Source organism: Paenibacillus chibensis (genome assembly GCF_004001045.1).
In the GTDB taxonomy this organism is placed as follows: domain Bacteria; phylum Bacillota; class Bacilli; order Paenibacillales; family Paenibacillaceae; genus Paenibacillus_AQ; species Paenibacillus_AQ chibensis.
On record NZ_BIMK01000005.1, the window covers coordinates 173,015 to 230,685 of the forward strand.

The 57,671-nt window shown below is 51.9% G+C and carries 49 protein-coding genes and 1 riboswitch (2 of these 50 running past the window's edge); all 49 genes read left to right on the forward strand.

The window, feature by feature from the left end:
- Positions 1 to 271 carry the 3' end of a manganese efflux pump MntP gene (locus PCH05_RS05795; RefSeq protein WP_127601411.1) on the forward strand. It extends 290 nt beyond the left edge of the window, so 271 of the gene's 561 nt are visible here — the last part of the coding sequence; the start codon falls outside the window, past its left edge; the stop codon is at positions 269 to 271.
- A gap of 144 nt (positions 272 to 415) precedes the next feature.
- Positions 416 to 991 (forward strand): low molecular weight protein arginine phosphatase, encoded by a 576-nt coding sequence (locus PCH05_RS05800; RefSeq protein ID WP_127601412.1) that lies wholly within the window; start codon positions 416 to 418, stop codon positions 989 to 991.
- Positions 992 to 1,063: 72 nt separating this feature from the next.
- Positions 1,064 to 1,146: riboswitch (ZMP/ZTP riboswitch) on the forward strand.
- A gap of 125 nt (positions 1,147 to 1,271) precedes the next feature.
- Positions 1,272 to 1,727, forward strand: a complete 456-nt coding sequence (rpiB, locus tag PCH05_RS05805; RefSeq protein ID WP_127601413.1) for a ribose 5-phosphate isomerase B — start codon at positions 1,272 to 1,274, stop codon at positions 1,725 to 1,727.
- 12 nt (positions 1,728 to 1,739) lie between these two features.
- Positions 1,740 to 2,348, forward strand: a complete 609-nt coding sequence (locus PCH05_RS05810) for a TIGR01440 family protein (RefSeq protein WP_127601414.1) — start codon at positions 1,740 to 1,742, stop codon at positions 2,346 to 2,348.
- Between the two features lie 105 nt (positions 2,349 to 2,453).
- Positions 2,454 to 3,701, forward strand: a complete 1,248-nt coding sequence (gene glyA, locus PCH05_RS05815) for a serine hydroxymethyltransferase (RefSeq protein WP_164766557.1) — start codon at positions 2,454 to 2,456, stop codon at positions 3,699 to 3,701.
- Positions 3,702 to 4,066: 365 nt separating this feature from the next.
- Complete coding sequence (gene upp / locus PCH05_RS05820; RefSeq protein ID WP_127601416.1) at positions 4,067 to 4,696, forward strand: uracil phosphoribosyltransferase; 630 nt, start codon at positions 4,067 to 4,069, stop codon at positions 4,694 to 4,696.
- A 21-nt stretch (positions 4,697 to 4,717) separates the two neighbouring features.
- Complete coding sequence (gene wecB / locus PCH05_RS05825) at positions 4,718 to 5,878, forward strand: non-hydrolyzing UDP-N-acetylglucosamine 2-epimerase (protein ID WP_127601417.1); 1,161 nt, start codon at positions 4,718 to 4,720, stop codon at positions 5,876 to 5,878.
- Between the two features lie 179 nt (positions 5,879 to 6,057).
- A complete protein-coding gene (locus PCH05_RS05830; protein WP_127601418.1) occupies positions 6,058 to 6,312 on the forward strand; it encodes an AtpZ/AtpI family protein in 255 nt (84 codons plus the stop codon).
- Entirely contained in the window at positions 6,305 to 6,682 is a 378-nt protein-coding gene (locus PCH05_RS05835; RefSeq protein ID WP_127601419.1) for an ATP synthase subunit I, read from the forward strand. The genes PCH05_RS05830 and PCH05_RS05835 overlap by 8 nt, the downstream gene beginning before the upstream one ends.
- Positions 6,683 to 6,713: 31 nt before the next feature.
- Positions 6,714 to 7,523 carry a F0F1 ATP synthase subunit A gene (gene atpB / locus PCH05_RS05840; RefSeq protein ID WP_127601420.1) on the forward strand — a complete coding sequence of 270 codons (810 nt, stop codon included), beginning with the start codon at positions 6,714 to 6,716 and terminating at the stop codon, positions 7,521 to 7,523.
- A gap of 85 nt (positions 7,524 to 7,608) precedes the next feature.
- Positions 7,609 to 7,833, forward strand: a complete 225-nt coding sequence (gene atpE, locus PCH05_RS05845) for a F0F1 ATP synthase subunit C (RefSeq protein WP_036706394.1) — start codon at positions 7,609 to 7,611, stop codon at positions 7,831 to 7,833.
- Positions 7,834 to 7,961: 128 nt separating this feature from the next.
- Positions 7,962 to 8,450: a F0F1 ATP synthase subunit B gene (gene atpF / locus PCH05_RS05850; RefSeq protein ID WP_127601421.1), complete on the forward strand. Its 489-nt coding sequence runs from the start codon at positions 7,962 to 7,964 to the stop codon at positions 8,448 to 8,450.
- Positions 8,447 to 8,995 carry a F0F1 ATP synthase subunit delta gene (locus PCH05_RS05855; RefSeq protein ID WP_127601422.1) on the forward strand — a complete coding sequence of 183 codons (549 nt, stop codon included), beginning with the start codon at positions 8,447 to 8,449 and terminating at the stop codon, positions 8,993 to 8,995. Before atpF ends, PCH05_RS05855 begins: the two co-directional genes overlap by 4 nt.
- Positions 8,996 to 9,011: 16 nt before the next feature.
- Positions 9,012 to 10,526 carry a F0F1 ATP synthase subunit alpha gene (gene atpA / locus PCH05_RS05860; protein ID WP_127601423.1) on the forward strand — a complete coding sequence of 505 codons (1,515 nt, stop codon included), beginning with the start codon at positions 9,012 to 9,014 and terminating at the stop codon, positions 10,524 to 10,526.
- A gap of 258 nt (positions 10,527 to 10,784) precedes the next feature.
- A complete protein-coding gene (gene atpG, locus PCH05_RS05865) occupies positions 10,785 to 11,651 on the forward strand; it encodes an ATP synthase F1 subunit gamma (protein WP_127601424.1) in 867 nt (288 codons plus the stop codon).
- A 104-nt stretch (positions 11,652 to 11,755) separates the two neighbouring features.
- On the forward strand, positions 11,756 to 13,159 hold the full coding sequence (atpD, locus tag PCH05_RS05870) for a F0F1 ATP synthase subunit beta (RefSeq protein ID WP_127601425.1): 1,404 nt from the start codon (positions 11,756 to 11,758) through the stop codon (positions 13,157 to 13,159).
- 53 nt (positions 13,160 to 13,212) lie between these two features.
- On the forward strand, positions 13,213 to 13,626 hold the full coding sequence (locus PCH05_RS05875; protein WP_127601426.1) for a F0F1 ATP synthase subunit epsilon: 414 nt from the start codon (positions 13,213 to 13,215) through the stop codon (positions 13,624 to 13,626).
- A gap of 384 nt (positions 13,627 to 14,010) precedes the next feature.
- Positions 14,011 to 14,268, forward strand: a complete 258-nt coding sequence (locus tag PCH05_RS05880; protein WP_127601427.1) for a DUF1146 family protein — start codon at positions 14,011 to 14,013, stop codon at positions 14,266 to 14,268.
- Positions 14,269 to 14,672: 404 nt separating this feature from the next.
- The gene (gene murA, locus PCH05_RS05885) at positions 14,673 to 16,025 is read left to right on the forward strand and encodes a UDP-N-acetylglucosamine 1-carboxyvinyltransferase (protein ID WP_127601428.1); all 1,353 of its coding nucleotides are present in this window, start codon (positions 14,673 to 14,675) and stop codon (positions 16,023 to 16,025) included.
- Positions 16,026 to 16,576: 551 nt separating this feature from the next.
- The gene (gene spoIID, locus PCH05_RS05890; RefSeq protein ID WP_430123391.1) at positions 16,577 to 17,863 is read left to right on the forward strand and encodes a stage II sporulation protein D; all 1,287 of its coding nucleotides are present in this window, start codon (positions 16,577 to 16,579) and stop codon (positions 17,861 to 17,863) included.
- 238 nt (positions 17,864 to 18,101) lie between these two features.
- Positions 18,102 to 18,851, forward strand: a complete 750-nt coding sequence (locus PCH05_RS05895) for a M23 family metallopeptidase (protein ID WP_127601430.1) — start codon at positions 18,102 to 18,104, stop codon at positions 18,849 to 18,851.
- A gap of 288 nt (positions 18,852 to 19,139) precedes the next feature.
- The gene (spoIIID, locus tag PCH05_RS05900; protein WP_127601431.1) at positions 19,140 to 19,421 is read left to right on the forward strand and encodes a sporulation transcriptional regulator SpoIIID; all 282 of its coding nucleotides are present in this window, start codon (positions 19,140 to 19,142) and stop codon (positions 19,419 to 19,421) included.
- A 198-nt stretch (positions 19,422 to 19,619) separates the two neighbouring features.
- Positions 19,620 to 20,618: a rod shape-determining protein gene (locus PCH05_RS05905; protein ID WP_127601532.1), complete on the forward strand. Its 999-nt coding sequence runs from the start codon at positions 19,620 to 19,622 to the stop codon at positions 20,616 to 20,618.
- Between the two features lie 113 nt (positions 20,619 to 20,731).
- Entirely contained in the window at positions 20,732 to 21,613 is an 882-nt protein-coding gene (locus PCH05_RS05910; RefSeq protein WP_127601432.1) for a flagellar hook-basal body protein, read from the forward strand.
- Positions 21,614 to 21,641: 28 nt separating this feature from the next.
- Positions 21,642 to 22,463 carry a flagellar hook-basal body protein gene (locus PCH05_RS05915; protein WP_127601433.1) on the forward strand — a complete coding sequence of 274 codons (822 nt, stop codon included), beginning with the start codon at positions 21,642 to 21,644 and terminating at the stop codon, positions 22,461 to 22,463.
- A gap of 13 nt (positions 22,464 to 22,476) precedes the next feature.
- Positions 22,477 to 22,758, forward strand: coding sequence for a DNA-directed RNA polymerase subunit beta (locus PCH05_RS05920; protein WP_127601434.1), 282 nt, complete (start codon positions 22,477 to 22,479; stop codon positions 22,756 to 22,758).
- 297 nt (positions 22,759 to 23,055) lie between these two features.
- Positions 23,056 to 23,493, forward strand: a complete 438-nt coding sequence (gene fabZ / locus PCH05_RS05925; RefSeq protein WP_127601435.1) for a 3-hydroxyacyl-ACP dehydratase FabZ — start codon at positions 23,056 to 23,058, stop codon at positions 23,491 to 23,493.
- Positions 23,494 to 23,535: 42 nt separating this feature from the next.
- Positions 23,536 to 25,254, forward strand: coding sequence for a phospho-sugar mutase (locus PCH05_RS05930; protein WP_127601436.1), 1,719 nt, complete (start codon positions 23,536 to 23,538; stop codon positions 25,252 to 25,254).
- Between the two features lie 82 nt (positions 25,255 to 25,336).
- Entirely contained in the window at positions 25,337 to 27,355 is a 2,019-nt protein-coding gene (locus tag PCH05_RS05935) for a DUF5693 family protein (protein WP_127601437.1), read from the forward strand.
- Positions 27,328 to 28,455 carry a polysaccharide pyruvyl transferase CsaB gene (csaB, locus tag PCH05_RS05940; RefSeq protein ID WP_127601438.1) on the forward strand — a complete coding sequence of 376 codons (1,128 nt, stop codon included), beginning with the start codon at positions 27,328 to 27,330 and terminating at the stop codon, positions 28,453 to 28,455. The genes PCH05_RS05935 and csaB overlap by 28 nt, the downstream gene beginning before the upstream one ends.
- A gap of 133 nt (positions 28,456 to 28,588) precedes the next feature.
- A complete protein-coding gene (locus tag PCH05_RS05945) occupies positions 28,589 to 29,353 on the forward strand; it encodes a WecB/TagA/CpsF family glycosyltransferase (RefSeq protein ID WP_246049376.1) in 765 nt (254 codons plus the stop codon).
- Positions 29,354 to 29,465: 112 nt separating this feature from the next.
- Positions 29,466 to 30,593 (forward strand): MraY family glycosyltransferase, encoded by a 1,128-nt coding sequence (locus tag PCH05_RS05950; RefSeq protein WP_127601439.1) that lies wholly within the window; start codon positions 29,466 to 29,468, stop codon positions 30,591 to 30,593.
- 244 nt (positions 30,594 to 30,837) lie between these two features.
- Positions 30,838 to 34,791, forward strand: coding sequence for an S-layer homology domain-containing protein (locus tag PCH05_RS05955; protein WP_127601440.1), 3,954 nt, complete (start codon positions 30,838 to 30,840; stop codon positions 34,789 to 34,791).
- Between the two features lie 140 nt (positions 34,792 to 34,931).
- On the forward strand, positions 34,932 to 35,273 hold the full coding sequence (locus PCH05_RS05960; protein ID WP_127601441.1) for a hypothetical protein: 342 nt from the start codon (positions 34,932 to 34,934) through the stop codon (positions 35,271 to 35,273).
- 446 nt (positions 35,274 to 35,719) lie between these two features.
- Positions 35,720 to 39,337 carry an Ig-like domain-containing domain gene (locus tag PCH05_RS05965; protein ID WP_164766558.1) on the forward strand — a complete coding sequence of 1,206 codons (3,618 nt, stop codon included), beginning with the start codon at positions 35,720 to 35,722 and terminating at the stop codon, positions 39,335 to 39,337.
- 85 nt (positions 39,338 to 39,422) lie between these two features.
- Positions 39,423 to 39,953 (forward strand): hypothetical protein, encoded by a 531-nt coding sequence (locus PCH05_RS05970; RefSeq protein WP_127601534.1) that lies wholly within the window; start codon positions 39,423 to 39,425, stop codon positions 39,951 to 39,953.
- Between the two features lie 325 nt (positions 39,954 to 40,278).
- Complete coding sequence (locus PCH05_RS05975; RefSeq protein ID WP_127601443.1) at positions 40,279 to 40,548, forward strand: alpha/beta-type small acid-soluble spore protein; 270 nt, start codon at positions 40,279 to 40,281, stop codon at positions 40,546 to 40,548.
- Between the two features lie 234 nt (positions 40,549 to 40,782).
- Positions 40,783 to 41,985: a methionine adenosyltransferase gene (metK, locus tag PCH05_RS05980; protein WP_127601444.1), complete on the forward strand. Its 1,203-nt coding sequence runs from the start codon at positions 40,783 to 40,785 to the stop codon at positions 41,983 to 41,985.
- Between the two features lie 215 nt (positions 41,986 to 42,200).
- Positions 42,201 to 46,190 (forward strand): Ig-like domain-containing protein, encoded by a 3,990-nt coding sequence (locus tag PCH05_RS05985; protein WP_164766559.1) that lies wholly within the window; start codon positions 42,201 to 42,203, stop codon positions 46,188 to 46,190.
- A 325-nt stretch (positions 46,191 to 46,515) separates the two neighbouring features.
- A complete protein-coding gene (locus tag PCH05_RS05990; protein WP_127601446.1) occupies positions 46,516 to 49,227 on the forward strand; it encodes a stalk domain-containing protein in 2,712 nt (903 codons plus the stop codon).
- Positions 49,228 to 49,319: 92 nt separating this feature from the next.
- Positions 49,320 to 50,474: a sensor histidine kinase gene (locus tag PCH05_RS05995; protein ID WP_127601447.1), complete on the forward strand. Its 1,155-nt coding sequence runs from the start codon at positions 49,320 to 49,322 to the stop codon at positions 50,472 to 50,474.
- A gap of 4 nt (positions 50,475 to 50,478) precedes the next feature.
- Entirely contained in the window at positions 50,479 to 51,201 is a 723-nt protein-coding gene (locus tag PCH05_RS06000; RefSeq protein WP_127601448.1) for a response regulator transcription factor, read from the forward strand.
- Between the two features lie 170 nt (positions 51,202 to 51,371).
- Entirely contained in the window at positions 51,372 to 51,755 is a 384-nt protein-coding gene (locus PCH05_RS06005) for a hypothetical protein (protein ID WP_127601449.1), read from the forward strand.
- A gap of 1,474 nt (positions 51,756 to 53,229) precedes the next feature.
- Positions 53,230 to 54,399 carry a helicase-related protein gene (locus PCH05_RS27990; protein ID WP_307719510.1) on the forward strand — a complete coding sequence of 390 codons (1,170 nt, stop codon included), beginning with the start codon at positions 53,230 to 53,232 and terminating at the stop codon, positions 54,397 to 54,399.
- A gap of 164 nt (positions 54,400 to 54,563) precedes the next feature.
- Positions 54,564 to 55,427, forward strand: a complete 864-nt coding sequence (locus tag PCH05_RS06015; protein ID WP_127601451.1) for a ComFC family protein — start codon at positions 54,564 to 54,566, stop codon at positions 55,425 to 55,427.
- Between the two features lie 164 nt (positions 55,428 to 55,591).
- Positions 55,592 to 56,002 carry a TIGR03826 family flagellar region protein gene (locus PCH05_RS06020; protein ID WP_127601452.1) on the forward strand — a complete coding sequence of 137 codons (411 nt, stop codon included), beginning with the start codon at positions 55,592 to 55,594 and terminating at the stop codon, positions 56,000 to 56,002.
- Between the two features lie 182 nt (positions 56,003 to 56,184).
- Positions 56,185 to 56,469: a flagellar biosynthesis anti-sigma factor FlgM gene (gene flgM / locus PCH05_RS06025; RefSeq protein WP_127601453.1), complete on the forward strand. Its 285-nt coding sequence runs from the start codon at positions 56,185 to 56,187 to the stop codon at positions 56,467 to 56,469.
- 9 nt (positions 56,470 to 56,478) lie between these two features.
- Positions 56,479 to 56,979 (forward strand): flagellar protein FlgN, encoded by a 501-nt coding sequence (locus PCH05_RS06030; RefSeq protein WP_127601454.1) that lies wholly within the window; start codon positions 56,479 to 56,481, stop codon positions 56,977 to 56,979.
- Positions 56,980 to 57,122: 143 nt separating this feature from the next.
- A protein-coding gene (gene flgK, locus PCH05_RS06035) for a flagellar hook-associated protein FlgK (protein ID WP_127601455.1) crosses the window boundary here: on the forward strand, positions 57,123 to 57,671 show its 5' portion. 1,026 nt of this gene lie beyond the right edge of the window; 549 of the gene's 1,575 nt are visible here — the first part of the coding sequence; it begins with the start codon at positions 57,123 to 57,125; its stop codon lies off the right edge, out of view.

The following is a 57,671-nucleotide window of genomic DNA, read 5'->3' on the forward strand; positions in this document are numbered from 1 at the left end:
CAGGGAGACCCGGATGATTGATCACCGTTCGCTGCTGGGCATGCTCCTGTTTTCGCTGAGCGTCAGCATCGACTCTTTTTCGGTCGGGGTGTCGCTGGGGATGTTCCGGAGCGATCTGCTTCTGACGGTACTCGCTTTCGGTATCTGCGGAGGGGCACTGTCGGTGATGGGCCTGCTGCTCGGGCGGAGGGTCAGCCGTAATTTGGGTGAATTCGGAGAGGCGCTGGGAGGCGTCATTCTGATGGCCTTTGGCCTCGCCTTTATCTTTTGAAGCTGTTGGAAAGGTTAAGCAACGAGACTGTGTTATTCTATTATCACAAGAAAAACATCTGCGAAAACTGTTCAATGGGAAGCACGCTGGAGAATGTTGTTTTTCTTATACCATAACTTGAACAATCCGGGAGGTGCGATAAACGTGAAGCATATTTTATTTGTGTGTACGGGGAACACGTGCCGCAGCCCGATGGCGGAAGCTCTGTTACGCAAAATCGCAAAGGACCGCGGGCTTGCGGTCGAAGCCCGTTCGGCCGGTGTGGCGGCGATGGACGGCATGTCGATGTCGCGGCATGCGGAGGCGGTTCTGCGCGACCATGATATCGATGACCGTCTGACATCCAAGCCGCTGGGAAGCGAGGCGGTGGAGTGGTCGGATTTGATCCTTACGCTGACGCAGGGGCATAAGCAGCATGTGATCCGGAGCTTTCCGCAGGCGGCTGATAAAGTATATACCCTGAAGGAATATGCGGAGAGCGACAAGGAAGTGCTGAATGATCTGGCGGAGCTGGACAGCTTGTATGCGACCTGGGAGGTCAAGCGTTCGCTCGGGCAGGAGCTTAGCGATGAAGAACGGGAACGGCTGATTGAGATTCAGCAGCGGATTCCGAGCTTCGACATCTCCGATCCGTTCGGGGGCTCGCGTGAAGACTATGATTTGGCGGCGGCGGAAATCCGCACGGCCATCGAGCGGCTGTTGGATAAGCTGGAGCCTTAACGCCACATGCAGAGGCAAAATATTCCTCATTGCTTTTCGAACTTGAATGATTTATGATGGTTGTGAAAACTTAAGATCCGGTGTAACTGGCGACGAGTGTGGATGAAACCACGATGGAGCACCGGAGTATACGGCCGGTCGCCTGGGCGAAAGAGCAATTCTGCGGTTAACCGCGGACTGCTCTTTTTTGTATTAAAGAACCTTCATCTCGGGGCTCTGAAATAGGGTATAATGGTACAAGAAGTCACACAAGCACGAATTTCAGGGAGGTTTACGAAAGATGAAGATTGCTGTGGGAACAGACCACGCGGGAGTGCGTTTAAAGGAAGACATCATTGCCGTCATTCAGGAAATGGGACATGAAGCGGTGGACGTGGGATGCAGCTGCGATAGCTCCGTGGACTATCCGGATTATGCCCTGCCTGTCTGCGAGCAAGTCATCTCGGGCGAGGCTGACCGCGGCATTTTAATCTGCGGCAGCGGTATCGGCATGAGCATTGCGGCCAACAAGGTTCCCGGCATCCGCTGCGCGCTGGTACATGACGTATTTTCCGCGAAAGCAACGAGAGAGCACAATGACTCCAATGTGCTGGCGATGGGCGAGCGCGTCATCGGCCCCGGCCTCGCGCAGGAAATTGCGAAGACCTGGATCGGCACGCCATTCAGCGAAGGCGAGCGCCATGTTGGACGCGTCAACAAAATCAAGGCGATTGAGGACCGTTATCTGCAGTCTTAGGGAGGTGTTCGTATGGAATCGGCGGAAACAGGCATTCCATCGGAAGTTTCACTAAAAGAGCAAGTGTCGGGAATTTTACGCGAGCTGGCGGAGGCTGTGGGGCTTGGCTCCGGCAAGGTAGTCGTGGTCGGGACCAGCACGAGCGAGGTGGCCGGCCGGCGGATCGGCACCTCGGGAGCTCTCGAAGTGGCGAATGAGCTGCTGGAAGGCATCGAGGAGGTCCGTAAGGAATTCGGCTTTGACGTCGCGTTTCAGTGCTGCGAGCATCTGAACCGTGCGCTGGTCGTGGAACGATCCCTTCTGGAAGGCCTTCGTCTGACCGAAGTGGCGGCTGTTCCGGTACCCAAAGCCGGAGGCTCTATGGCAAGCGCGGCTTACCGCTCCATGAGCAATCCGTGTCTGGCCGAAACGATTGAGGCGGACGCCGGCATCGATATCGGGGAGACGCTGATCGGCATGCACCTGCGGCGCGTCGCCGTTCCGTACCGCACTCAGCTGCGTTACGTGGGCAAAGCCCGCGTGAACAGCGCCTATACGCGGCCTAAGCTGATCGGCGGGGAACGTGCGGTATACCGCATGGATGCCGGTCCGGACGAGGGCAGCGCCCATCTGTGCGATTAATACATTGAACTGAGGCAAGATACGACTTTAGCTCAATTCAGGTACATTTTCAGTAATTCTGCATTAAAAAATAGATAGCTGAACTTAAGGGAGGAACTAGGAATTATGGATCAATTGCGTAAGAAGGACCCGGCTGTGCTGGAAGCGATGGATTTGGAGCTGAAGCGTCAGCGCAGCAACATTGAGCTGATTGCCTCGGAGAACATTGTCAGTGAAGCGGTGATGGAAGCCATGGGCTCCGTCCTGACCAACAAATATGCGGAAGGATATCCAGGAAAACGGTATTACGGCGGCTGCGAGCGCGTCGATATCGTGGAGGATATCGCCCGTGACCGCGCCAAGCAATTGTTCGGCGCAGAGCATGCCAACGTGCAGCCGCATTCCGGCGCGCAGGCGAACATGGCCGTCTACCTTGCCGCCCTTAACCCTGGCGACACCGTTCTAGGCATGAACCTGGCCCATGGCGGCCACTTGACGCACGGCAGCCCGGTCAACGCATCCGGACTTCTCTACAACTTCGCTGCCTACGGCGTGCAGGAAGACAGCTTCCTCATCGACTATGACGAAGTCCGCAAGGCGGCCTTCAAGCACCGTCCCCGTCTGATCGTAGCCGGTGCCAGCGCGTACCCGCGCACGATCGATTTTGAAGCCTTCGCTTCGATCGCAAACGATGTGGGCGCCCTCTTCATGGTGGATATGGCGCATATCGCCGGTCTGGTAGCCGCAGGCGTGCATCCAAGCCCTGTGCCGCATGCCCACTTCGTGACGACGACAACGCACAAAACGCTGCGCGGACCTCGCGGCGGCATGATCCTGTGCAGAAAGCCATGGGCGCAGGCCATTGATAAAGCCGTATTTCCGGGCTCCCAAGGCGGACCGCTGATGCACGTGATCGCATCCAAGGCCGTTGCGCTTGGCGAAGCTCTTGATCCTTCCTTCAAAACCTATGCGGAGAACGTCGTGAAGAATGCCAAGGTTCTGGCTGAAACCCTGATCAGCGAAGGCTTGAACATCGTGTCCGGCGGCACAGACAACCATCTGATGCTGGTCGATACGCGCAGCGTGAACATTACCGGTAAGGAAGCGGAGAAGGTGCTGGATTCGATCGGTATTACCGTCAACAAAAACGCGATTCCTTTCGATCCGACCAGCCCATTCGTTACCAGCGGTATCCGTATCGGTACGCCAGCCGCCACATCGCGCGGCATGGATGAAGCTGCGATGGTGAAAATCGGAGAAATCATCGCCATGACGCTGAAACAGCCGAATGACGATACGGTGCTATCCAAGGCAGCGGCTCTGGTGAAGGAACTGACGGATCAATATCCGCTGTATCCGGAACTGAACTATTAATACCATTTTTCGCTCGTAAAGGTGAGGGCTGGAAGCTTGGCTTCCGGCCCTTTTTGCTTGATAAGGCATCAATGTGTGCAGTAATATGATGATTTCCCATGGCTCCGCTTCCTCCGGGCTTTTCTACCCATTTGGAACCAAATGTTTAATCTGCTGCATATTATGGCGAAAATAAACATCAGGATTCTCATCAGCAGGTAAAGCCCATCCGGGTGACCGTGAAAGAAGGTTTATTTCACTGAATGTAGGTGCAATTTCAATTCAGGGAATGATATAATAAACAAGATTTGTGTACCTGCACGTATTTGCACATGCAAAACCGGCACTGGCAGCACTAAGACTTACAATTACCGGAGGGACAAACAATGGGAAAACTGGTGATTTGTGATCACCCTTTGATTCAACACAAGCTGACATTTATCCGTGATGTGCGGACAAACACAAAGGATTTCCGTGAACTTGTTGATGAAGTTGCTTCTTTGATGGCTTATGAGATTACGCGCGAGGTTCCGCTGGAGACCGTGAAGGTTCAGACGCCGGTCGCCGAAATGGACGGCAAGGTATTGGCCGGACGCATGCTCGGACTCATTCCGATTCTGCGTGCGGGTCTTGGCATGCTTGAAGGGGTTCTGAAGCTTATTCCGGCTGCAAAGGTGGGCCATGTCGGCTTGTTCCGCGATCCGGAAACGCTGCAGCCTGTCGAATACTACACGAAGCTGCCTACAGACGTAACGGAGCGCGAGCTGATCGTGATTGATCCGATGCTGGCCACAGGCGGCTCTGCGATCGCGGCAATTGACGTTCTGAAGAAGCGCGGCTGCACCCAGATCAAAATGATGAATCTGATCGCAGCGCCTGAAGGCGTGAAAGCCGTACAGGAAGCTCACCCGGATGTAGACATCTATGTCGCCGCGCTTGACGAAAAATTGGACGACCATGGATATATCGTGCCTGGGCTCGGCGATGCCGGTGACCGACTGTTCGGAACCAAGTGAAGCGAAAAGAGGTAAAAGCTCATGTCTAAAATAAAAGTAATGACTATTTTCGGCGTGCGTCCGGAGGCTATCAAGATGGCCCCGCTCATTCTGGAGCTGGAAAAGCATCCCGAGCATATCGAGTCGGTAGTCTGCGTTACGGCGCAGCATCGCCAGATGCTGGACCAGGTGCTTGAGGTGTTCAAAATCAAGCCGGACTATGATCTGGACGTCATGAAGGACCGCCAGACGCTGAACGAGATCACGATTCGCGTGCTGGAAGGGCTGGAGCCTGTCCTGCGCGATGCGAAGCCCGATATCGTTCTGGTCCATGGAGACACGCTGACGACCTTCCTGGCGAGCTATGCGTCGTTCCTGCAGCAGATCCAGGTAGGACATGTGGAGGCCGGTCTACGGACCTGGAACAAGCTCTCTCCGTATCCGGAGGAGATGAACCGCCAGCTGACAGGCGTTCTGGCCGATCTGCATTTTGCGCCAACCGACTGGTCTGCGGGCAATTTGCGGAAAGAGAACAAAAATGATTCAAGAATATATGTCACAGGCAACACCGTAACGGATGTGTTTCAATATACCGTACAGCCTGACTACCATCACCCGGTTCTGGATTGGGCCGCGGGCAAAAGGCTGGTTCTGATGACCGCGCATCGCCGCGAATCGCAGGGTGAGCCGCATATGAACATTTTCCGGGCGGTCAAACGCCTTGCGGACGAGTTCGACGATATTGCCATCGTTTATCCTGTTCATCCGAGCCCCGCAGTGAAAGAGCCTGCGCATGCGGTTCTTGGCGGACATCCGAGAATCAAACTGATCGAACCGCTGGATGTGGTGGACCTGCATAATTTTTATCCTCATACCCATTTGATTCTGACGGATTCGGGCGGTCTTCAGGAGGAAGCTCCTTCGTTCGGCGTTCCGGTTCTCGTGCTTCGCGATACTACCGAACGTCCGGAAGGAATCGAGGCCGGCACATTGGAGCTGGTCGGCACGGATGAGGCGAAGGTTTACGAACGCGCCAAAGCCATTCTGTCCGATCAGAAGCTCTATGATTCCATGAGCGGCGCGGCAAATCCATATGGGGACGGCAAGGCTTCGGAACGGATAGTTCAGGCGATTCTGCATCATTTTGGCATCAAAAATGAACGCCCCGAAGAATTTCACAGAAAGTTCACAAAGGAAAGTTAAGGCAACATTCTTAGGGCGAAGAGTACAGCATACAGTTAAACTGTACGGTTTACACGGTATTGGAGCGTTTTGCTGTGATTATTTTCATAGTTTCAGGCCATTTCGACATCAATTCGCTCAATTGACAAACTCTTGTGACATTCAGTAAAATGAACTGGGATTATGAGGGTGGACTGAAAATGAGTAAACCTGAAAAGCCTAAAAAAACCAATAAAAACACGGCGAGCCCCATGAAATATATGGGACTTGTAAGCGCAATCGGCATTGACCTTGCTGCATGCACCTTAGGAGGCTTTTATTTGGGCTCCTGGCTGGACAAGGTTCTGGGAGGACCCGGACTCTGGATCGCTTTCGGCGTTCTGCTTGGGCTCCTGATCGGTGGCGTAAGCGTTTTTATGATCACCAAGGCAGTCATGGGGGAAAGTGATGAATGAATTATGGAAATACCGCAGGGTATTGACCAGAACCACACTTTATTTCCTGGCCCTTTGCTTTTTGGGTGCTGCTGTCTTTCCGCAATACCGGGGCATTGCGCTGGGTATGGTGCTTGGCTCCAGCGTGAGCTTGCTTAACAGCTTTTATCTGGGGTACAAGGTGCAGAAAGTGTTGGATACTGTCACCAGCGGAGAAGGTAAAAAGGTGAATATGGGGTTTATGACCCGCGCAGCCCTTAGCGTGTTGGCCGTCGTCCTGGCTTATCAAAATCAGGACACGTTCAATATCTACGCTGTAGCAGCTACCCTGATCTTATCGCAGTTCCTTCTCTTATTCATAGGAATTCGATTGTCTCGTAAAGAAGAGTAGATTGTTCAACTGAGAAAGGGGTGAGAAAAATATGCATAAATCACCGATTATTGAATTGGGCGGCATTCCAATCGACCTTTCCATTATCCTAATGCTCATCGTGACATGCGTTGTCGTGTTTGTTATTGCCAAGCTGGCAACAAGAAACTTGTCCGTGGAAAATCCGGGCAAACTGCAGAACTTCATGGAATGGGCGGTTGAATTCGTTCAAGGCCTGATTTCCAGCACGATGGACTGGAAAAAAGGGAAGCACTTCTTGTCTCTTGGCCTCACGTTCATCATGTTCATCTTCGTGGCGAACCTGCTCGGCTTGCCGTTTGGTATCGTAACCGATTATCATGATGCAGGTCATGCTCACATCTTCGGCAAGGAGATTGTCTCCGTAACCGAGGAGTTTGCTAAGCATCCGGAATCAGAGGAAGTTGGCGTAGCTTGGTGGAAATCGCCGACCGCTGACGCTTCCGTGACGATGGCTTTGGCGTTGATTGTCTTCTTGTTGTCGCATTTCCTCGGAATTACGAAGAACACGAAGAATTATTTCAAACACTATTTCCAGCCGTACTGGTTCTTCTTCCCGATCAACGTTATCGAACAGTTCGCCAAACTGCTCACGCAGGGCATGCGTCTATTCGGTAATATTTTCGCGGGCGAGGTTCTGATCTCCGTACTGCTGAAATTGACCGCGCTTGGCGCAGTAGGCTGGGTTGCTTCCGCGCTCGGACTCATTGTTTGGCAGGGCTTCAGTATTTTCGTCGGCGCTATCCAGGCCTTCGTCTTTACGATCCTGACCATGGTGTACATCTCGCAAATGATCGAGACGCACGACGAACACGAACATTAGCTTCAACAGTTAAGCTGAGGCATCGCTTCACTCTTAACTAAACATAAATTCTAACAAATACACATCTCTAAGGAGGATTTTACAAATGGGAGTTTGGGCATTTTTGGCAGCTGCTATCGCAGTAGGTTTGGGCGCACTTGGCGCAGGTATTGGTAACGGTTTGATCGTAAGTAAGACAGTTGAAGGTATCGCTCGTCAACCAGAAGCGAAATCCACGCTTCAAACAACAATGTTTATCGGTGTAGGTCTGGTCGAAGCCCTTCCAATCATCGGTGTAGTACTCGCGTTCTTGTTCTACGCAGGAGCATAATTTAAAACGAGCAAGGTTTGGCGGGGAAGGCCACGGCCATCCGCGCCTTCTTTTTAGCCGTCAGATATGATTCTTTCGGAAGCAAGAGTGAACGGCAGTGTACGTGCACCGGAAAGGAGTGACTAGATTTGAGTATTAACATCGCGTCTTTTGTACTCGCGTTAATCGCATTTGTGATTTTGTATTTGCTTCTCAACAAGTACGCTTTCGGACCCCTCTTTTCCATCATGGAAAAACGCCGTGAGCTGGTGCTGCAGCAGATGAACGAAGCATCGCAAACCCGCGATCAGGCAGTCGCTTATGTAGAGGAGCAGAAGAAAGCCCTCGAGGCGGCTCGCAAGGAAGCATACGAAATTATCGAACAGTCCAAACAAACGAGCAGCAAACAGGCTGATCAGTTGATGGCACAGGCGAAAGAAGAAGCTGCTCGCATTAAAGAAGATGCGGTACGCGACATCGCCAGCGAAAAGAACAAGGCGGTTCAGGAACTGCGCAGCGAAGTTGGCGCCGTATCGGTGAAGATCGCTTCCAAGCTGCTTGAAAAAGAAGTCAGCAGCAACAATGTACAGGAAGAGCTCGTGGACCAATACCTTAAAGAGGTAGGGGGCAGACCATGAGCCGGGAAACAATAGCAGCCAAGCGTTACGCAAAGGCGCTGTTTGAAGTGGCTGCAGGGCAACAGAAGACGCTGGAAGTGGAACAGGAACTGAAGGCTGTCGTGGAAGCCATTGCGGCCGACCGTGATGTGCAGAAGTTTATCTCCACACCCAATATTTCCGAAACAGTGAAACTGGATGTGCTGAAAAAAGCCCTTCAAGAAAAAGTATCCCAGCCGGTCATCAACACCCTTGAACTGCTCATTGAGCGGGGCAGAGCTGATATCCTGACGGATCTTCTGGATAGCTATATCCGGATCGAAGGCGAAAGCCTCGGAATTGCGGATGCTACGGTGTACTCCACTTATCCGCTGAGTGAGCAGGAACGGGAGGCCGTTGCTGCACAATTTGGCGCATTGGCTAACAAGAAAATTCGCGTGAATAACGTGGTTGATAAAAGTCTGCTCGGCGGCGTGAAAGTCATCATCGGCGATATGCTGTATGACGGCAGTCTGGCAGGGAAACTGGAACGGCTTGAAAAGTCTTTTATTAGACAAGCACAGTAGATAGGGGTGAAGACACTTGAGTATCAGACCTGAAGAAATCAGTACGCTGATTAAAAGTCAAATTGAACAATATAAATCAGATATCGAGGTATCCGAAGTCGGTACCGTTATTCAAGTAAGCGACGGTATCGCTCGTATTCACGGTATTGAGAACGTAATGTCCGGCGAACTCGTTGAATTCGCAAACGGTGTCTCCGGCCTTGCGCTGAACCTGGAAGAAAGCAACGTGGGTGTCGTTATCCTCGGCCCTTACAAGGAAATCAAAGAAGGCGACCAAGTGAAACGTACCGGCCGCATCATGCAGGTTCCTGTAGGTGAAGGTCTTCTCGGACGCGTTGTGAACCCTATGGGTGAACCACTGGATGGTAAAGGTCCTATTGAAGCGACTGAATACCGCCCGGTAGAAAACATGGCTCCTGGCGTTATCGATCGTAAATCGGTACATGAGCCTATGCAAACCGGTATCAAAGCCATTGATGCCATGGTGCCAATCGGCCGCGGACAACGCGAGCTCATCATTGGTGACCGTCAAACCGGTAAAACCCAAATTGCCATCGATACGATCATTAACCAAAAGGGCAATGGCGTAAAATGTATCTATGTTGCAATCGGTCAAAAGCAATCCACTGTAGCGCAAGTGGTTGAATCTCTCCGTCGTCATGGCGCGCTTGATTACACCATCATCGTTACAGCATCGGCTTCCGAGCCATCCCCACTCTTGTACATCGCTCCTTATGCGGGCTGTGCAATGGGCGAATACTTTATGTACAAAGGCGAGCATGCGCTGATCATCTATGATGACTTGTCCAAACAAGCAGCGGCATACCGAGAACTTTCCTTGCTTTTGAAGCGTCCTCCAGGCCGCGAGGCTTATCCTGGTGACGTATTCTATCTGCATTCCCGTTTGCTGGAACGCGCTGCGAAGCTGAGCGATGCTTTGGGTGGAGGTTCATTAACCGCTTTGCCATTCATTGAAACACAAGCTTCCGACGTTTCCGCATACATTCCGACGAACGTAATCTCGATTACGGACGGTCAGATTTTCCTTGAGTCCGAGCTGTTCTATGCAGGTCAGCGTCCGGCGATTAACGTAGGTATCTCTGTATCCCGTGTCGGCAGTTCCGCTCAAATCAAGGCCATGAAAAAAGTAGCCGGCGGTATGAAGCTCGACCTTGCTCAATACCGTGAGCTTCAAGCGTTCTCCCAGTTCGGCTCCGACTTGGATAAATCCACGCTTGCCCGCTTGAACCGTGGTGCAAGACTGATGGAAATTCTGAAGCAAGGGGTTAACCAGCCGCTCCAGGTTGAGCAGCAGGTTGCGAGCTTGTACACGGCAGTGAGAGGCCATCTGGATGACATTCCAGTGGGCGATATCCGCCGCTTCGAAAAAGAATTCCTGGCATTCCTGGAGAGCAATCATCCGGAAATCCTGGCTTCCATTCGCGATACCAAAGATCTGGTTGCTGACAATGAAGCGGCTCTGAAAGATGCGATCGCGAAATTCAAAAGAGGCTTTGCTGTTATGGCGTAAGCTATTAACATGAACCGGGCCGCAAGGCTCGGATTCATCTTTTTCAGATATAAGCGCTTTGACCCGGTCAAAGCTCGGCTAATGCTTTCAAAGTAACTTTGGCTCAGCCAAAGTTCAGGTTTATGCTTTCGAAGTAAACTTTAGCTTCGCTAAAGTTCAGTTTACGCTTACGATGTTAGCTTTGACCTTCAGTCAAAGCTTGGGTTTATGCTTTCGAAGTAAACTTTAGCTTCGCTAAAGTTCTGAGGTGGTGAAAACATGGCAAGAGGATTGCGTGAAATAAAACGTCAGATCAAAAGTATTCAAGGTACGAAGCAAATCACGAAAGCGATGGAAATGGTTGCGGCCTCCAAGCTGAGAAAAGCGCAGGAGATGGCACAGCATGCCCGTCCTTATTCGGATAAGCTGAAAGAAGTGGTGGCCAGCATCGCTTCCGGTACGAAAGGCATCAAGCATCCGATGTTCGAGAAACGCCCCGTGAAAAAGACGGGTTACCTGGTTATCACTTCGGATCGCGGTCTTGCCGGTGGATACAACGCCAACATTTTGAAAAAAGTGATGACGACGATCAAAGAGAAGCACAAGTCGACCGACGAATACGTTATTTTCGTCATCGGACGCAAAGGCCGCGATTATTTCCGACGCCGCGAAATGCCGGTTGTGCAGGAAGTAACGGATCTATCCGATACGCCTTCCTTCTCTGACATCAAGTCGATCGCTTATGCAGCGGTACGCCAGTTTGAAGATTCGCAAATCGACGAACTGCATATCTGCTATAACCGTTTCGTGAACGCACTGACTCAAATTCCTGAAGTGGATCAGCTTCTGCCTATGGAAAACATGGGGACGGGAGCGACCGGCGTAACAGCAAGCTACGAGTATGAGCCGTCTCCGGAAGCCGTGCTTGAAGCATTGCTGCCAAGATACGCGGAAACCTTGATTTTCAGCGCATTGCTGGACGGTAAGGCGAGTGAGCTGGGAGCGAAAATGACGGCAATGGGCGCTGCAACGAAGAATGCGACCAAGCTGATTAACGAATTGACGCTTACGTACAACCGTGCACGTCAGGCTGCCATTACGCAGGAAATTTCCGAGATCGTGGCCGGAGCCAACGCTCAGGCATAAGGACCATTTTAAAGCAACGACAAACCATGAACGGATGACGTTAAGCATTGCAGCTTACGATGTAGGTTTGCATATAAGCAGACTTGTAGGAGGGAACAAAAAAGATGAACAAAGGACGCGTAGTCAGCATTATGGGTGCGGTTGTCGACATCGAGTTCGAAAGAGGTCAACTACCGGAAATCTACAATGCGATTAAAATTGAGGGCACGGTCGCTGGCGGACGCCAAATCGACTTGACCCTGGAAGCTTCAAACCATCTGGGTGACAACATGGTACGTTGTATCGCCATGTCTTCCACAGACGGACTGGTTCGCGGTATGGAAGCTGTCGATCAAGGCGCTCCAATCTCGGTTCCAGTCGGTTCCGCAACACTTGGCCGTGTATTTAACGTTCTGGGCCAGCCGATTGACCAAGCGGGCGACGTGGTTGCTGAAGTGAGCAACCCGATCCACCGTGAAGCTCCAAAATACGATGAACTGTCCACGCAAGCTGAAATGCTGGAGACAGGTATCAAAGTAATCGACCTTTTGGCTCCTTATCAAAAGGGCGGTAAGATCGGTCTGTTCGGAGGCGCGGGTGTAGGTAAAACCGTTGCAATCCAGGAACTGATCAACAACATTGCGCAGGAACACGGCGGTATTTCCGTATTTGCGGGTGTTGGTGAGCGTACTCGTGAAGGTAACGACTTGTACCATGAAATGAGCGACTCCGGCGTTATCAGCAAGACCGCGATGGTATTCGGACAAATGAACGAACCACCGGGCGCGCGTCTTCGCGTAGCATTGACAGGTCTGACGATGGCGGAATACTTCCGTGATCAAGAAGGCAAAGACGTGCTGCTCTTTATCGACAACATTTTCCGCTTTACCCAAGCCGGTTCCGAAGTATCCGCCTTGCTCGGCCGTATGCCGTCCGCGGTAGGTTACCAGCCTACGCTGGCAACGGAAATGGGTCAGCTGCAAGAGCGTATCACGTCCACGAAAAAAGGTTCCGTAACTTCCATTCAGGCGATTTACGTGCCTGCGGATGACTATACGGACCCGGCTCCTGCAACGACATTTGCCCACTTGGATGCAACGACGAACCTGGAGCGTAAGATCTCCGAAATGGGTATCTACCCAGCGGTAGATCCGCTTGCTTCGAGCTCCCGGATCCTGGCACCTGAAATTGTAGGCGAAGAGCATTACAACGTAGCTCAAGGCGTTAAGCAGCTGCTTGCCCGTTATAACGAGCTTCAAGATATTATCGCGATCCTCGGTATGGATGAGTTGAGCGAAGACGACAAACTGCTCGTAGCGCGTGCGCGTAAAATACAACGTTTCTTGTCCCAACCGTTCCACGTAGCGGAAGCATTTAACGGCATGCCGGGTACGTATGTACCTGTCAAAGAAACGATCCGCAGCTTCAAAGAAATCCTCGATGGCAAACACGATGATCTTCCTGAAGCAGCTTTCCTCTTCGTAGGTACGATCGACGAAGCCGTAGAAAAAGCAAAAACACTGGAATAGGTCCTGCAAGGGAAGCATAGCTTGCCGAAGCGAGCTGTTCAGGAGGGATGAACGTGAGTACCTTTTTATTGGAAATTGTGACGCCGGATCACTTGGCATATTCCGGAGAGGTAGAAAGCCTGACGGTTCGGGGTGTGGAAGGCGGTCTCGGTATCCTGCCGGGACACATTCCTATGGTTACCCCGCTTCAAGTCGCTCCGCTTATCGTTAAAACTGGCAAGAAAACGAGCCAGATTGCGGTGAATGGCGGCTTTGTGGAAATCCGTAAGGACAAGGTGGTTGTATTGGCCGAAAGCGCCGAGACCGCCGAAGAAATCGATCTGCAGCGTGCCGAAGCTGCCAAGGAACGCGCCGAGCGCCGCCTTGCAGTCAGCGGCAAGCAGGATGAAATTGATCATCGCCGTGCAGAATTGGCTCTTCAAAAAGCCGTTAACCGGATCAACGTGTTCAGCGGCAAAAATAAATAAGCATTCAGCTCGTCTCTGTAAGGAGACGGGCTTTTTTTTGACGTAAAGAAACGAATGGATGTTCAAGGCCTGCAAGCATCGGACCGGAATCCGGAGGAAGCTCCACGGTGTGGGGTTCATTTGTGGAGCGTGTCTTTTCGTGCGTCACAAGAAGATCCTCCGCGAATTTTGGTAATATTTCCGAGGAAATGAGTCGTGAAACTTCACAAATAAAGCGGATTTTTGACAAGTAAACGCTTTATTCAAAAAGAATTTGGTAATTACAATATTGAAGCTGGATTCTTTCCGCTTTGCCCAGTATTATATAATAGTCCCTTTGATTATTAGGATTCTTCATCTTGAATTGGACCTTAGATGAATTCTCAAAGGAATGGAGGTGTCATAATGGATTCAAGCTTCGCAAACAGCCTGGTGGGCAGTATGGGCGTCAGCGGTCTGATCTCGATTATTATCTCTCTGATCTGTATTGGTCTGTCATGGTGGGCTTTGCAGAACCTGAAGCTGGACCTGTTCATCCGCTTTCCGAAAAGCGCCCAGGGCAAGCTCCTGCATCTGCTGCTGGCCATTATTTTAGGACACTTCGTCGCCAAGTTCCTGCTTGATTACCTGAGCTGGAGCCAAATGATTAAGTACATGTTTTAACCGGGCGGTCTTTGGTTATATCTCTGATAGGTTGTTGTCACACGCCATGTCGGATGGACAATGAGCTTGTCGAATAATAACATTTTTTTATGTCAACAATGAATACAACAGTTAATACAATGTAAGCATGAACGCTTGGAAAAACCCCGTTTTAACGCTGCAGACTATGTTCTTACACAGAAGATTCGGTTTGCGCAAATAATCCCTCTGTTTCATTGACGGATCCGGTTGAGGTTCAGAACCTAGGTCTTCAGCCCCAGGATCAGCCGTATTTTGGGCTCATTCGCCAAAAAACGCTTGTATCCATGAAAAGGTCGGTGTTATGATGGAAGTTAGGGAATTAGCAATGTAATTTCTTGAAAATACAGAATTTGTGGAAAAAAATGGACGCGGAGGGAATCATGATGAGCAAATTTATCGTCCGCGGTGGCAATAAACTGACCGGAAGCGTGAAAGTCAGCGGAGCAAAAAATTCAGTTCTTCCGATCATCGCTGCCTCTCTTCTTGGGGAAGAAGGAGTAAGCGTCATTTATGATGCGCCTCCTCTTGACGATGTAATTACAATCAGCAAAGTGTTGGAATCGATAGGTGCAGGCATTACATACGAGAACGATGTAATGAGGGTTGATGCCCAAGCTATTTCCTCTTGCGAAGCACCTTACGAATGGGTGCGAAAAATGCGCGCGTCTTTCTTGGTCATGGGTCCGCTGCTCGCAAGAATGGGGCACACACGGATTTCTCTGCCAGGAGGCTGTGCCATTGGAACAAGGCCGATTGATCAGCACTTGAAAGGCTTTGAGGCTTTGGGTGCCGAGATCAGTCTTGGACAAGGTTATATTGAGGCGAAAATGAATGGCAGACTTCGCGGGGCCAAAATCTATTTGGATGTGGCCAGCGTAGGCGCTACTGAAAATATTATGATGGCAGCGACCCTTGCCGAAGGCGTAACCGTAATCGAAAATGCGGCGAAAGAGCCGGAAATTGTCGATTTGGCTAACTATCTGAACGGGATGGGCGCAAAGGTTCGCGGTGCAGGTACAGGCGTGATTCGCATCGAAGGCGTCGAGAAAATGCATGGCACGGAGCATACAGTCATCCCTGACCGGATTGAAGCGGGTACTTACATGGTGGCTGCAGCGATTACCGGTGGCGATGTGTATGTGGAAGGTGCGATTGCCGATCATTTGGGTCCGGTGATTTCCAAGCTGGAAGAAATGGGTGTGAGCATCGAGCCGGATGAGAACGGCGTGCGTGTCACGGCGAATCATCCGCTGAAGGCAGTGGATATCAAGACGCTTCCTTATCCGGGCTTTCCGACGGATATGCAGTCGCAAATGATGGCGCTGCTGTTGAAGTCGGAAGGGACGAGTGTGGTCACGGAGACCGTCTTTGAGAACCGTTTCATGCATGTGGATGAATTCCAGCTGATGAATGCGGAAATCAAGGTGGAAGGAAGATCCGCGATTATTACGGGCGGAGCTCATCTGAAGGGCGCGAAGGTATGTGCGACCGATCTGCGTGCAGGCGCGGCTTTGATTCTGGCAGGTCTGGTTTCCGAAGGAACGACAGAAGTGAGCGGAACGCATCATATCGACCGCGGCTATGTTGATCTGGCGGAGAAGCTGTCCGGGCTGGGTGCAGATATCTGGCGGATCTCTGTTGAAGAGCCTGTGCTGGATCAGCCTGCTCCGGCGAAGAAAAAGGTGGAGCTGGAAGAAGAGGTTCCGATGTTCAACATCCAGCCAACTTGGGTATAACCGTTTCGCCTGTGTCAGGTGAGACGTGCATAACATTGTACTGGAAATAGGCAAGAACCTTTACTGTAAATGAAATGATACCATGTACCGATATGACGAAAGGCCGTATCCCTTTGGGGATGCGGCCTTTTTGGCGTTCCTCGTTCATATGAATCTTGTGATTCTCTTAAAAAGGGTTCTATCATCTTATCTTGGCTCATAACTATACATATCGGGATTGAGAGAGGCTTGGATACACAGGTACGCGTTCAAGCCGCATCCGGACAGAAGGATGCCGCATCTTTTAGCCTCTCGTCATTTATATCAGGTAGAAAACGGAGAGTCTGCTGCTCACCCGAAAACGCCATACGCAATCTTTCAATGTAATGTACTGCCAAAATCAGATGATCGTGGAAGAACGGAGGTAGAATTCTATGAACGACCCGCGGACGCAAATCAAAGTATCGGTAGCGCACAGACGAGAACCTGCGGAGCCGGACATTTCAATACATCCGCCGGATCTGCAGGCGGCGGCGGGGGACGGCCGGGAATCGCACCCGGCCGCAGGGGCAATGCCGGGCCCAAGCCCGCGGCCCGGCACGGACAAGCCCCGGCAGCACCTGCGGGCGCTGCCGGATGCCCCCGCGCAGCCGCCGCAGGCCGCTGCGCCCGAGGCGCCGGAGCCGCGCGAAGCGCTCCGGCCTGCGGAGCCAGGCGCGCCCGCAGGCGCCTGGCAGACCCCCGGGCGGCGGCCATGGGCCCCGCCGCCTTCCCGCGGCCGCGGCTCCGCCTGGCGGCCGCAGGGGCCGGGCAGCGCCCGCAGGCTGCCTCCCGCCCTGTGGGCGGCGGGAGGGCTGCTCGCGCTGGCGCTGCTCATCCCCGCGCTTGTGGTGGCGACGCACCACAAGCCTGCTCCGGAGCCGGCGCCCATACCCGCGCCGGCCGCGCCCGCGGCTGTGCCCCAGACGGCGGCACAGCCGCAGGTGTCCGTCTATCTGAACAAGACGGACAAAGTGGAGACGCTGCCACTCGAAGACTACGTCGTCGGCGTGGTCGCGGCCGAGATGCCTGCCAGCTTTGATCTCGAGGCGCTCAAGGCGCAGGCGGTCGCGGCGCGCACCTTTATCGTGCGCAGACTGGCGGACGGGGATAAGAGCGGCGTGCCGGGGAATGCGGCCGATGTCACCGATACGGTCAATCACCAGGCTTATATTGCCAAGGATCAGCTGGAGAATCATTTTAAAGGAAAAACGGAGCAGCTGGCGAAGGTAAAAAGAGCGGTCGAGGAAACCCGCAATACCATCATGACGTATAACGGCAAGCCGATTACCGCCTCGTTCTTCTCGACAGGCAACGGCTATACCGAAAATTCGGAGGACTACTGGAATCAGAGCATTCCTTATTTGCGCAGTGTGGCGAGTCCCTGGGACAAGCAGGCGCCCGGTTACGAAGAGACGGTGAAGATGACCCGAATCGATTTTCTGACCAAGCTCGGACTCGTCGGCAATCCGGTTCCGGCTTCGGCGATGGGAGGGAACCAGCCCTTCATCCAGGTTCTCTCATCGACGACGGGACACCGGATCAAAGAGATTGAGATCGGAGGCTCCATTTTTACCGGTCGCGAGGTGAGAGAGAAGCTTGGACTCCGCTCCAGCGAATTCAGCTGGAAGACTTCGGGGAATGACGTGCTGATTACGACCTACGGATATGGGCACGGGGTGGGCATGAGCCAGTGGGGAGCCGAGGGCATGGCCAAGGAAGGCTATACCGCGACGGATATTATGAGACACTACTATACCGGCGTGCAGTTTGCGAAGGCGACAGATTATATAAATAGTAAAAAGAAAAATGAAGAATAACAGATTGCTTCTGACGGAGAAGCCGGAATGGTTCTAAGCTATCCTCATGATCGGAACACCGGGGGGCAGAGATACGCAGGCCTCATCCGGATTCGTCATGATGATAGGCTTGGAGGCTTTGATTATACTTATAGAATAGAGCTCGGATGGACCTCTATCCTTTTTTTTAAAAAATAATATAAGAGATACGTATAAAAGGTTCGACCCCGGTAACAATGATTACTGAGGTGATAACCATATGAATGAACAAAACAAAAGTAATCAAAACCATGGAGAAACTCCTAAAAAATCACAGGGAGAGCTGGTAAGCCAGCCGTCTGCATGGAAAAAGCTGTTGTCCAAACGGTGGGTATACCCGGCAGCTTACGTGGCCGCAGCAGCAATTATACTAACCTTAGTTTGGGTCTATCAGGGTGCCAGCCAGAAGAAACTCGCGGAAGACTCAGCTAATGTGACAGGAACCACTGCTACAGCCACAACGAACGAAGCCGGCAAGGAAACAGGCAAGGATGAACAAGCGGTCGAAGTTACCGCTACTGTCGTGGACATGGCATGGCCGGTAGCCGATGCCAAGGATGTCAAAGTCGTGAAGCCTTTCTTTGAAAAAGACGGAACAGCTGAAAACAATCAGGCAGCCATGGTGCAGTACAACGACACATTTATCCCGAATATCGGCGTAGACCTGGGTCGCGAAGACGATAAGACGTTTGAAGTCAAAGCAGCTCTTGCCGGTAAAGTAAGCCGCGTGGAAGTGAATCCGCCGCTGACGGGCACGGTTATCGAAATTACGCATGATAATGACGTCACCACGGTGTATCAATCGCTGTCCGACGTTAAAGTCAAAGTAGGCGACACGGTGAAGCAAGGCGATACGATCGGCACAGCCGGCCGCAGCGAAATCGAAAAGGATCTCGGCAACCACGTACACTTCGAAGTGCATGAAAAAGGGGAACCGGTGAATCCGGAGGATCTGCTTCCGAAAAAATAATACCGGAGGCGTCCGTACAAGGTGATTCGGTCAATACAAATACCGAGTATGCCCATAAGAAGGCAGGGATATATCCCTGCCTTCTTTGCGTTTGCCGCATCCACAAGCGTCCAAGCCGTCAGATCCGTTCCGGACAGGCATGGGCTTCAAGGCCCCCGGTTACGGGGGATTTTTGCGCGTTTTGAAAATAAATGGGCCTTGCGTAGCTTGTCAGCTCCTGAAAGCGCGAATATATAGGCACGCCCCTCATATAATGTACCAAACTATCCACAGTAGGGAGGCGGGAGCGTGCACGATTATATCAAGGAACGGACGATTAAAATTGGACGTTGTATCGTGGAGACGAAGCACACGGTCCGGACAATTGCCAAAGAGTTTGGCGTTTCGAAAAGCACAGTGCATAAGGACTTGACCGAACGATTGCCGGAGATCAATCCGGATTTGGCGGATCAGGTCAAGCACATTCTCGAATATCACAAGTCGATCCGTCATCTCCGGGGAGGAGAAGCCACCAAAATCAAGTATAAAAAGACGAAAAAACGCGGAGCCGTAGCCTCCGCCAAATCCTGATTTTTACGCGCTCAAACACGGTTTAAACCATTGAATCCGTCCCCTGAAGTATGATATGTTAAAAGATGGTATAAGGTCGAAAAATGTGTTCCCTGCTTCCCTATGTACATAATCCTGCCGCATCTTGTCGAAAAGGGACTTTCAAAAGGCTCAGGGACTCTTTTACCATAAAATATGACTTTGGGGGCTCTTTTCATGATGTTTAGCAAGGATATTGGAATTGATCTGGGTACGGCTAACGTGCTGATACATGTTAAAGGGAAGGGGGTTGTTCTTGACGAACCTTCCGTCGTCACGATCGAAAGCGACACCAAAAGGGTCCTAGCCGTCGGGGAAGAAGCCCGCAGAATGGTGGGACGTACGCCGGGCAACATTGTGGCCATCCGTCCGCTGCGCGACGGCGTCATTGCTGACTTTGCCATTACGGAAGCCATGCTGAAATATTTTATCGACCGTGTGGGAGGACGCAGCTGGAGCAGCCGTCCCCGCATTCTCATCTGCGCGCCGACCAACATTACGTCGGTGGAACAGAAGGCCATTCGCGAAGCGGCCGAGCGCAGTGGGGCTAAAGACGTGTTTTTGGAAGAAGAACCGAAGGCGGCGGCGATTGGCGCAGGCATGGATATTTTCCAGCCGAGCGGCAACATGGTTGTCGATATCGGCGGCGGGACAACGGATGTAGCCGTGCTTTCCATGGGCGACATCGTGACCGCCTCTTCTATTAAAATGGCGGGGGACAAGTTCGACGAGTCTATCGTCAAATATATCAAGAACAAATATAAGCTGCTGATCGGCGAACGGACCTCCGAGGATATCAAGATCAAAATCGGAACGGTGCGCCCGGGAGGACGCCAGGATGAAATGGATATCCGCGGACGCGATATGGTGTCCGGTCTTCCGCTGACGATCACCATTTCCTCAAGCGAAATCCAGGAGGCTCTATGGGAGCCGGTATACTCCATCGTGACGGCTGCAAAGTCGGTGCTGGAGCGGACACCGCCGGAATTGTCGGCGGACATCATCGACCGCGGCGTCATTTTGACAGGCGGCGGCGCATTACTGAACGGACTGGACGAGCTGCTCGCCGAAGAGCTGCGCGTGCCGGTGCTAATTGCGGAAGATCCGATGCATTGCGTCGTGAAAGGCACGGGCATCATGCTCGACAATTTGGATAAAGTGGTTAAAAAATCGTTTTAACCCGCCGATATAATAACTAATAATGACGGGCGCAGCCCGTTCAATATAGAGCACGAAAGAAACGTTTGCCTTGGCATAGATTGCAGGACCATGAAAGGGGTGCCCCCACTCGCATGATTAGAGGACTTTACACAGCGGCCGCCGGCATGCTGACACAGGAGAGCCGCCATGATACGGCGGTGCAGAACTTAGCGAACGTCAATACGCCCGGCTACAAGCAGGTTAACAGCGTTGCCCGCTCTTTTCCGGAAATGTTAATTACGATGATGGGCGGTACCAGCGATGCGCCGGTTCCGACGATCGGCAAGCTGAATACCGGCGTATTCGCGGAAGAGGCTTTGTCGATGTACCAGCAGGGCGTGATTAAGGCCAGCAGCAAGCCGACGGATTTTGCGCTGGTGTCCGACATTGAAGTAAGGGATCCGGCAACAAATCAGGTGATTCCATTTGACGCCTCGGGCAAGAATGTGAGCGCCAACGGCGATGTGACCTATAAACCGGAAGCCTTCTTTACGGTTGAGGATCCGAACGGAGATACACGGTATACGAAAGACGGCAACTTCAAGGTAGCCACGGACGGCCGATTGCTGACATCGACAGGATACCAGGTATTGGATGCGAATAATCGCCCGATTGTATTGACAGGGTCTGTTGACAGCTTTAAAGTGGACGAGCAGGGTTATATTCTTGATCCGGCAACCGGAGCGCGCGGACAGCAAATCGGCGTTTCCGTGGTAGGCCAGCCCTACCAGATGGTCCGCGAAGGCGAAGGCGTATTCCGGATCGACGATCCCCAGGAAGCGGACGTCCGCGCCCTTGGCGCGAACGATCGCGTCGAAGTTCGCCAGAACTATATTGAAGCGTCGAACGTGAACGCATCCGAAGTCGTGGTCGACATGAATACGGCGCTGCGCGCGTATGAAGCCAATCAGAAAGTCATTCAATTTTACGATAAAAGCTTGGATAAAGCGGTAAACGAAGTAGGCAAGGTATAAGGCCGGCTAGGCTAAGGGGAGGTTTAAGATGAATAACTCCATGATCAGTGCGCTGGTGTCCATGAACGGCATACAGCGGAAGCTGGATGTCATCGCGGACAATATCGCAAACCTGGATACGGTAGGCTATAAGCAGAAGGAAACCACATTCGAGGACACGCTGACTTCCGTCATGCAGCAGCCGAAGGATTTCAAGCAGCAAGGAAGAATGTCCGGGCTTGGGATTACGACCGGTTACGGCGTGCGGACGGGTGATGTCACCCGCGATATGACGCCGGGAGCGCTCGACCAGACGAACAATCCGCTGGATCTTGCCATTGAAGGAAGCGGCATGTTCAAGGTGGAAGCGGGCGGCAAGGCTGCCTACACCCGGGAAGGGGGCTTTCATTTCGCCCCGGATCCGAGCGAGCCGGGATCGATGGTGCTCCTGAACAACCAGGGATATTTCGTGCTGAACGAGAAGGATGAACACATCAAGGTGTCCGACAAGGCCAAGGTTGCCATCGATTCCCATGGCAAGGTGATGGTGGATGAAGCCGGCGTTATTTCCGAAGCGGGAACGCTGAATGTTCTGAAGCCGCTCCGCGAGGATGCGCTGCAGCAGATGGACGACAACCTGTTCGTCGTTCCGGGCAGCCTGACCGAAGGACAGGTGTTCGAGGCACGGCCGGCAGGCGGCGGCATTCCGGCAGGTACATCCATCCGCTCCGGTTACCTGGAGAAATCCAACGTGGATTATATGGGACAAATTACGGATATGATGCAAATGCAGCGTGCATACCAGCTCGCCGCAAGAGCGATCACCTCCAGCGATACCATGATGAACCTGGCGAACAATATGCGGGGTTAAGGTGGTCGCGGCGATGAGTGAAAATAATAAGCCTGCTGACAAGCTGACGAGAATCCAAAACCGCAAGGAAACACCCGAGAAGCCCGGCGTGGACCGGGATCACGACGACAAGCCGGCACACAGAAGGACGGCGCGCTGGAGAATTGTCATTCGCTGGATGATCCCGCTGTTCTTGGTGCTCGCCTTAATTGGGGGCATGGCCTTCGGATATGTCTTTATCGGCAAGCAAAGCCTATCCGATGTGTTTGAGTGGAAGACCTGGCAGCATGTCATCGATCTGGTCTTTGCACCTTGAGGACATGAGCCTATTTTAAGCTTGACCAAGACTCCCCTGCTTGCGCGGGGGAGTTTTCTTTTTTGGCTCGGAAAATGTATAATGATGGGGGACTTGCGAACAACAAAAGGACCCCGTCCGGGCCACTGCGCATACGAGCGATGGCTAACGGACAGAGCCCCTTATCTGAACCTTCACGTCTGCAGTCAGTGAAGGATAGCTTTAGTTTTTTCCGCTTATACGTGTTTTTATGCAGAATAGCCGTAAAATGAAGGCTTATAGCCCATAAACGCTAAGCCTGGAAGGAGATTTGATATCGTGCTTAATGTCAAAGAAATTCAGGAAATCATCCCGCATCGTCCTCCGTTTTTGCTGGTGGACCGAATTTTGGAAATGGAGGTTGGCAAACGCGCGGTCGGCATCAAGAACGTGACGATCAACGAGCCGTTTTTCATTGGCCATTTTCCCGAATATCCGGTCATGCCGGGAGTGCTGATCACCGAAGCATTGGCCCAAGTGGGAGCTGCCGCAATTTTACAGGAAGAGAGCAACAAGGGCAAAATCGGCTTTCTGGCAGGGCTTGACGGCTTCCGCTTCAGAGGACAGGTTGTGCCGGGGGATACGCTTCGTTTGGAAGTGGAGATCACACGGTTAAAAGGAAGTATAGGCAAGGGGCACGCGGTCGCCAAGGTGGAGGACAAGATCGTCGCGGAAGGCGAGATCATGTTCGCGCTGTCCGACCCGAACAAAGCCTGAATACGATACCAAACAACCGTAAGCGGTGAAAGGGGAAGCAGTATGACACAATTAAGCAAATGGGCAGAAGAAAATGTACAGCGGTGGCTTTCGGATCCATCGATCGACGCAGAGACCAAACAGGAGCTTCAAGGCCTGCAGGATCAGACGCAGGAACTGGAGGACCGTTTCTATAAAGATCTGGAATTCGGTACAGGCGGACTTCGCGGCGTCATCGGCGCCGGAAGCAACCGGATGAACCGTTATACCGTCGGTAAAGCGACGCAGGGTTTTGCACGCTACATATTGGAGCAGCACGGCCAGGCGGAAGGCAAGCCATCGGTGGTGATTGCTCATGATTCCCGCCATTTCTCCCCGGAATTCGCGCTCGAAGCGGCGCTGGTGCTTGCCGGCAACGGCATCACCGCCAAGCTGTTTCCATCCCTTCGTCCGACGCCTCAGCTGTCTTTTAGCGTACGCCATTTAGGCGCTACGGGAGGCATTGTCGTTACGGCCAGCCACAACCCGCCGGAATACAACGGATACAAGGTCTACAATGCCGAAGGGGGCCAGCTGGTTCCGGATCAGGCGGAGAAGGTCATTCAATATATCCAGGAGATCGAATCCTTTGCTGCGGTTAAGCGCCTGGAGCAGTCTGAAGCGGAAGCGCAGGGACTGCTGGTATGGCTGGGAGAGGCGGAGGATGAAGCTTTCACCGATACGGTAGCAGAGACCAGCGTCAACCGGGAGCTGATTGCCAGCAAGCTGGGCAAGGACTTCAACATTGTATTCACCCCGCTGCATGGTACGGGCAATGTGCCTGTGCGCCGGGTGCTTGAGAAAGTCGGCTTTACGAATGTGCACGTCGTCGCCGAGCAGGAACAGCCGGATGCCGAGTTCTCGACCGTCAAATCGCCGAATCCGGAAGAACGCGAAGCGTTTACGCTCGCGATGAAGCTGGGCAAGCAGATTCAGGCTGACATTCTGATCGGTACCGATCCGGACTGTGACCGCATGGGTGCGGTCGTGCTGAATGATGCTGGCGAGTATGAAGTGCTCTCGGGCAACCAATCCGGCGCCATCATGATTCATTATCTGCTCAGCCAGCTGAAGGAGCAGGGCAAGCTGCCCGCGAACGGCGCCGTGATCAAAACGATCGTGACGAGCGAGATGGGTGCGGCCATTGCCCGCCACTATGGGGCAGAGGTCTTTAACACGCTGACCGGCTTCAAATATATCGGCGAGAAAATGACGGAATTCGAACAAACCGGTGAGTTTACGTATCTGTTCGGATATGAAGAGAGCTACGGATACCTCGCAGGCAGCTATGCCCGCGACAAGGATGCCGTGCTTGCTTCCCTGCTGATCTGTGAAGCGGGGGCTTACTATAAAGCCCAAGGCAAGACGCTGTACGATGTGCTGCAGGAATTGTACGAACAGTTCGGCTATTTCCGCGAAGCATTGGAATCCCGCACGCTTAAGGGCAAGGACGGCTTGGCCCAAATCCAGGCCAAAATGACCGATTGGCGCGATCATGCGCCGCACACGGTGGCCGGAGCGGCCGTGTCGGAAGTTTTGGATTACTCCAAAGGGCTGGACGGACTGCCGAAAGAAAACGTGCTGAAATATATGCTGGATGACGGCTCTTGGTTCTGCCTGCGCCCATCCGGTACGGAACCGAAGATTAAAGTTTATTTTGCCGTGCGCGGTTCTTCGCTGCACGATGCCGAAGAGCGGATTCAGAAGCTTGCGGCGGAAGTCATGGCGCGGGTAGACGCCTAAATCACGAATGATATATGGATAGTCTGCAAGGCCGCTGCCTCTGGCCGCGGCTTTGCGGAGTTATAACGAGGAGGTACTTTTGGTGCATCAAAAATGGCAGCACTTCAGCACGGCATCACGCAAATGGCTGTGGATCCTGGTCGTTCTGGGCATACTTGCCGCTCTGCCGGTCGCGTATGACCGGTATCAAACGGAATCATCGTCAAACAACGTGGAGCTGGTGTTCAATTATCGCGGTTTGGCTGAGGTGGCATCCTACCAGGCTCATCCCGAGCAGTTCATGTCGGAGCAGCTCGATAAGCTGAAAGCCGCGGGCATTACCAGTATGGCGATGTTCGAGAGTACGCTGGATGATTTCAGCAAAACCCGGCGGCTCATGGTTTACAACGCTCAGGACGTTGCGAAAATGACGCAAAGCGTTATTCCTACGGACGAGAATTTCACTTATATTCTGTTTACCAACGAAGAGAATGCAGGCCGGTTAACGCCTCTCATTGAAGACACCTTCGAAAGCCTCGGCATTAACGTGAAGCCTTGGGAGTTTCATAACCAGAAGGGCCTGATTGTGGAAGACTCGCCGGAGGATGCCGCGCTGAAGCCGATGCAGCCGGATCCGATTGCATTCGAAATGCTGCGCAGCAAAGGATTTCATATCGTGCCCCGGATGTCGGACAGCCTCCCTTATGATCAAGATGCCATGGAGAAGCTGCTGGCGTATTACGAAGCCAACGGCGTTACCCGCGTCCTGTTCGAGGGTGATTCGGTTAAGGGCTATAATGACAACCAGGAAAAACACAGCTTGCAGAGCTTTGCGAGCCTGCTGAACCAGCATGGCATCGGCATCGCGGCGATCGAGAACACGAAGAAGCCGCAGGCCGGCATCGCCAAGCTGTCGTATGACATCCATTATAATGTCGTGCGTCTGTACTCGCTGAGCGACAAGGATGCGCAGGCATTGGATGAAAATACGATTGCGGACCGTTTTGCCCTGGCAACGAAGGACCGGAATATCCGGATGCTCTATATCAATACGGCCCCTAGCAAGAATGTGGCGAAGGGCATGATGACCGATTCGATCGACAACATCATCAAGAGCTTGAACGAGCCGGGCAAGGCCATCAAGGAGATGGAGAATAACGGATTCAAAATGGGCCGTGCGGAAGCCTTCCATATTACGGATTCCCCGGCGCAGCATTATCTCAAGCTGGTCGTCGTACTCGGCGGCGTCGCTTTCATTGCGCTGATGATTTCCTACTTCCTGCCGCTGCTGACGCTTCCTGCGTTCGTGCTTGGCATGATCGGAAGCGCAGGGCTGTATGTGCTGAAGCCTACGCTGTTTGAACAGGCGCTCGCCCTGCTCGTGGCGATCAGCGCCCCGACGGTGGCGGTGGTGCTGGCTGTAAGGAAGCTGAACGCGCTGAACGCAGCAGATCCGAATCTTGCGACCGGACGCCGTCTGACGCATTCGATCGTGCTCTTCATTCGCACGTCGATCATTTCCATGGCAGCTATTCCGTTCGTGATCGCGCTGCTGAACAATATTACGTACAGCCTGGTATTGAACCAGTTCCGCGGCGTCAGTCTCCTGCACGCGGCTCCGATTCTCTTGATCGCCGTTTTCGTCGTGCTGTATCGCGGCGGACGTCCGATGAGCCAGCTTGGCAAGCTGTTCAAGACGCCGATTACGCTCGTATGGGTCGCGGCGGCCGTCGTGATCGCGGGTCTCGGATTCTACTATTTAAGCCGTACCGGCAACGGCGGCAAAGTCAGCTCGATCGAGATGGCCATCCGACCGTTCCTGGAGCATACGTTCCATGTCCGTCCGCGTAATAAGGAAATCATCGCGCATCCGCTCTTCCTGCTCGGCATCTTCCTGTCGATCCGGTACCGGAACGCGATTTATCTCATGATTATTGCGGTCATCGGACAGCTGTCTATGGTGGATACCTTTGCCCATATCCACTCGCCGATGAAAATTTCGTTCGCCCGTGACCTGCTCGGTCTGGGAATCGGCTTTATCCTCGGTCTGATCGCCATCGTGGTATGGCAAATCGCAGAAGGGTGTTGGAGAAAATGGTCACCGCGCCTCAAAAGACAATAGTCATCTCGGGTTACTACGGGTTTAAGAACAGCGGCGACGAGGCCGTGCTGCAGTCGATCCTCACGGCGCTGGAGGAGCAGGGGCGGCAGGCGGGGATTCAGGTGAATCCCGTCGTGCTCTCCATCGATCCGGAGTGGACCGCTTCCACTTACGGGGTGCAGGCGGTTCACCGCATGAAGCTTGGCGAAGTGAGACAAGCTTTAAAGAACAGCAGCGGCCTCATCAGCGGCGGCGGCAGTCTTTTGCAGGACGCGACCAGCCCGAAGACGATTCCTTATTATCTGGGTGTCATCAAGCTGGCGCAGTGGCTAAACAAGCCGGTATTTATCTATTCACAGGGCGTTGGCCCGGTGAACCGGAAGCTGTTTTATCCCTTGATCAAAAATGCTTTCAAAAAATGTGAATATATTTCGGTGCGCGACATGCAGTCCTCGGAGCTGCTGCAAAGCATGGGCCTTGCGGGCAGCCGCGTTCAGGTCGTGCCGGATCCGGTAATGGGGCTCACCCCGGAAACGGGGGCAGGCGTCACGGCGGATGATCTCTCGGAGCCGAAGCTGCCGGTGATCGGCATTTCGGTCCGCTACTGGGACACAGAGCGCCGGGAGCTGAAAGGCATAGCCGCAGGGCTTCGTGCCCTGTGCAGCAAGCAGCCGGTGCATCTGAGATTTCTCCCGTTTCATTTTCCGGGGGATGAGAAGGCTTCCCAGGAAATCATCGATCAGCTCGGTGATGTCGCTTCCGGCGGAAGCCGGGTGTCAATATGCAGGGAGGCCGTCCATCCCCGCCAGATGCTTGCGGAAGTGGGCCGCTGCGATCTCGTGATCGGCATGAGGCTCCACAGCCTGATCTATGCGGCGAACCGGTCCGTGCCGATGATCGGCATATCGTATGATCCGAAGATCGATCAGTTTCTGAAAAGGCTTGATGTTGCTCCGGCCGGAACGAGCGAATCGGTGGATCCCGGCAGGCTGGAAGCGGAAATCTCCCGCCTGCTCACGGATGCGGATGCCTGGCGGGAAGCGAGCAAGCCGCGCATCGACCGGTTGAAGCAGGAAGCGCAGGCGCCTGCGAAGCATATCGTTGATTTTTTAAAGAGATAACAGGGCTCGATTGAATAGAGGAGCATGACAACAGCGCTCGGAAGAAGGATTCGTAATCGCAGCGCATGGCACATGGGTAAGAACCTATTTATGGGTTGAGTCGATAAGAAAGCAAGGATAAGGTGATACAGCCGTGAACAGTGTAGAACAAGTGCCAACCGTTCCGATCTACGGACTGCCTGTCAGCAGGCTCGGAATGGAAGACACCGTTAAATATTTGACCGAACATTTGAAGCAAGAACACCGCCAGCCTCTCCAGATCATTACGGCGAACCCGATTATGATCATGAAGGCGCTGGAGGAGCCGGACTATATGCAGGTGATGCGAAATGCCGAGCTGCTCGTTCCGGACGGCACCGGCGTCGTGTGGGCTGCGGCCCGGACGGACAAGCCTGTACAGGAACGCGTGGCGGGTTTTGATCTTCTGCATGAGCTGATGCGGGTTGGAGAAGACTATCACTGGAAAGTTTATCTGCTCGGCTCCACGCCGGAAGTGATTCAGGCAGCCGCGGAAAGGTTACATTTGCAGTATCCGGGCGTGGAAATCTCGGGATTTCGCGATGGGTTCTTCGGGGCGGATCAGGATGCGGAGGTCATTGCCGGCATTCGGGCCGCAGCCCCGGATATTCTGTTCGTCGCCCGCGGGGCGGATACGCAGGAACCGTGGATTGCAAGGTACAAGGAGCAGCTGGGCGTTCCTCTCATGATGGGGGTCGGCGGAAGCTTCGATGTCATCTCGGGCAAGTCCAAGCGGGCACCGAAATTGTTCCAGCAAATGCGTGCCGAATGGCTTTACCGGCTCCTGAGGGAGCCGACAAGGGCCGCAAGAATGCTTGCGCTGCCGAAATTCGCCCTTAAAGTGATGCGGGATAAAGAAAACATGTCAAAACCCAGATAAATGACTGAATTGGGCTGAAATAACCCGATTTTTTGCTGAAAAACAGGATTGGTTTTATGATTTGATGAGAGTATAATTCAATCCGGTAATGAAAATGGGGGTTGAACGAAACATGTTAAAGATAGCCATCATCGGATGCATTGTGTCATTGGCTTTGGCACTGCTGCTAACGCCGCTGGTGAAAAAATTTGCGATTAAGATTGGCGCAGTCGATGTCCCGAACGCCAGAAAAGTGCATACGAGAATTATGCCTCGTCTTGGCGGGCTGGCGATATACCTGGCATTTATGCTGTCTGTGTTTGCCGTCCTTCCATTCGTCGCAGATCATTTTTCCATCCGGGATACGAATTTTATTAAGGCTTTTCTGATCGGCGGCTCGCTGATCGTGCTGACCGGCGCCCTGGATGACCGCTTCGAGCTGTCCGCCAAGGTGAAGCTGCTCGGACAGATTATCGCCGCGTGCGTCGTCGTATTCGGATTTGACATCAAAGTTGATTTTGTAAATATACCGTTTAACGATTCTTACTCGTCGCTGGAGAACTGGATTGCGATTCCGCTCACCATCTTCTGGATTGTCGGCGTGACGAACGCCATCAACCTAATTGACGGACTGGACGGACTTGCTGCCGGCGTATCCGGCATCGCGATCGGCACGATCCTCGTCATGTCGCTCTTGATGGGCAACCTGACGGTCGCGCTGATCTGCCTGCTGCTTCTGGGTGCGATTATCGGATTTCTGTTCTATAACTTCCACCCGGCACAGATTTTCATGGGCGATACCGGCTCGCTGTTCTTAGGCTTCTGCCTGGCGATGCTGTCCATGCTCGGATTCAAACAGATTGCGATTGTATCCTTTATTACTCCGCTGATCATTATCGGCGTACCGCTCTCGGACACGTTCTTTGCGATCGTGCGCCGCTGGATTCAGAAGAAACCGATCTTCGCTCCGGACAAAGGCCACTTGCATCACTGCCTGCGGGAAATTGGCTTCAGCCACCGCCAGTCTGTTCTCATCGTGTACGGCATCGCCGCTTTCTTCGGCGTCCTGGCTGTCATTCAGTCCTCCGCCGCGATGTATGAAGCGAATTGGGTCACCTTCGTCGTCATCTGCGTAATGATGTTCTTCCTGCAGATCGGCGCGGAAGTGATTGGCCTGGTCGGCAAAACGAAGCGTCCGATTCTGGATCTGGTTGCAAGGCTGAGGATGAAGGTTGGAGAAGAACGAGGCACGAAGTTTTAAATAAGTGAATCATGCTATTATATAAACATAATTATTCAGGACAAGGCTGTACCTTCGGGTACGGCCTTTTTTAATATGTTTTATTTTTAGTAACTTTTTTCCAAATCAGGGGGAGTTTTTTTAGCATTTTTCTAAAAAAACTCGGACGAAAGTCCGATAAGAAGAGTAAGTGATGTTGTCTAAATTTCTCTAGGACAATCGGATAATCACAAAATTCAGCAGTAAAAGGAGAGATCAAACCTTCATGCAGCGCACCAAAAAGACTTATGTATGGATCATGCTTGTCGCGATGATCGTTTCATTGTTTCCGGTCGGACTGACGAAGCAGGTTTCTGCCGCCAATGAGGATCTGAAGGCAAATTATTTTATTCCGGACGATCTATTGCTTAGAAAAACAGCAACACTGACCACCGACGGAGTCGGCGGAGAGCAAATCGACAGAACCAATGTCTATGTCTCCAATTCGGGTACACTCTCCGACATTACCGGCGTGTTCTCCAATGTTGCGGAGAATACCCTGAAGGTGAAGGTTGAACAGCTTAGCTCGAAAGCGAACGCCAACGGTAATGGCGTCACCTGGGAAACGGATTCGACGCATTTTAAAAACGGAGTCATTACGGTGGATCCAACCTCCACAACCGTGCAGAAGTTTAAAGTGACGAATCTTCCGTTATTTTCCGGATTCAATAAAATTACGCTGTACGGATCGCTTAACGGGGTTTCGCGGTCAGATGTATTTTATGTACTGTACGATCAAGTTCCCTACATCACGGATTTCAAGATGACAGGTTCCAGCTTCGGCGATATTTCCCTGAATGAGGGAGTCGAAGCGATTTCCGATAAGGAGTCCATCTCCATCCAGGGGCAAACGAACAACGCGACGGACGTCACGGTTTCCGTGAATAACGGCACGCCGCAGACCACGACACTGTTGCAGAACGGCAAGTTCTTCTCATCTGCGCTTAAATTGCAAAAGGGCATCAACGTGGTGACCGTCAACATTAAGAACGGTTCTGACGTGATGTCTGTAAACCGGACGATCTACTATTTCACGAAGACGGAGCCGTTTGTCAGCATCAATATGGATTACGCTGGCAAAACCTACGGGCTGTTGAACAATACGCCGATTGTTACGGATACCGGAACGACGAACTATTCCGAGAAATTGACCGCCGTCGTTATTGTTCCTGATAAAGATGGCAAGTCGTTCAAGGACGCTGGCAGCATACTGATTGACGGCGTAGCCATCGACATGACGACTGCCGATATCAAGGAAACCAACATTACGACGAATAGCGGCACGGATCCGCTGTACCATCTAGTCACAATTACCTTTGACGGCCCGGCCATTGATCCGGCGAAAGCTGCAACGAATGATTCCCAAAGCTTTTCGCTCGCCGTGGTTTATGGAACCAACTACAAAGCCAGCAAGACGCTAGCTTTCCGGTATGCGGGCAATACGACTGGGATTCAGGATATTAAGTATTTAAAAGGATATAGCGACAAAAACAATGACCTGTCCTCGATCAGCCAGCTGCCGCTGTCTGAGGTGGACACTCGTACATTTTATATTCTCGTAAAAGCAGACCAGGTACTGACAAGCCAGGTGCTTAAAGCTGAATATACGCCTAGCGGTACCAGCCTTACCCTGACTTATGTGGCACCGGGCAGTAACAGTAACGAGAAAATCTACAAAATAACCGATATTGTCAGTGGACGCCAGAACGTGAGATTCCATTTTGATGATTCAACGGCATATTTTAATGCGGTGATTTCTTATCCTTTGAAAAATAATATTTACGTTGAAAATGTGCGGAACGGACAAACCTTCGAGATTGATTCCAGAGAATTGAATCCGACCATTTCAATCAAAGGCGAGTATCGCGATTTCGATAACCTGGAGAAAGCCGAATTATTCGTTAACGGTTTGAACAGCAGCACCACGCCTGGCTTCGCAATTACGTCGACGAAGAAGACCTTCGATATCAACTTGACGGTCAGCACGGACGGTCCATTGTATTTCGGCGAGAACAAAATTAAGTTCGTCGGATATTCCAAAGACGGCCGTGGTAATACGACGACGATTACCAATGAGCTGCGCATTTATATTTCCGATAAAAATATTGCAAGCATCACAGTATTCCAGCCGTCTCTTGCGGACGAAGTGAAACGGGTTCCGATGGGTCAGCTGGAATTGAAAGATTTGACGGGCAATCAGCTGTTGGAGCAGATTACGGCAAAATATCCGGACATATTCGAATATAAGGATGAAAGATACGAGACGACCCAATTGAAATACGATCTGGTCGTTCAAGGCAGCGGGGCCAAATACATTACCTTGAATCAGGGTACACAAGCGTTGTTCTCTTCGGCTGATGAACCGAAGATCAAGCTTGACCAAGTCGGGCAGGCAACGACCGATTATATTCAAGGGGAAACCAAAGCATTTAATGGAACGCCATTGCAGTATGAGATCGCGGTATTCGACGGCAAGTTCGTCCTGCGAATTAAGGATGTCCCATTCACGACGACCGGCAGCCAGGTGTTTAACCTTGAACTGGTCAACAGCGTGGGCGCCCGCGCCAGCCAACGGATCGAGATCACCCGCGTGGCGGAAGCATTCCGCATGCTGTCTCCGAAGGCAACGGTGGGCGACCGTATTGTCGTGAACAAGAACTTCGTCCGGTTCGACATTGAAGCCGAAGGCGCTGACAAGGTTGTCATCGACAAGCAGGAAGCGCAAAGACGGCCGGATCTGAACAACCGTTTCTACTTGGATTATGTCGGTCTGAAGCCCGATAAAGCGAATAAAATCAAAATCCAGGTCGTACGCGGTAAAGATTCCATCACCCAAACGATTGAAGTGTATTACACCAGCACGGTCGGCGTGAACGCCCAGTTCATGACGGAAAAGCCTGCTGCCAAGTACAGCGTATTCAACAAGGGGGTAGAGCTGAGCTTCCCTAAAGCCACGGTGCTGAAAACAGCCAAAGTCGGCGTAGGCGAAGTAACGAAGTACTACCCGGATAACAAGCTGTTATTCGGCATTGCCGACCCGAAAGACGGCGTTGTGGAACGGATCAATGACTACGGCAATCAGATCAGCAACGATAAGGATGACCGTACGCCAAAAGGCGAAACGAAGATTCCGCTGTCCACGGATTTGACGGAGCCGTTCACATCCCTGATCGACCAATATAACTTTACGCGCGTATCCGATATTTACTGGGTGAGCGGGGGACTGGGAGAACACGGATCAACCACATCTCCCGACTATATGGCCCCAACCAACGGTCTTGCTCCTCAGAGCTACGAGTACGGGAACATGAACTACAACTTCAAAGAATCCGCTGAACTGCAGCCGGACCGCAAATTGGTTCCTTCGCAGCGCGGTACGCTGAAGCTGGGCTTTAACAAAACCGTCGTGGATGCAGCCGGAACGACCGTTACAGTATTCCGTTTCACTGACAAGGCGAAATGGGAAAATGTCGGCGGCGTGGTGGATACGAAGAACAACACCATCAGTGTTCCGTTCGATGATTTCGGTTATTATGTCGTCATGAAGCAAAGCCGCGGCTATGATGACATTACGAAGCATCCTTGGGCACGTAACATCTTGAATGCCCTGTATTCCAAAGGTATCATGGTCAATGTGCAGCCGAACGCGTTTGGCGCCGATGACCTGACAACCCGCGGAGAGTTCGCAACATTGCTCGTTAAGGGACTCAACCTGCCGCTGAACTATGATAAGAACGTGCAGACGTATTTCGACGTCGTACCGGATGCGAAGACCGATACATGGGACTTCGAGCATATCGAGACCGCATCGCGCGCAGGGATCATTACCGGGATGTCCGAAGGCAATTTCGGCGTGCTGGAGCCGATCACGAGAGAAGAGGCTGCCTTGATGGTATCCCGTGCGCTGAAGCTCAAGTTGGCGACGAATGACGACAAGCTGAAGAGCTCGCTGGATAACCAGTTCCTGGATTCGGGAACGATCAGCTACTACGCCCGTCCTGCGGTTGATGCTGTCGTCAAAGCCAAAGTAATGGCCGGTCAGGCGATTACGCTCGCTGGAGCGAAGAAGCCATCGTATAACTTCAATCCGAAGAGCAGCATGACACGTGCGGAAGCAGGCAAGATCGCTGTGGAGCTCTTCAAGAAGAACTCGCAGATCTTCCCTAAAAACTTAAGCTAATCATGGTATAGAGAACTCCTCCTACGGGCAAGAACGGGGAGGAGTTTTCTATTTCCAGTTACCTCTCTTTGTAATTTGTCAGAGTTTAGGATACAATGTCGTAGAACGACAATTTATATTTAAAGGGTGAAGGCTATCTTATGAAACCGATCTATTCCAAGGCTCAGCTTGAATATATGAGAGCAAAGACCAAGTTTGAGAATAAGGCCAGCACATTGGAGCAAAAGATTGAGCTGACTCGCAAGACCAGAGAGATTACTCAAGAAGTTATGGAAGGCCTTGTACTGGAGACAGGCTTTCATGATGCCTATAACGAACTGATGCAAGCCGAGAACGAACTTATCGCTTGGTCTCATACAACCATCAAGCACGAGAAAACCTACCGTGAAAACAAACAGCCGATTGAGCAGATGTATCAGAACATTAATACCAGCCCGGAAATGCGCGCGCAGATCATCGAGCTGGCCATGAAAATTCGTTAAGATATTGTAACCATTACATGTAATTTATTTAAAAAAGAACGCCATTCGGCGTTCTTTTTTTTGTGGAGCTGTTTATCTGGGAATCGCTGCGGGTATTTGATTACCAGATATTTCTTGTACAAACTGCCTGGTTTCGCTATAATTTTAATGGCAGGTAACAATTTTGAAATTTTTTTATAAATGGTGCAACTTTTTAGAAACTCGCGCGTCTAAGATGTAGAGTCAATTACGGTGGGCGAATCCAAGAATGACCTGTAGAAGAAATATGTCTATATTTTAGAAAAATGTTCTTTACGGCATCTTGACCCCATTGTATAATACTTAGGTAGGATTAGGAATCTACTCTTTTTTTGTCGTATTCCAAGTTTACCAGTTTCTGTGATTTCGTCACAGACATCATTTATATGAAACTTTGCTCCAACTCGGGAAAGGGGGTGCACGACGATATGAGTAACAAGAGCTACCCAATTAAAGAAAACTCTAATGTGATGAAAGTTCAAGGAGGAGAACAAAAGGTTATGAAGAAAATTTTAACAGTCGCTTTGTCTACAGCTATGGCATTCTCCATGTTTGCATCTGTAGCATTCGGTGATTCCGCAACGGCAGTAACACCACAAGAGAAATTCGACGCTCTGGCAGCTAAAGGTATTTTCAACGGCTACCCAGACAAACAAGCACATCTTGAGAAAGACATGACTCGCGCTGAGTTCGCGAAAGTCATCACTAAACTTCTTGGACTGAAAGAAGTAACTGGCACGCTGTCTTACAAAGACAAAGGCTACGACGCTAAAAACTGGGCTGTTCCTTACATCGAAGCAGCAACTGCTGCTGGTATCATGGAAGGTCAAGACACAGTTAAGAAAATCTTCAACTACAACGGTAAAGTAACTGTTCAAGAAATGGCTGCTGTACTGGTTCGTGCGTTGAAACTTGAAGTTCCAGCTAACCCTAGCAACAGCGCTTCCGACTGGGCTAAAGGTTATGTGCAAGCAGTAATCGACAAAGGTCTGATCTCTAAAGATCTGAACTTCCAAGCGAACGCTTCCCGCTCGCAACTGGTTGAAGCTGCTTACGCAATCGACCAACTTCAGAACGTTTCCGTAAAATCTTACGAAGTTTCTGACGCTGGTAAAACTGTAACTTTCACCCTGAACACTGGTGAAGTTGTAAAAGTGACTTTGGATAAAGCTCTCGAAGCTAACAAAGAAACTGAAGTTAAATACACAGCTAAAGACGGCGTAGAGCGCGTTGCTAAAGTAACTTATGTAGTAACTGCTGCTACTAAAGTTGAAAGTGCTAAAGCTTCCAACTTGAAAGAAATTCTGGTGACTTTTGACGGCGACGTGAAAAAAGAAGACGCTGAAAAAATCACTAACTACAAACTTGATGACGTTACTTTGAACGCTGTATCTTCTGCTACACTTCAAGCTGACGGCAAATCCGTTCTGATTAGCCTGAACAACGATGGTCCTACATTGACTAACCAAAGAACTTACAAACTGACTGTAAGTGGCATCAGCGGATTGACTAGCAACTCTGTTAGCTTCTCTGCTTTGGATGTAACTGTACCGGAAGTTTCTAATGTTGATGTTCTTGGTAACAAAATCATCAACGTTACTTTCAGCGAGCCAGTTAAAGTGGCAAGTGCACAAACTCGCGTTAACTACAAAGTTGACGGATATGTAGCAAACGGCGAAATCACTTTGTCTGATGACGGACGTACGGCTACTATTAAAATGTACACACGTCTGAAAGCTGGAGCACACAAGATTTCTATCTCCGGAGTTCAAGATTATGCTAACATGACAATCATTAACTACCTGGATAAAGAAATCACTGTTAAAGAAGATACAACTGCACCAGCATCTTTCACTGTAGAAAGTGCTACTCTGGATGCAGCTACTATCAAATTTGATGAAGCTGTTGATCCTGATTCTGTTAAAGCAGCTAACTTCTACTGGTCTGACAACGCTGGAACAACTAAAGTTGTTGCAAGCAGCGTAGGCAATACAGACACAACTTTCACTACTTACAAAGTGAAATTTGACTCCAGCTCCAACAAATTGCCAGCACGCGAAACTACTTTGTATGCTGAAAAAGTAAGTGACCTTTACGGTAACACTGCTTCCAAATTGAGTGCTGTGGTTAACGCTACTGTAGACGTAACTCGTCCTGAGATTGTCTCTGTAGACGCAACTACTGATCAATATGGCAAATACACTGCTGATTCTGCACAAAAGCTGGATGTTAAATTCAACAAAGCAATCGACAAAGATCAATTCTCTGCTGCTAACAGCTCTAACCTGACAGTTAAAAACTCTGATGGAAAAGTTGTTGCAGTTGCAAACGGAGCAGTTAAAAAGGCTAATGCTACTAACACACTGACTGTAACGTTGTCTAACAAGCTTACTGAAGGCGACACTTACACTGTTGAAGTGAAAAACGTTGTGGATAACACTGCATTGAACAACAAAATGATTCCACAAACATTCACAATTACTGTACCACAAGTAACAGCTCCAACGGTTAAAAACGTTGCTGTTTCTTACAATGCAGTAGAAGGAACAAAAATCCAAGTTGTATACGACAAAGCGATGTCTCTTGATGGTGAGTACTCCATCCTGAAAGCTGATCGTTATATGATTAAAGTAGCATCCTCTTGGCAAATGCTCCCAGCTGGGACTACTATTCAACCTTCTTATGACAGCAAAGCTGCAATTATCAACATTCCAGCAGATGCAACTTATGACGGCGTTCATCCTTTGAACTCGGCAGCACTGGTTCAAGGATTCAAAGTTACTCTGGTTGCTGACCAAACTGGTAATAAATTGGCTGGTCTGACTAAAGAAGTAGTTGTTGGTAATACTGAATGGGGTAACTCAGCAGCTAAAATGGGTACTGGTGCTGGTGATGTAATTGCTACTGACAGCACACATGTTAAAGTTGTATACGATCGCCCACTTCAAGTTGTATACGCTTCTGACTTCTTGGTGAACGGAAATGAAGCTACTTCCGCTTCGTACCAAACGCTTTCCAATGGTAAAGGCGAAGTAACTCTGACTCTTGGTACACCTTTGACTTCGAACGTAACTGCTAAAGTATCTACTAAAGCACAAACTGAGGTTCGTTCCCTTGATCTCTTGGGTAACAAAATTGATACTCAATCTAATGTGACTGTTCAAGACGGAATTGCTCCTTCCCTGGTAGCAACAAACCCTATTACAGTTACTGGTCCTAACAAAATCGTAGCTACTTTCGACGAGAAGCTTAAGACGTCTCTTGATGATAAAGCTATCGCTGCTAACTTTGTAATCAAATACGGTTTGAATCAAGATGATGTCTTGACTCCTGAAGAAGATTACTCTGCAAAAGTAGTTAATAATACTGTAGAATTTACAATTAAAAAGGCATTGCCAAACGTTCAAAAGATTACAATTGCCACAAATGATAATGCAGTATACATCTTTGATGACAATGCGGTAACTTTGAGTGGTGGTTATGCAAATGCAAACAAAATCAAATTTGATGCAACAAATGTAACAAACCTTTCTGCTTTGAATGTAGCATCTGTAACTGATGCAACTGTAACATCTTCTGTGTACACGGTTGATAGTGCTGCTGGTACTATCAAGAATGTTCCTTTCAGTGCTAAAGCTAAAGATTTGAAAGATAATCTTAATGCATCTGGTACTGTAGTAGTTAAAAAAGGAGCTGCTGTTGCTGCCGATACTGATACAGTTGATAGCACATTTACTGTAGTAGTTACTGCACTCGATGGATCAACTACTAAAACTTATACTGTTGCTGTAAATCCTGCTAGCACTAAAACCGACTTGACTTCTAAAACTTACACGGTTACTGCAGGCAAAAACATCATCGTTACAGGTTCGCCTGCTCTTGCAGACTTCAAAGCAAACATTGAAGTAGCTGTAGGTGCAACCTATGTAGTTGTTGAATCTGACGGTACTACGCTTGTAACTGGTAACGTTCAAGCTGGTGACAAGGTTATCGTAACTCCTGAAGATACAACTGCACCAAAAGCAACTTATACTGTTGCTAACTAATCAATAATTTCTAAAGGAGGCCCTGTGAGATCACAGGGCCTCCTTCTATTTTAAAAGGAGGGTAAATTTGAAAACTAAGCTTTTAATGTCAGGCATTTTGCTAACAGGCGGCATCGCCCTCGGCTCCATCTTCAACATCACAGCCCAAGGCGCAGGTGCCACTAACCAAGCCGGTACTGTTGACGATCCGGTCGTAACCAAAAGCTATGTAGATCAGCAAATCCAAAAGGCGCTCGGTGGTGGCGGAAGCACAACCCCAACGACGCCTACAACACCGACGACTCCAACCACACCGCCAGCGACAACGCAGCCTTCTGATGGTAAGGATACGACAACCGTGGAGAATACTGTAACGGTCGTCACGTTGAAACCGGGTGAGAAGCTGATCGCCAAAGCAGGTGCTGAGTTTATTATTCGCAGCGGCAAGGGTGTTATATACAGTTCCGATGCGAATGGCGTAGCCGACCTGACGGACGGCAAAGATATTGCCAATGGACAACCTGCCGGGAACAATCATCTGCTCTCTTTTCCAAGAGACGGGCGTGGCATTATGGTTCAAGAAGGTAATACATATAGCTTGATTGTCATGGTGCGCGGCGGATACTCGATCCAATAAGGATGGCAAAAAAATGATGGGAAAAATAGATAAAGTAGCGCAGGGAACGGAATCGTTCTGGAGAAGCGCAGCGGTCGCCTAACAGCTTTCCGCAGGAAAGCTCGCTTCGAAAGTAATTGCTTGTTTCTGAATTCCTACCTTTTAGGGAATTTGGAGGCAACAGCGATCGAAAGAACGATCCGTAACCGGAGCGGCCACTTTGCACGTAATTAAGAACTCGTATATCCTTATTTTTGCCATAAGTAACAATCATTTATACGTCTATGGCCCATGAAAATACAAATACTATCCTTGCAGTACCATTACCGCAGGAGGTGTGTGTATCATGGCCAGAAACAGCAATCGGAAAGTCGTTCCCGAATCCCGCAACATGCTCAATCAGATGAAATATGAAATTGCAGCCGAGTTCGGACTTGGCGCCGCCTATGGCGCAAGCCATGGCGGTGCGGATACCGAGTTTGCAGGAGAATTGGGCGAAATCGGCGGTTTTGCAGGCGGAGGTTACGGCGGTCACCTGACTTCCCGCGAGAACGGATCCGTGGGCGGAGAGATGACGAAACGTCTGATTCGCCAGGCGCAGCAAAGCTTGGTGTAAGGGGAATCATCGATCTACTTTCATTGACACGGGTTGACAAATACGTTAATATGTCCATTGAGGATCGTCTTGCAGCCTTTTCCTATACAGGGAAAGGTTCATTTTTTGTTAAGACGACTTTATTTGGTTTAATATTATATGAATCGCAAGAAAAACTTCCGCTGGATGCGGTCTGTCTACTGTGAAGTCGTCGATACAAGTTTTTCTACCATTTCCTTATAGGAGGTTGATACTATGTCTGTAAAAGGACGTCATCTGTTTACATCAGAGTCCGTTACGGAAGGACATCCGGACAAGATTTGCGACCAAATCTCCGATGCGGTGCTTGACGCTTTTCTGGAAAATGATCCGAATGCGCGCGTGGCTTGCGAAGTTTCCGTTGCGACGGGACTTGTGCTTGTCATCGGCGAAATCAGTACCAAATCCGAGTATGTCGATATCCCTGCAATCGTTAGAAATACGGTGAAGGAAATCGGGTATACTCGCGCCAAATATGGCTTTGACTCGAATACGATGGCTGTTCTGACATCCCTGAATGAACAGTCTGCAGATATTGCGCAAGGTGTAAATGCTGCCCTGGAGAACCGTGACCCTGCCCAAGTGGACAAGGAAACGGAAAACATCGGCGCAGGCGACCAAGGCTTGATGTTCGGTTTCGCAACCAACGAAACGCCTGAACTGATGCCGCTGCCGATCGCGTTGTCCCACCGCATTGCCCGCCGTTTGTCTGAGGTTCGTAAGGACGGTACGCTCGAGTACCTTCGTCCGGACGGCAAAACCCAGGTCACAATCGAGTATGTGGATGACAAGCCGGTGCGCGTGGACACGATTGTCGTATCGACGCAGCATTCAGAGGATGTGACGCTGGAGCAAATCCAGGCAGACATCAAGGCGAAGGTTATTCTTCCGGTCGTTCCCGAAGAGCTGCTGGATGAGAAAACCAAGTACTATATCAACCCTACGGGCCGTTTCGTGATCGGTGGACCTCAAGGCGACGCGGGTCTGACCGGACGCAAAATCATCGTGGACACCTACGGCGGTTACGCACGTCATGGCGGCGGCGCATTCTCCGGTAAGGATCCGACGAAAGTGGACCGTTCCGCAGCTTATGCAGCCCGTTACGTGGCGAAGAACCTCGTGGCAGCCGGACTTGCCGACAAATGCGAAATCCAGCTGGCTTACGCGATCGGCGTAGCTACGCCGGTATCGATCAACGTGGATACGTATGGCACAGGCAAAGTGGCGGACGAGAAGCTCGTGGAGCTGATCCGCAGCAACTTTGACCTTCGTCCTGCAGGCATCATCCGCATGCTGGATCTGCGCCGTCCGATCTACAAGCAAACCGCAGCTTACGGTCACTTCGGCCGTACCGATGTGGATCTGCCTTGGGAACGCGTGGACAAGGCCGAAGAGCTCAAGGCTCAAGCTGGCCTGTAAGAGGCACGATTCTTATATAAATACCAACCTCAGTTTGGCAGGATGCCGGGCTGAGGTTTTTTGTGCTTGCGGATACGGCCCGTTCGCTAAACTTCCAGCCCGATTTGACCGAAATAGAAGTATACGCGTGTGCTTTGTGATGGGCTGATGAAGCATGTCAGGAGAACACCAGGCCCGGGAAAGGAAGGATGAATCGAATGAGAAAAAGGCTTTCTATGATTTTGGCTCTCGTCATGACGATTGAAATACTATGGGGAAGTCTGGGAGCAGGGAAGGCAGAGGTGAATGCGGCAGGCGGCTTGGTGCCGACCATTACGGTTTCCGCAAATGTATGTACGGCTGGCGGCACGGTAGGCCGGACGCCGCTTATTACAGTGAGCTTCGGATCGCAAAAGGTCGTGTTGACCGATTCCGCCAAAGGGATTCAACTGGTAGATAAAACGGATTCTCTCCATACAGTAACGAATCTGACTGCGCCGACCAATTCGGACCCTACTGGACAGACGAGCTATCCGTTCCAGGTAGCCGGATCCAGCCCGCTGCAGTATGCGCATACCTATGAAGTGCAGGTGCCCGCGGGACTGTTTAGTACCCCAGATGGCGGGGCATCTTCAGAAGCGGCCCAAGACACGTTTAGTACGGTCAGCTCGGCGGTTCAATCGTTTGATCCTGCAGCAGGCAGCACGGGAATCAAGACGGATGGACCGAAGCTTACCCTGAAGTTCAATGAGCCGATGAAGGCGGGAAATGGTGCGATTTCCATTGTGCAGAAATCCAATAATGCGCCGGTGGAGAACATCGCCGCATCGGACCGGAACAGGTTGCAATTTTCGTCATCTGATTGTACCGTCACGATTACGCCCCAAGCCAAACTATTAAAGGATACGACCTATTATGTAACCGTGGATGGTGGCAGCGTCAGCAGCAGCGCTTTTCTCACTTCCGCCGACGTTCCGTATACGGGAATGAGCAGCCGGGAGGACTGGTTCTTTACAACGCAGTGGAATACATCTATTCAAAGTACATATCCCATTAACAATGACGTCAACGTCTCTACGGGTACCCGATATACGCTGACATATAACCATCCGGTCACCGCCGGGGAGGGAACGATCCAGCTGCGCTTGTCGAATGGCGATCTAGTTAAATCCATCGCCGCAAAGGATACTTCCTTCGTATCGGGCTCGGGATCTTCCGTCATAACGGTTAACCTGAGCGCTTATATGTCCAGCAACAAGAGTTATTATGTAACCGTGTCCGATAATGCTTTTGTCGATATCCAAAATAATACCGTTCCCGGTATCACGACAACGGCGGGATGGAAGTTTACAACCGGGGTGGACAGTTCAACCCAGTTGACCATTACCAACGTAAGCCCTGCGAATCAGAGCAAAGAGGTACCGGTTACCTCCGACATCTATGTTACTTTCAATCGCGAAGTGTATCAGGGATCCGGAGAAATATCGGTCCGCAAGTCGGGCAGCAGCTCGCCTGTACCGGTCGATGTCTACGTAAGCGGGCGGGAGATGCGAATCCGTCTATCATCCGGTTATACGTATGACTATGATTCGACTTATTACGTCACGCTCGGAAGAAATGCCGTTTACGATGCGCAGAACTATAACTATACATTCGCCGGCAGCACGTGGTACTTCCAGACGCCGGTATCGGACAAGCAGGCTCCGGTGCTGCAGAGCAGCGATATGTACAGCAATACGACGATTCGCCTGACGTACAGCAAACCGTTGTATTCGGATTCATGGCTGACGACCAGTGCGTTCACGGTCACCGTCAATGACGAATCCCGGCGGATCAGCTACGTGTATACGTCCGGGGACAGCGTGTATATCGTGCTGGAAACCGGCGTAGCGGTTGGTCAGTCGGTCAAAGTCACCTACAATGGCGGCTCGCATCCGATACAGGACCTCTATAAAAATGTGGCCGTAACCTTCTCGCAGCGGGAAGTGGTGAACGGGATCGATACCGCGCTGCCGCAGCCGAAGGACGGATACGTGTCCGGCAAAACGCTGAGACTGAATTTTGGCCAGTCCCTGAAAAGCCCGTCGACGAATGCCTATGAGCAGTTCACCGTGAAGGCAGATAACAGCAGCATGAAAGTGACCGGCATCAGCCAAAGCGGCAATACATTGACATTAACACTCGATAGCACGCCTGGCGATGGACAGATCGTGAAGGTCAGCTATTCGCCGGGAGCGAATCCCATTCAGGATAACCGCGGCATGAATATCGCTGCCTTTACGGACTTCCTGATCCGCAATTACCTGGACACGAAGCCGCCGGTATTCCAGAACGCCGAAGGCGGGGACACGAAGGTCAAGCTGAATTACAACGAGCTGTTAAGCACAAGCAATGTGCCGATGAAGAGTCAATTCTCGGTGCTGGTAAACGATAAGCCGAATTACGTCACCAAGGTGGAAATCAAGGATAACCAGGTGATTCTGACGCTGACAACCGCTCTGCCGAAGGATGCCAAGGTCACGATCTCCTATGTGCCCGGAACGTCGAGACTTACAGACCTTAACGGCAACTCGGCCGATTACATCAATTTGCAGCCGGTGACGGTATCCGGGTCTTCGCTCGGGAACGATATCAAGTCGGCCGTCATTCAAGGCGATACGATTCAAGTCGTATTTTATAAGACCATGGTGTCGCAGTCTTCGCTGGTGACGAACCAGTTCCAGGTCATGGTGGACGGCGTCATTCGGAGTATCTCGCAGGCATCGGTCTCGGGCAGCACATTGACGGTGAAGCTATCCAGTCCGGTGTCCAGCGGGCAAAAGGTAGTTATCTCATACATCCCGGGAGCGACGCCGCTGAAAGACACATCGGGCGACCGCCTGCTGTATTTCAACAACATTCCGGTGACGAATACCAATACGGGCAGCACAGGCACGGTTGATCCAAGCCTTCCGACGGATCTGACCCGCTTTGACGCCAAAGAATTCGGCAGAGACATGCTGTCCATGGGAATCCAGTCTGTAGCGATCGAGGATGTCCGTTCCCGGAACGGGCAGTCGATTAAACGGTACACGGTGGACGGCGAGAAGTTCAAGAAGGTCATCGACTATATCGTCAGCAATCATGATGCAACGCACACGGTTGTCATCGATGCGGCCGTAGGCCTGAACTCGGCATCCGTGTCCATCCCACTGAGCGCGCTGGACTATGCCTATAATCAAGACCGGAGTGCCGCTGTCGCGGTAAGAGCCGGCGATGCGCTGTATTTGCTGCCGCTCAGCCAGGTGAACGCGCCGGAAATTGCGCGGAGCCTGAATACCTCCACTTCCTCGGTGATGCTGAACCTGACCGTCGAGAAGCTGGCGGACAGCACGGCAGCCGAGCTGCTGAAGCTGCTGAACGGAAGCACGACGCAGCGGATCACGGATCCGGTCGACTTCGCGGTTTCCGCCAGATCAGGATCGCAGGAAACCGAAGTCACGCTGAAGGGCGAATATCTGATCCGAACGAACACGACGCTGCAGGACAGCCGTACGGGGCTGGCCCGGATGGATGATGCCGCAGGGAAGCTGACCTTTGTGCCCGCGGTGATCGAGTCGCTCAGCACCCGCAAGGTTCTGCATGCGAAGGTCAAAGGCAACTATACGGTAATGACATTAGCCAACTACAAGTATTTTACCGATGTCGGCAATCACTGGGCGAAGGATTCGATTAATGTACTTGCATCCAAGCTCATCGTCGATGCCAGACAAGGCAATGCGTTTGAACCGAACAAAAATATTACCCGGGCCGAGTTTGCCGAATTCGTGGCGCGCGCGTTGGGGCTTCCTGGAGACCTCAAGACTGCGCAGAAATTCTTCGACGTAACCAATTCTCCGAAGAGCGCCTTTATCGGGGCGGCAGCCAAGGCAGGTATTGTGGCCGGGAATACGGATGGTTCATTCAAGCCGAACAGTCCGATTACGCGGGAGCAGATGGCGATGATGATGGTGCGCGCGATGAATTACGCAGGATACAATTCGACGCTCAACTTCTCCCCGGCTTCTTATCTGCAAGTGTTTAAAGATGCAAAATCGATCCAGTCTCCTGAATCCGCCGCGCGGATGCTCAAGGAAGGCATCATTCAAGGGGTCACCCCGACCACCTTCCAGCCGAAAGGCAATGCAACGCGCGCGCAGGCGGCGGTCATGCTGGAGCGTCTCCTGAAAAAGCTGGGCTACCTGTAAATCGAACCTCGTTTTCGCTCGGTCGCATGAAGCCGCAGCAGCAAGTCCTTCTCCATCCGATGATGGGGGAGGGCTTTTTTTCGCCGAATCTATGAAATTCGCTAAAAAATGCAGATTATCCGTAACTTTTCAGGCTTAAAACAGTCTATTACATGTATGGAGGTTACAAGATAGTAATCTCTTCATCCGATGGCAAGAAGCCGAAAAGTATGGTTGAACGTAGATGTCAGGAACTTTTTAACAGTGGGGAACGTCAGTAGATTCATAGGATGCATCCTATTGACGGACAGAACGTGCGTTATAAAAGATGGGAGAGTAGCACTTCATGAAATGGAATCACAATGAAAACGAGAATAAAGGCATGATGGGCGCAGGCAAAAAATGGATGGTCGTATCCCTGGCGGGCTTGCTCTTTATCGCTCCGGTCGTCGGCAGCGGCATTCCGCTCAACGGGCATTCGATCGCATCGGTCGCCAGTGCGGCGGCTTCATCGGTGACGAAGCTGTCGGAGAATCCGGTCACATCCGGGGCGATTTTGACGAAATACAAATATACGACGACGCGTTCGGGGAAACAGGCTTCGGCGCTTGCGGACGTCATCCGGATCGACCTGCAGAACCCGTACGTGAAGATTGACGTCATGAACGGCCAGAATGGCCAGTTCACGACCAAGCAAAGCACCGGCGGCATGGCGAAGGAAACCGGGGCGGTTGCCGGGGTGAACGGGGATTATTTCAATACGAGCGCAGACGGCGCTCCGATTGGCGGACAGGTGACCAATGGGGTGCTCATGTCAACGCCATCCGATATCAAGGGTATGTATTCCTTCGCGGTGACGACAGGCGGCAAGCCGATCATCGACGAGTTTTCTTTTGATGGCTCCGTGACGGCCGAGGATGGTTCGAGCTTCCCGCTGGCGGGGATCAACAAGACCTCCTATAACCCGGAGAGCAGCAGCTCGACATACAGCCATGTGGATGCCATGTACATTTATACGAGCGCGTGGAAATCCACGGTACGTCCGAAGAACAGTGCGACAACCCCGGTTGAGGTGTTGGTGGAAAACGGCGTCATTACGCAGATTTCCGGACAGGGCGGATTTGCGGACATGGCGGTGCCGGCGGATGGTTATATTTTACGGACGCACGGTGCGGCGGCGGACTTCGTGAAGAATCATCTAGCGGTAGGTCAGAAGCTCAATACGAGCTATATGCTGAAATCCAAAACGATGGGTCAGTCGGTAGATCCTGCGAATCTGCAGATGATGATCGGCGGGCATACGATTCTGGTGAATAACGGCAAGACGGCGGCGTTCTCCCGCGACGTTTCCAGCATTGGCGGTTACCGGGCCAGAACGGCGCTCGGTTACTCCAAGGATGAGCGTTATGCCTATATCGTGACGGTGGAGAAGAACGACAACAGCTCCGGCATGTCGCTAAGCGAACTGCAGTCCTTCATGATCGATATCGGCGTATGGAAGGGATTGAACCTGGACGGAGGCGGATCGACAACGATGGTCAGCCGTCCGCTTGCGGAAGACAGCACCGTGCTTACCTTCAACACGGAGTACGGCACGGATCAGCGCAGCGTCGTGAACGGCGTCGGCGTCTATACGAGTGCGCCCAAGGGCGAGCTGAAAGGGCTGAAGATCAGCGGAAGCTCGGCGATCCTCATCGGCCAGCAGGCATCGTTCAAGCTGAAAGGATACGATACGTACTATAATCCGGTCGATACATCCGGCCTGACGCCAACCTGGAAATCCAGCAACGGCAACATTAAGGTGAACGGACAGACCCTGACAGGCGTCACGCCGGGCGTTTCGAAGATTACGGCGGTCAGCGGTCAAGCCAGCACTAGCATGGACGTGAAGGTGCTTGGAGGCGACGATCTGAACGCGCTGACCACAGCTTCGGCAACAGCGGCGCTTCAGGCAGGAAGCTCGGTATCCGTAGCCGTTAAGGCGACGACCAAAGACGGGCAGCAGATCGATGTGCCGGACAGCGCTCTTAAATGGGAATTCATCGGCTTCAAAGGCAGCGTGCAGAACGGCAAGCTGACGGTAAGCTCCGTCAATGCCGGAACCAAGGTCGGCTACGCCATTGCCCGTTACAACGGCTTTAGTACGGCGATCGTGCTGTCCGCGGCAGGCGAAGACATGTGGGAAAACTTCGAAAACGTCACCTATCCGGTGCAGTTTACAAGCAACAATGCCCAGGTCAAGGGAACGGCAGCCGTTACTCAGGGAACCGGCGACCACGCCAATTCCAAAGTGCTGCAGCTGACGTATGACATGACGGCGGGTACAGGCAAAATGTATGCTTACGCTGAACTGAACGGCTCGACCGGAAAGGCGATTACCGCAGCGGCCACTTCGATGTCAATCGACGTCATGGGCGACCACAGCCTGAACTGGGCACGTGCGGAGCTGAAAGACAACAACGGCAACACGGTGTACGTGGATCTGGCCAAAGCGATCGACTGGGACGGCTGGAAAACGCTGAACATTGACCTGAGCGATAAAGGCATCGCCTTCCCGGCCCAGCTCAAGCGGGTCTACGTTGTGAATGTGGAGGAAGGTCAGGACGAGCGCGCGAAAACGGGCACGGTGGCTTTTGACAATATCAAATTCACAATGCCTTCCCTCTCCAGCGAAGCGGGTTTGCCTACAGGAAAAGTTGTCATGACGATAGGACAAAAGTCCTTTACGGCCAACGGACAGAAGAAAACGATGGAAACCGCGCCGGTCATGAAGGATAGCAGTACCTATATTCCGATCAAATATGTGCTGGATACATTCGGCGGACAAGCGACCTGGGACCCTGCGAACCAGCGGATCACGGTGATCCGGGGTGGAAAAGTCATGGATTTGAAGGTCGGGAATAAGGACTTTGTTCTGAATGGCAAGCGCAAAGGTGCAGATGTTGCGCCTTATATCAGCCAAGGTCGTACTTTAGTCCCACTTCGGCTCGTATCCGAGCAATTAGGATTAAATGTAAAATGGGAACAAAACACGAAGACCGTCACTATCGAATCATGATATGGTATGATATGTATAGAATTGAACTCGAAAACAAGGACGACAGCTCATTCTGTATAGAACTGTAATGGTAAGAAATGGAGTAGAAGTACGTGGACTTTCAAGCCGATGCGATAGACCGCGTCATTAAGAACGCCATCCAGGTGGTGGAGAACAGCAAATATCAGATGTTTGAGATTCTTGAGGCGGCCCGCGACGAACTTGCCTCTTTGAATCAGGAGCTGCAGTATGTGATGAAGGAAACGATCGAGACGCTGCAAAAGGTGGATCAGCTCGAGCTGAACTACCGGCGTTCGCGTGTCCGGCTGACGGAAGTCAGCCGGGACTTCGTCCGTTACAAGGAGGAAGACATCAGGCAGGCCTATGAAAAGGCTACCCAGCTTCAGCTTGATGTTATGATCTATCGCGAGAAGGAAATGTATCTGAAGGCAAGACGCGATGAACTGCAAAAGAGAGTCCGGAACGTCGAGAACTCTGTTGAACGTGCTGAATCCATCGGATCACAAATGGGTGTGGTACTGGAGTACTTGTCAGGCGAACTGGGACAGGTGACACGGATTATCGAAACGGCCAAAAACCGCCAGCTAATCGGTCTGAAGATCATACTGGCTCAGGAAGAGGAACGGAAACGTATTGCCCGTGAAATCCATGACGGCCCTGCGCAGCTGCTTGCGAATCTCGTTCTCCGCACGGAAATTGTGGAAAGAATGATGATGAAGCAGGAATTTAAGATGGTGCAGGACGAAATATTAGATTTGAAGGGACAAGTGCGCTCCAGCCTTGAGGAAATGCGGAAGGTGATATTCAATCTTCGCCCGATGGCTCTCGACGATTTAGGACTCATCCCCACGATGCGCAAGTACGTGCATGATTTTGAGGAGAAGACAAAAATCCGCACGATTTTCGAAACGCGGGGCAAGGAACACCGCCTCTCTTCTGCTATGGAAGCGGCGATATACCGATTGGTGCAGGAAGCGCTCAGCAATGCGTCCAAGCATGCGTATCCGACCTATGTGCTGGTGGAAATTACATACCAGGCCCAAATGGTCAAAATCGTTGTTCAGGACAATGGCTTGGGCTTTAAGGTCGAGCTGCTGGAACAGAAATCGAAGGATCATTTCGGGCTGATCGGCATGCGTGAGAGAGTAGAACTGCTCGAAGGAAGAATGGAACTGGAATCCGCAGAGAACCAGGGTACGAAGATCGTAATCCATATCCCAACGAACGTGGAGAAGGGAAAGGAGTAACAGAATGGAAAACAGGGATTCTGGCAAAACAAGCATTAAAGTCCTCTTGGCTGATGATCATCAATTGTTTCGCGAGGGTCTGAAGCGCATTTTGAATATGGAGGATGACATTGAGGTCATCGGCGAATGCGGGGACGGAATTCAGGTATTGGAGTTTTGCAATGAGACCAAGCCTGATATTGTACTAATGGATATTAATATGCCTGTCGAAAACGGAGTGGAGGCCACCGAGAAGCTGCGCGAGCTGTTTCCGGATGTAAAGGTCATTATTCTGTCCATTCATGATGACGAGAGCTACGTCTTCGAAACGCTGCGCAAAGGCGCGAACGGTTACCTGCTTAAGGATATGGAAGCGGAGTCGCTGATCAACGCGATTCGCTCGGTGCAGGAGGGCTACGCCTTTATTCACCCGAAAGTAACGGGCAAGCTGATTCAGCAACTGCGCCGGATGACCTTCCTCAATGAGACGGGAGCGATGACGGAGAGCGGCGTGCGCGAAGCGGGCGTCAAATTCGTCGCCGGCGAGAACAATCCGCTGACCCGCCGCGAAGCGGAAGTGCTGCGGCTGATGGCGGAAGGCAAGAGCAATAAAATGATCGGCGAGTATCTCTTTATCAGTGAGAAAACGGTCAAAAACCATGTCAGCAGCATCCTGCAAAAAATGGAGGTCGACGACCGCACGCAGGCCGTAATCAACTCCATCAAATACGGATGGGTAACCCTTTAATTTCATGTAAATGGAATTTTAGGTTTACGCTGTCATTGTTTGTGAAAATTACCACGGGATAGTAGGCGGGAGCCGTGACATCCGAAAAGGGTGCGGGCAGGTGATGCGCTTTCATTCACCGACCTGAGCATACCGGCATATAATGCGGGTATACAGGGAGGTGAGTCTGCATGTTGACCCCGTTACTATGGATTCTGTCGGCGTATGCATTGGCCGTTGCGGCGGTGCATGTCTATCATGCATGGCAAAAGCGAAAAACGGCGCGCCGGATTCACTATATCCTGGTGACTTCCAATCATGAGCGTCAGATCGAATGGTATATCCGGGCTTTGGGGCTGTATGCCCTGATCTCGGGCAAACGGCTCCGACTGACGGTGCTGGACCTCGATTCGAATGACGACACGCTTGGCATTATCCATCGCCTGGAGGGCATGGCCGGCGTGGAGCTGTCGGTAACGACGGATTTTGCGGTGCTCAGCAGCGCGGCGAATCCGGAGATTCGCATGATTGATCTTAGAAATCCGCATGAAGCGGGGCATATTCCTTATGTATAGGAAGCCCGCGACTTGGCGCGGCATAGGGAAATCGATAAAGTGAAGCACACTTCGTACGGGAAACCGGGAGTGTGCTTTTTTGCGTCCAAGAAGCCGGTTGCAGCTCTTGAATGAGAGGCGGGACAGATAGGCGAACTAGCGCATGCGGTGAAGCATGCAGAGAGAAATTGGACATCGGCCGTTAAAGGAAGAGGCTTATGCGGCTGCAATGACTGCTGTCTTCTGTGGATTAAAAATCTTAAAAAGGAGGCGGCGGAGGGGGAAACCGGGGGTTACCCACAGGACGGATTGGCTGAAACGCGAAATATCGGGTCGATCAAGGAGAAAAAGCACATCCGGCTGTGCATGATGGGGATGAATCTGTGAATTTGTGGATGGAATTTCGGAATATCCGTTGATGAAAAGCATCTGACACCGCGTTCTGTGTACAAGTTGGAGGACATGGTCTTTAAGGATCACATGTCATGCTGATCGTGATCAAGCCGGGCGTAAGCTATGGGAAGGGCTTGGGAGAAGGCTGATGTTGCGTGCAGTCCAATTGATGCAGTGAAGAAGGGGGATCTGGTGAATGCGAATTGCCGTGTACGCTGTATACATGAGCGGCGCTTGGAGCATCAGGCGCTCGCTGGATATAAGAGTGGACATGCTGTGGCATAGACAGGAAGCGGAGCATCTTGGATGCACGGGCCGAATCGTATTACTGGACGGCGAGATGGCCTACGGTCTTGCGATGAAGCTGGAGCAGGGCTTTGGAGAGCAGCCGGGGATGAAGACCTGGGATCTTGCGAGATGGAATCAATGGGTCGATGAAGCTTTGGGAGAAGGGATGAGCGGGACTGCCCGACCCATCGCTGGCAAGCCAGATAAGCTTGGCGCGCAAACCCGCTTGAACCCGGAGGTATGGACAACGAGAGGGGGGATACTTTCACGGCATGGCGGCAGCTCCGGCCGTCGGCAGTGGATTTGGGATCTGGATCAGGAGGCGCCGGAAGAGGTCTATCGGCTTTTGGCTGAGCCTACGGGTGCCGGGCGGATGGATGCGGCACTTCATACGGCAAGCGCCGCAGAAGCGCTAGACAGGCAAGCCGCGCTGCTCGGCGAGCTGCTCCGCGGCCGCTCGCTCCTCGCGGCCGAAGCGGATGCGCTGCTGCAGGAGACGGCGCCGAGCCTGGCCGGCGCCTGGTACAGCGCAGCGCAGCTCGCCAGCCTGCAGGGCCGGCTGGCGCTGGACGCGGGCGTGGCGGCGGATGCCCGCCCGCCCCGGGGACGCGGCCCGCTGCGCATGGGCCGCGCACGGCTCCCCCGCTGCCGGCGCTGCGGCAGCGAAGCCACGGGCGCCGCGGCATGCGCCGCGTGCGGCCGCGCGGACTGCGCCTACTGCGAGGCCTGCCTCGCGCTCGGGCGCAGTCGCGCCTGCTCGCTGCTGCTTCGCGCAGCAGCGGGAGGGGCCCCGGCCGTGCGGGCCGCGGCCGGGATGTCCACCGCCGCGGTGCGCGGGCGGTGGGGGCTTAGCGCGGCGCAGGGCGATGCCGCCTGCGCCGCGCTGTGTTTCCTGGCGGAGCCGCCCCGCGGGGGCTCCGCGGCAGGCGGCCGCGCATGGAGGCGGCCGCTCGCGCGGGGCGCCGGGCCAGCGAATGGGCCCGGCGGGATCGCGCCGTCACGCTTTCTTCTCTGGGCCGTGACGGGCGCAGGCAAAACCGAGATGATCTTCCCGCTGCTCGGTGCGATCCTCGAAAAGCAGGGCCGCGTGCTGGTGGCCACACCCCGCCGGGATGTGGTGCTGGAACTGGCCCCGCGCCTCGCCAAAGCCTTCCCCGAGACGCGGATCGTCACGCTGTACGGAGGAAGCAGCGAGCGTTGGCAGGCTGGAGAGCTGACGCTCGCGACAACACACCAGCTGATGCGCTTTTACCAGGCGTTTGACCTCGTCATCATCGACGAACTCGATGCCTTCCCTTACCATAATGACCCCATGCTGGCCTTTGCGGCCCGGCATGCCTGCAAGGCGGACGGGAAGTTCGTGTACCTGTCGGCCACGCCGCCAAGACCGCTGCAGCGGGAAGCCGCGCGCGGCACACTCGCTCATGCCAGGGTGCCGGTCCGGTTTCACGGCCATCCGCTGCCGGTGCCGAGGCGCATTACTCTGAAAAGCATCGAGCAGTGCCTGCGCCAGCCTATGCTGCTGAGGCGTTTGAACGATGCGTTGAGGCAATCCCTGGAACGCGATGCCCAGGTGTTTCTGTTCGTCTCCCGCATTCGCCACATCGATCCGTTGGTGGCGATCCTGCGTCGTATCTTCACCGGATATTGCGTGGAGGGGACATCATCGGAGGATCCTCTTCGCGCAGCCAAGGTCACCCGTTTTCGGCAGCGGGACATCCGGCTGCTGGTGACCACGACGATTTTGGAGCGGGGCGTCACCGTGCCGCGCAGCGACGTTTATATCGCGGATGCGGACAGCGGGCTGTTCGACGAAGCTTCCCTTGTCCAAATGGCCGGTCGTGCCGGACGCTCATCGGAGGACCCGGCTGGCAGAGTCGTCTTTGCCTCCCCGCAGTGGACGTTATCCCAAAAGAGGGCGGTCCGGCAGATTACAGGCATGAACCGGATTGCCAGGAAAAATGGATATCTGAAAGATTCATAGATTCATAGCCTCCTTTCCTCTGCTTGTTTTTCAAAGAGCCGATTTTGGATTGTATTTTGAAGTCTATTTTTGAAGCATCTTGTTGAAGTCGATATGAGTTCTGTTTTCTTTTGAAGATCGTATTTCGAGGTTGTCATTTCGAATCTTAGACCAGGAGGCTGTTTATGAGCGCATTATCCTCTGCCATTACCCAATTCGTCCGCGATTTATTGGCCCCGCCGGGGGAAATCTGCCTCACCTGCGGGAGCAAAAACAGGCTGACGCGCGAATGGCCCGGGATCTGCCGCCGCTGCGCGGAATCCATTCCCTGGATCGGCAAACCGCGCTGCGTTTACTGCGGGAGAGCTTGCGGCTGTCCCGACTGCCTGCGGGAGGAGGCGCGTCAGCGCTCTTTTCTGCTGAATCGTAGCGCCGTTCAGTATGATGACATGATGCGGGAGTGGCTTGCCCAGTACAAGTACAGGGGGAATGAAAGATACGCGAGGCTGCTGATCCGAATGATAAGCCAGGCTTTGACGAGCATGCAGAAGGAAATGCCTTTACTGCTCGGAAATTCTGATGTGTCAGGGCCAGGAGAAGAATGGAAACCGGATCTGATCACCTATGTACCGGTAAGCACGGAGCGGCTGATGGAACGCGGATTCAACCAGGCGGAGGTCTTGGCAGAGGGCATTGGGAAGATTCACCACCTGCCTGTGGTGCCTTTGCTGGTCCGGAGCGAGCATACAGGCAAGCAGAGCTTTAAGACCCGATCGGAGCGGGTGGAATCGATGAAGCATGCGTTTGATCCGGACCTGGAAGGCATGCAGATTCTCGCGCATGTAGGGAAGAGAGGTCGTTCCATTCAAAATCAGGGGGATGCAGCAGACCGTTCCGAGGCAGCCGGGGCGCTGCGCGTTCTGATTGTTGACGATATTTATACGACAGGCAGCACGATCAATACCTGCGCGGGCAGGATTCAGGAGATGGCGCAGTACTGCACCGGAGCTCCGGCAGAAGTGTATAGTTTAACGTGGGCACGATCATAACCGACAAATTTTGCTAAAAACATGCCGATTTCATGAAAAAGGATGGACGAGGAAAGCGCGAATCATGTAATCTATACTTAAGAGGAACATTTCGTTGAAGGCTTACTAGAGTTTTTTGGCTATTCCTCTTATAAGAACGTGAAGAGATATAAGGGGGCGTAATCGTGAATCTGGCAAACTGTCCTCGCTGCGGCAGATTGTTTGCGGCTAATTTTAAAGACATGTGCCCAAACTGCATCAAGCAAATTGAGCACGAATATGAAGCTTGTGTTCAATATTTGCGTGAGGAAAAGGGCGCGACGATTCAGGAGCTGTCCGATGCTACGGAAGTTTCGATCAAGCAGATTACCCGTTTCATCCGCGAAGGCCGGATCTCGGTCATGAACGCACCGAATTTGATGTATCCCTGCGAGGTATGCGGGAACCTGATCCGCGAAGGCCATATGTGCGACTCTTGCCGTGCGCGCCTGACCAAAGAACTGAACCAGGCCGTTCAAGATGAGGCAAATAAGGAGTCTAGCCCTAAAAAAACGGGCGACGGAACCTACCGTGTGATCGATAAATTCTACAAATAACAGACTACTGCACTAAAAACATGTGTAACTATAAATAATGTCTTATTTACGACCGATAAACTTAGTAAAGATTATCGGTTTTTTACGTTGGTCGGGCGTTGAATCGCCGGGGATGCCTAATGTTTAACTGAACGAGAACACGCCTGAAGGCGTCCTTATATATTTGAAAGAAGGTGGAAGATATGAAAATTAATGATACCGGACGAATTGGTGGAGTTAACCCTTATCAGCGGAATATGGAAACCCAGCGGACGGAGGCCAAAAAGATGGAACGCCGCAAGGATGAGGTATCCATTTCCTCGGAAGCGATCGAGATGCTTGAGGCCCAGGAGCGCAGTACGGATCCTGAGAGAGCCCAAAGAATTCAAGACCTTAAGCAGCAGGTATCTTCCGGCACCTATCATGTTGATGCAGGAAAAATTGCCGAGAAGCTCATGCCTTATTTTAAAAAGTTTCCTGAGAACTAGAGGTTGATTATGCCTATACAAACATTGATTGAAACCTTAAGCCGTTTGAATGAGCTTCATAAGGAACTGCTGCAGGTAGCCGAACATAAAAAGCAGGCCGTCATCCATAACCGGTACGAAGACATTACGGCGGCACTGACCAAGGAATCGAGACTGCTGAAGTCCGTCAAGGAATACGAAGAGAAGGTCTATGAGGAAGGTCAGGCATTCATCGCTGAAAAGGGCATTAAATCCAAGCTTAAGCTTACGATTAGCGAAATCTCGCGGCTCGTGTTTGAGCCTGAAGAGAAAGCGAAGCTGCTCGAAGTACAGCGGGACCTGACCTTCCATCTGACGGAACTCAAGCGGGTCAACACACATATCCAGGAATTGATACAGCAATCCCTCTCCTACATTGATTTTTCCCTTAACCTGATGGTTGGCGCCATGGACGAAGAAGCAACCTATTCGCGCCCGGAGCAGAGCACCCGAGGAATTCAGCGAAGCGGGCTGTTTGATACAAGGGCCTAGAGCAGGAAGACAGAGATAGCGCTCCACCGGAGCGCCTTATGAAGGTAAGAGCGGATCTACACAGCGGCCGCGGAGCATAGAAGATCGGAGCTAGACAAGCGGCAGTTTATTTTGCGCAGAAGCATACCAAAGGAGTTGTAAGCATGACATCCACTTTTCACGGCCTGGAGACGAGTAAACGGGCACTGTTCGTCAATACGACCAGCATGCAGACGCTGGGCCAAAACATTGCCAATGCCAATACGGAAGGCTATACCCGCCAGCGGGTCAACACATCGGCAACGAACCCGATTTGGGCCATGGGCTTTACCAAAAGCTCTTCACCCGGACAATTGGGTACAGGCGTTCAAGTCGACAGCATCAAGCGGGTGCGCGACAGTTACCTGGATACGCAGTACCGCAGGGAGAACCAAGATCTCGGAGCTTGGCAAGTTCTGAACACCACGTTCTCGGCCATCCAGGGAATCGTGAACGAGCCTTCGGAGAACGGCCTCAGCAAAGTCATGGATAACTTCTGGAACGCGTGGGAAACGCTGAACCGCGATCCTTCCCTTCTAAGTGCGCGGGTTGCCGTATCGGGAGCCGGCGTGAACTTTGCGGATACGCTGAAGCATGTCAGCGAATCGCTGAACAACCTGTCCAAAGACGTGAATGCCAACATCGACAAAAAGGTTCTGGAAGCCAACAACCTG

Excerpts from the sequence above, each read along its gene's own strand:
- rpiB (WP_127601413.1), top strand. The coding sequence starts at position 1,272 with ATGAAGATTGCTGTGGGAACAGACCACGCGGGAGTGCGTTTAAAGGAA.
- PCH05_RS05810 (WP_127601414.1), top strand. The coding sequence starts at position 1,740 with ATGGAATCGGCGGAAACAGGCATTCCATCGGAAGTTTCACTAAAAGAG.
- glyA (WP_164766557.1), top strand. The coding sequence starts at position 2,454 with ATGGATCAATTGCGTAAGAAGGACCCGGCTGTGCTGGAAGCGATGGAT.
- upp (WP_127601416.1), top strand. The coding sequence starts at position 4,067 with ATGGGAAAACTGGTGATTTGTGATCACCCTTTGATTCAACACAAGCTG.
- wecB (WP_127601417.1), top strand. The coding sequence starts at position 4,718 with ATGTCTAAAATAAAAGTAATGACTATTTTCGGCGTGCGTCCGGAGGCT.
- PCH05_RS05830 (WP_127601418.1), top strand. The coding sequence starts at position 6,058 with ATGAGTAAACCTGAAAAGCCTAAAAAAACCAATAAAAACACGGCGAGC.
- PCH05_RS05835 (WP_127601419.1), top strand. The coding sequence starts at position 6,305 with ATGAATGAATTATGGAAATACCGCAGGGTATTGACCAGAACCACACTT.
- atpB (WP_127601420.1), top strand. The coding sequence starts at position 6,714 with ATGCATAAATCACCGATTATTGAATTGGGCGGCATTCCAATCGACCTT.
- atpE (WP_036706394.1), top strand. The coding sequence starts at position 7,609 with ATGGGAGTTTGGGCATTTTTGGCAGCTGCTATCGCAGTAGGTTTGGGC.
- PCH05_RS05855 (WP_127601422.1), top strand. The coding sequence starts at position 8,447 with ATGAGCCGGGAAACAATAGCAGCCAAGCGTTACGCAAAGGCGCTGTTT.
- atpG (WP_127601424.1), top strand. The coding sequence starts at position 10,785 with ATGGCAAGAGGATTGCGTGAAATAAAACGTCAGATCAAAAGTATTCAA.
- atpD (WP_127601425.1), top strand. The coding sequence starts at position 11,756 with ATGAACAAAGGACGCGTAGTCAGCATTATGGGTGCGGTTGTCGACATC.
- PCH05_RS05880 (WP_127601427.1), top strand. The coding sequence starts at position 14,011 with ATGGATTCAAGCTTCGCAAACAGCCTGGTGGGCAGTATGGGCGTCAGC.
- murA (WP_127601428.1), top strand. The coding sequence starts at position 14,673 with ATGAGCAAATTTATCGTCCGCGGTGGCAATAAACTGACCGGAAGCGTG.
- spoIID (WP_430123391.1), top strand. The coding sequence starts at position 16,577 with ATGCCGGGCCCAAGCCCGCGGCCCGGCACGGACAAGCCCCGGCAGCAC.
- PCH05_RS05895 (WP_127601430.1), top strand. The coding sequence starts at position 18,102 with ATGAATGAACAAAACAAAAGTAATCAAAACCATGGAGAAACTCCTAAA.
- PCH05_RS05905 (WP_127601532.1), top strand. The coding sequence starts at position 19,620 with ATGTTTAGCAAGGATATTGGAATTGATCTGGGTACGGCTAACGTGCTG.
- PCH05_RS05910 (WP_127601432.1), top strand. The coding sequence starts at position 20,732 with ATGATTAGAGGACTTTACACAGCGGCCGCCGGCATGCTGACACAGGAG.
- PCH05_RS05915 (WP_127601433.1), top strand. The coding sequence starts at position 21,642 with ATGAATAACTCCATGATCAGTGCGCTGGTGTCCATGAACGGCATACAG.
- PCH05_RS05920 (WP_127601434.1), top strand. The coding sequence starts at position 22,477 with ATGAGTGAAAATAATAAGCCTGCTGACAAGCTGACGAGAATCCAAAAC.
- PCH05_RS05930 (WP_127601436.1), top strand. The coding sequence starts at position 23,536 with ATGACACAATTAAGCAAATGGGCAGAAGAAAATGTACAGCGGTGGCTT.
- csaB (WP_127601438.1), top strand. The coding sequence starts at position 27,328 with ATGGTCACCGCGCCTCAAAAGACAATAGTCATCTCGGGTTACTACGGG.
- PCH05_RS05950 (WP_127601439.1), top strand. The coding sequence starts at position 29,466 with ATGTTAAAGATAGCCATCATCGGATGCATTGTGTCATTGGCTTTGGCA.
- PCH05_RS05955 (WP_127601440.1), top strand. The coding sequence starts at position 30,838 with ATGCAGCGCACCAAAAAGACTTATGTATGGATCATGCTTGTCGCGATG.
- PCH05_RS05960 (WP_127601441.1), top strand. The coding sequence starts at position 34,932 with ATGAAACCGATCTATTCCAAGGCTCAGCTTGAATATATGAGAGCAAAG.
- PCH05_RS05965 (WP_164766558.1), top strand. The coding sequence starts at position 35,720 with ATGAGTAACAAGAGCTACCCAATTAAAGAAAACTCTAATGTGATGAAA.
- PCH05_RS05970 (WP_127601534.1), top strand. The coding sequence starts at position 39,423 with ATGTCAGGCATTTTGCTAACAGGCGGCATCGCCCTCGGCTCCATCTTC.
- PCH05_RS05975 (WP_127601443.1), top strand. The coding sequence starts at position 40,279 with ATGGCCAGAAACAGCAATCGGAAAGTCGTTCCCGAATCCCGCAACATG.
- metK (WP_127601444.1), top strand. The coding sequence starts at position 40,783 with ATGTCTGTAAAAGGACGTCATCTGTTTACATCAGAGTCCGTTACGGAA.
- PCH05_RS05985 (WP_164766559.1), top strand. The coding sequence starts at position 42,201 with ATGATTTTGGCTCTCGTCATGACGATTGAAATACTATGGGGAAGTCTG.
- PCH05_RS05990 (WP_127601446.1), top strand. The coding sequence starts at position 46,516 with ATGAAATGGAATCACAATGAAAACGAGAATAAAGGCATGATGGGCGCA.
- PCH05_RS06000 (WP_127601448.1), top strand. The coding sequence starts at position 50,479 with ATGGAAAACAGGGATTCTGGCAAAACAAGCATTAAAGTCCTCTTGGCT.
- PCH05_RS06005 (WP_127601449.1), top strand. The coding sequence starts at position 51,372 with ATGTTGACCCCGTTACTATGGATTCTGTCGGCGTATGCATTGGCCGTT.
- PCH05_RS27990 (WP_307719510.1), top strand. The coding sequence starts at position 53,230 with ATGTCCACCGCCGCGGTGCGCGGGCGGTGGGGGCTTAGCGCGGCGCAG.
- PCH05_RS06015 (WP_127601451.1), top strand. The coding sequence starts at position 54,564 with ATGAGCGCATTATCCTCTGCCATTACCCAATTCGTCCGCGATTTATTG.
- flgM (WP_127601453.1), top strand. The coding sequence starts at position 56,185 with ATGAAAATTAATGATACCGGACGAATTGGTGGAGTTAACCCTTATCAG.
- PCH05_RS06030 (WP_127601454.1), top strand. The coding sequence starts at position 56,479 with ATGCCTATACAAACATTGATTGAAACCTTAAGCCGTTTGAATGAGCTT.